This window comes from Nonomuraea sp. NPDC049158, from assembly GCF_040648335.1.
GTDB lineage: Bacteria > Actinomycetota > Actinomycetes > Streptosporangiales > Streptosporangiaceae > Nonomuraea.
In genome coordinates this window covers 57,672-103,347 of record NZ_JBEZDM010000038.1, presented here as the reverse complement: position 1 = coordinate 103,347, position 45,676 = coordinate 57,672, and the positions used below count along the sequence as shown (strand labels likewise).

Here is a 45,676-nt window from a genome sequence, read left to right as displayed (position 1 = left end):
CGCGAACAGCGCGGAGAAGAAGCGGGGACCTAAACCGGCCATCAGTGGTGACCTCGAACTGGCCACCTGTGGGGACTTTTACATGGCCACGGACAACAATTTCGCCTATGAACTGCGCCGATATGCTGAGTACAGCGCGTGGCTGACTCCCGCCAGCAAGGACAGCAGGATTCAGCTCGGGCGCCGGAGATAGCCCAAACTCTTACTTCGCAGTCTGTTCCACCGCCTGCCGCCCGGTGGATCTACGACGAGACCGCCACTTGGACACCGTGTCGGGGTGCACCCGCAGTTCCGCGGCGATCTGCTGGTTGTCCTTGCCGTCCGCGCAGCCCAGCACGATCTTCGAACGCATCGCCAAGATCTGCGCCGACTTCGTCCGCCGCGCCCATCTTTGCAGCGTCGCACGTTCGTCGGCGTTCACTGTCAACTCAGCCTTCGGCCGTCCGCTTCGGGGCCGGTCGGACAATGCGTCCATGCCATCGCGGGCAAAGGTGGTCTGCCACCGGCGGACGGTGGCCACGGCCATGCCGAGGTCTCGGGCCACCTGCGCATTGCTGACACCGGAATCCGCGCAGGCCAAGACGATCCTCGCCCGATCGGCCACCGCACCGGCCTCCGCCGTCAACCCATGCAGCCGCGCACGCTCAGTCTCGGTCACTACGATCCGCACTGCGGATGGCCCTGGATGCCCCACGCATATCAGGATACTGACTTATCCGTCGAATTTCGGACGCAGGACACTAGGAAGCAACCCGTGCTGTGATCGCGTACCTGCGATCGCGGCTCTTCGTCGGAGTGCCAGCCTCTGGGCCGTTTGCGGCGACATGCCGACGGGAACGCCCCTTTCTCTGCGCGAAGATCTCGATTGCCCGGACGGAAGGTGGCCGCTGTTCTATGTCGGTGCGCTACTGTACCGTTTCGCACGGGTTCGATGCATCAGATCTGGAGGGTGCATGTGACAACGTTCAAGACGCTCGTGTGTCTGGCGAACTCCCGCAAGCTCTTGGGGCGATGTGTCGCGGGGATCGTTGAGGGTGGTCAAACAGAGTGGATACGCCCCATCAGTGCTCGCCTAACCCACGAACTCTCCCAGGACGAGCGGCAATATGAAGACGGGTCAGACCCGCGCGTCCTCGATATCATCTCCGTGCCGCTTCGCCAGCCTGAGGCGCACAGCTACCAGAGCGAGAACTGGCGCCTCGATCTCGACTACTACTGGAGGAAGATCGGCCAGGCCGGGTGGGACAAACTGCTCACACTCGAACAGCATCCCAGGACTCTATGGATCAATGGGTCCAATACGTACCACGGCTACAATGACCGCGTACTGATGCAGCAAGCGAACACATTAGTGGACTCGCTCAAGCTTATTCGGGTCGACCGCGTGACGCTGCGAGTGCACGCTGTTAATACAACGTCCGGTGAGCAGAAGCGGGTTGTGAGGGCGCAGTTTCGGCACGCAGGCTTAGAATATGTACTGCGAGTAACTGATCCGGAGTATGAACGAGAATATCTCACTAGATCGGACGGTTTATACAAACTAGGCGAAGCCTTCATGACAGTGAGCCTCGGCGAACCTTTCGATGGCTATACCTATAAGCTCGTTGCAGCCATTATGGAGCGAGCGAAGATCGAAACAGGTAGCAAGAAGTGACACCCAGCACCCTGCTCACAATCGGCCATTCCACACACAGCTTTTCGATCTTTCTAAACCTACTACGACAGCATGGAATCACAGCGGTTGCGGATGTGCGCTCAATACCTGTCAGTCGGTTCACCCCCCAGTTCAACCGCGACATCGCGAAGCGCGGTTTGTACGACGCCGGCATAAAATACGTATTCCTCGGCAAGGAACTCGGAGCGCGTACGAACGACGCCACTTGCTACGTCGACGGGCGTGTACAGTACAGGCGCCTCGCCCAGACTTCCGAGTTCGCCAGCGGCATAAAACGCCTACTGCAAGGCGCACGGACCGAGCGGATCGCCATCATGTGTACCGAGCAAGAGCCACTAGACTGCCACCGCACAGTCCTTATCGCGCGAGTGCTTGCAGAGCACGGGGTCGCTATCGATCACATCCATGGGGACGGGCATGCCGAGAGCCATACCTCGGCGATGCAGCGTCTTTTGGCCAAATTTGGTCTAGACCAGGACGACATACTCTACACGCCTTCCGAACGCCTAGAGCAGGCTCTGAACCGTCAAGAACGCCAGATCGCGTACTTCAACGAGGACTTCGCATCAACGGGACACTAGGAAGATGAATCTTTATACGATTGGTTTCACGAAGAAAACCGCCGAGCGGTTCTTCGGACTGTTGCGTGAAGCTAGAGTGACAACGCTCATCGATGTTCGCCTGAACAACGTCTCGCAACTGGCCGGTTTCGCTAAACGTGATGACTTGAAATACTTCCTCAACGAGATTTGCGGTGTTGATTACTCCCACCGGCTCGATCTGGCGCCGACACAACCTATGCTCGACGACTACAAGAAACACGGCGCCAGCTGGGCTGCCTACGAAGACCGTTTCTTGGAACTCATGAAACATCGTCACATCGAGGACACCATCCCGCAGGAGCTGCTTAATAACGCGGTTTTGCTCTGCAGCGAAGACAAGGCGCACCACTGTCACCGCCGGCTAGTCGCTGAGTACCTCGCACAGCGCTGGAACAACGTCACGATTAAGCATCTGGGCTGAAGCGCGCTCCACCGTGGCTTCCTCTCGTGGCTCGCTAGAACCGTGCCAACGTATCTGTTTCTATGCTCTCCGAAGCGGGCGGGATAGGAGATGCTACGGCGCTGCGGGCAGACGCGCTGATCCTCGATCAACCTCATGAAATCACCCGTAAGGCCATTGGTAGCAGACAAGGCAGGTCAGCGACGGTGTGCGATCGGGCGCGAACAACATCCACGGACGCACAGAGCCCGAATGATCGCTCAGCCGGGCTCGGGTGATAGCACATCAGGCCACGTGAATGTGGTGTATCGCACGGTGACCAACTTGCCGTCGCGATAGACGAGGTCCGGGCCGAAGATCACGCCGTTCCAGTCGCACTCGTAGCCCTGCGCGGTGTAGATACACCCCACCTGCTCAGACCCGCCGGGCGCCGAGGCCCACAAGGCGCTGGCCGGAGCGTTCCCCACGACTCTGTCGCCCTTGACGTTCCACGGCCGGGCCCAGTCACCGACCCGCATATCAGCGACCAAACCGTCATCTTCCTTGGGGGCGCTCCAGGGCCAGCAAAACCCGGCCGTCATCCAGCGCCGAGTACCCAGAGCCCGCAGCAGGGCCTCCAGCTCGTAGGGCGACTCGGTGAGGGAAACCGCGAAGTGGTCGTCGCCCGTCCATACCTCCGGAGCGCTGCCGTCCAGGCCCATCAGGCGCAGCACCCACTCCTCATACTTACGGCTCCCCCCGCAGCGGAACTGCGCGTCCAGGTCGGCCTGGTGCCCCTTATGCGACCCGAGATCTTGATCGCTTGATATAGCGCGATGATTCGACGACATTGTCCTAGCCTCGCCGATTCACGGTGGCCGCAGAGGGCTTGGCGCCGAGCACAGACACCGCTCGACATCGCGGCGCAAAAGCGGGCGAGGGGCAACAGGGCCTTCGCGACCGAGTTGCTGGCGGGACGGCCACGCCCGGCGTCGACGTCCCGGCCAGGGTTCTCCCCCACCGTGACCATCCTGGGCGCCCCTCAAACTCGCCCGGAGAAGAGGGCCGTGACCGCGGCTACCGGAAAGGTGCGCGCTGGCTCCGCCAGGTCTGTTCGCCTTTCGGGATGTTGGGCGCGGGCCCAGATCGGCTGCCTTCGTCGGACCCCGGCCCGGGCGTACTGCGGTCGCAGTAGAGCCGATGGGTACCACGGGATGAGGGAATTCGCCCAGGTCAGACCTAATGTTTAGAGGTGCGTACCGTGACCTGGCTGCGACGGGAGCTCCTTTCCCGACCCTATGTGGCCGACACGATCCTGGCCGTGTGCGTGTATGCGATGACCCTGCTGGCGCCGGGCGCGCCCCCGCCGCCGGGTGCGGAGTGGCGCGGCCAAATGCAGCCCCTCACTGCTTACGGCATCGTGCTGGCTTCGGTCGTCTGCGGTGCTCTGGTCTTCCGGCGGCGATGGCCCCGCGCGGTTCTCGCCGTCACGGTCGCCGGGTTCGTCGCCTACGCCGTGATCGACGGCGGGCGGAGCCCGTTGAACCTGGGGTCGGCGATCGCGGTGTACACGGTGGCCTCGCGAGTCCCGCGTCGGCACGCGTGGGCCTACGGAGGGCTTGCCGCGCTTGTGGTTACCGTGGCCAGGATGGTGTTTGGCGGAAGTGCGTTGCTGACGCCCGAGATGCTGGCGCCGATCGCGTCGATCGGTATGGCCACCGCGGTTGGGGACTCGCTGCGTAGCCGGCGGGCCTATGTGGCCGCCATCGAGGAGCGGGCGCGCAGGGCCGAGGAGACGCGTGAGGAGGAGGCCGAACGGCGAGTGATGGAGGAACGCCTGTACATCGCGCGGGAGTTGCATGACGTTCTCGCCCATCACATCGCGCTGATCAACGTACAGGCGCAGGTTGCCGCGCATTTGCTAGCGACCGAACCCGAGCAGGCCCGTACGGCGCTGGGCCATGTTCGCGAAGCGGGCAAGGAGGCGCTGGATGAGTTGCGGACGACAGTGGGGCTGCTGCGGCGGCCGGGTAGCCGCGAGGAGCTGCTGACCGAGCCCGCGCCGGGGCTGGATCGGCTGCCTGAGCTGGTCGACTCCTTCACCACGGCCGGGCTGAGCCTGGGTTGGCTCATCTACGGCGATCCGCGGCCGTTGCCCGCTCCGGTGGACCTCGCCGCGTTCCGGATCGTTCAGGAGGCGCTGACCAACGTGAGCAAGCACGCACCGCAGGCGACCGCGACCGTGCGGATCGAGTACGCGGCCGACGAGATGATTGTCGACGTGGCCGACGACGGTCGGAATGATGCGGGTGGGGTCTCTTCCGGGAACGGGACCGGTCACGGGCTGATCGGTATGCGGGAACGGGCCTTGTCGGTCGATGGGACCTTCCTCGCTGGGCCCGTGGACGGTGGTGGGTTTCGGGTGCACGCCACGCTCCCCGTCTCAAGGAAGAACAGGTCATGACCGTCAAAGTGCTGCTGGCCGACGACCAGGCGCTGGTCCGTGCCGGGTTTCGGGTGCTGATCGACTCGGCGCCCGACCTGACGGTGGTCGGCGAGGCTGCCAACGGTCATGACGCCGTACGGCTCGCGCGGGAGACCATGGCCGACGTGGTGCTGATGGACGTTCGCATGCCCGGAATGGATGGTCTGGCCGCTACGAGGGAGATCACCCGCGATGAGGCCACGGCCGGGGTCCGGGTGCTGGTCCTGACCACGTTCGAGATCGACGAGTATGTCTTCGCCGCGCTGCAGGCGGGTGCCAGCGGGTTCCTCGGCAAGAGTGTGGAGGCCGGCGAGTTGCAGGAGGCCATCAGGGTGGTGGCCAGAGGTGAGGCGCTGCTGTCGCCGTTGGCGACCCGGCGTCTGATCACCCGTTTCCTGGACGGGCGCGGGGTCTCGGCTCAGCACGTGCCCGAAGATCTGGCTGTGCTCACCGAGCGCGAACGCGAAGTGATGATTCTCGTGGCCCACGGGCGTACCAACGACGAGATCGCCGATCTGCTGGGGATCAGCCGGGTGACCGCCAAGACGCATGTCAACCGGGCCATGACCAAGCTGAAGGCACACGACCGAGCCCAGCTGGTGATCATCGCATACGAGACCGGTCTGGTCCGTCCCCAGTCCCGCTGATCGTCCCCAAATAGAGACCACAGGCGCGGGCCACCGCAGCCCCTGATCGCCCGCACACCGAAGTCGGGGCCACGACGCCCCCCGACTCACAAAAAGCGGACCAGCTGATCGCCCACGAACCGCGGACGCAGTAGCCCGCGCCCGCGTCTACTGCGATCGCCGCAGATCAGAACCCTCCCCCAGTCGGACGCCCGCCCAAAGCCACGCCCCGAGGCTTGAAGTGGTGACCCAGTGGTCCGGCTCGCCCGTTCCCGCGCACCGTGCGATCTGACCCCCATGCAAAGAGAAGTGGAAAGATGTCGTTTCTGGCTAGATTGAGCCTTGCCCAACGAGGGCTCATAGCGCTCATCACGGTCGTGGTACTCGCGTTCGGCGTTTACGTCACCCCAGCGCTGCAGCAACAACTCCTGCCTTCCCTGTCGTTCCCCCAGGTATCGGTCGTGGCCTCATACGCCGGCGCCGCTCCAGAGATCGTCGAGGACCGGGTCACGGTGCCGCTGGAGGAGGGGGTACGCGGGGTCACCGGCGTCACCGGGGTGAACTCGACCTCTCGGGAGTCCAGCGCGACGGTCCAGGTGGCCTTCGACTTCGGCACCGACATCAACGACGCGCAGAGCAAGATCCAGCAGGTGGTCAGCAGTCTGGCCGACCGGCTGCCGGACGGCGTGGAGCCGAAGGTGGTCGTGGGCAGTACCGATGACCTGCCGGTCATCCAGCTCGCCGCCGCCTCCGACAAGTCCCAGCAGCGGCTTGCCGAGCAGTTGAAGACCCACGTGGTCCCGACGCTCACCGGCATCGAGGGGGTCAAGGAAGCCTCCGTCACGGGCACAAGGGATCAGGTCATCACCATCACCCCCGACACCGATGAGCTGAAGAAGAAGGGCCTGGACACCAGCGCGATCTCCACCGCCATCCAGGGCGCGGGCCAGCCGATTCCCGCCGGATCCCTGACCCATGCGGACACGACGCTGAGCGTCCAGGTCGGCGGCAGGTTCGAGTCGATCAAGGACCTCAAGGACCTCTACCTCGCCCCCGCCGCCCAGGCATCCCAGCCCCAGGCCCAGGCCCAGCCCCAAAACCAAAATCAGCGGCCGGGCTCCCCACAGACCACCCCAACCACCGCAAAAGCCAAGAAGCCGAAGCCCGTACGCCTGGGCGACGTAGCCACCGTGAAGCTGGGACTCGCCGAAGCGGCCACCCTCACCCGCACCGACGGCAAGCCCAGCCTGGGCATCTCCATCACCATGAAGCCCGGCGGCAACGCGGTGTCGATCTCCGAGGACGTACGCGCCAAGCTGCCCGCCCTAGCCACCGCCCTAGGCACCGACGCCGCCCTCACCATCGTCTACGACCAGGCCCCGGAGGTGGAGAAGTCGATCGAGAGCCTGACCACCGAGGGCCTGCTGGGCCTGGCCATGGCCGTGCTGATCATCCTGGTCTTCCTGTTCTCGCTGCGCTCCACGCTGGTGACCGCAGTCTCCATCCCCCTGTCGGTGCTGATCGCGTTGATCGCGCTGTGGGCCTGGGACTACTCGCTCAACATGCTCACCCTCGGCGCCCTAACCATCGCGGTCGGCCGCGTCGTCGACGACTCGATCGTGGTCCTGGAGAACATCAAACGCCACCTCTCCTACGGCGAGCCCAAACGGCAGGCGATCGAGAACGGTGTACGCGAGGTCGCGGGCGCGGTGACCGCCTCCACCCTCACCACCGTCGCGGTGTTCCTGCCCATCGCCTTCGTCGGTGGGTTCGTGGGCGAGCTGTTCGGGCCGTTCTCCATCACCGTCACGGTGGCCCTGCTCGCGTCCCTGCTGGTGTCGCTGACGGTCGTACCGGTGTTGAGCTACTGGTTCCTGAAGCCGCCCAAGAACGGCGACCGGCACAAGGCGGAGGAGAAGGAACGCCGCAGCCTGCTCCAGCGCGCTTACGTCCCGGTGATCCGCTTCGCCACCCGGCATCGGCTCACGACGGTCGCCGGCGCTCTGGCGATCCTCATCGGCACACTCGCCCTGGTCCCCAGGCTGGAGACCAGCTTCATCGACAATGCTGGACAGAACACCGTCAACATCACCCAGAACCTGCCCGTCGGCACCTCCCTGGCCGCAGCCGACACGAAGGCCAAGGCGGTCGAGAAGGTCCTGACCGGCCTCGACGCGGTCAAGTCCTACCAGGTCACCGTGGGTGGCGCGAGCGGCGTCGGGTTCGCCGGAGGCGGTCCCGGAGGCGGCGGTGGTGGTGGCGGTACGGCTCGCGCCAGCTACTCGCTCACCCTGCGCGAGGACAGTGACACCGCAGCCGTGGAGAACACTCTGCGCGATCAGCTGGGCAAGCTGCCCGACGCCGGAGAGATCAGCATCGGCGAGACGGGCGGGTTCGGCGGCGACGGGCTCGAAGTCCTGGTCCACGCCAGTGAGCAGGACACGTTGCGCGACGCGGCGCAAGTCGTACAGCAGGCCATGTCGGCCATCCCCGGCGTCACCGAGGTGACCAGCGGTCTGGCCGAGACCGCGCCCAGCATCGACGTCACCGTCGATCGCAAGGAGGCCGCGGAGCGCGGCCTGACCGAGGCCGCCGTCGGTCAGCTGGTCGCCCAGGCGTTCCGCGGCAGCACCGTCACCCAGCTGACCTTCGACGGCACCACCGCTGACGTCGTCGTGGACACCGGCAACGCGCCCGTCTCGCTCGGCGAGCTGCGCAAGCTCGACCTGCCCGGCAAGGGGGAGCTCTCCGATGTCGCCGAGGTCAAGCAGGTCAATGGGCCCGTTTCGGTCAGCCGGGTCGACGGGGAGCGTACTGTCACCGTCTCCGGCAAGAGCACCGGCGCCGACCTCGGCGCCATCAGCGCGGACCTGGACAGCCGGCTCGCCAAGCTGACACTGCCCGCCGGCGCCACCTACTCCGTCGGCGGTGCCAGCGCCGACCAGGACGAAGCCTTCGGCAGCCTCGGATTGGCCCTGGTGGCGGCCATCGCGCTGGTGTTCTTCGTCATGGTCGCCACCTTCCGCAGCCTCATTCAGCCGCTGCTGCTCCTGGTGTCGATCCCGTTCGCCGCCACGGGTGCGATCGGTCTGCTGCTCATCACCGGTACCTCGCTCGGGCTGGCGGCGATGATCGGGCTGCTGATGCTGGTCGGCATCGTGGTCACCAACGCCATCGTGCTGCTCGACCTGATCAACCAATATCGCGGTCAGGGGATGCCCCTGCACGAGGCCGTCGTGGAGGGCGGGCGCAACAGGCTCCGGCCCATCCTGATGACCGCGCTGGCCACGATCTTCGCGCTGCTGCCGATGGCTCTGGGCATCACCGGCGGGGGCGGGTTCATCTCCAAGCCGCTCGCGATCGTGGTCATCGGCGGCCTGATCAGTTCGACGCTGCTCACGCTGATCCTGGTCCCAACCCTGTACACCATGGTCGAAAGCCGGAAGGAGAAGATCCGGGCCAGACGCGCGCCGCGATCCGCCGTACCGCCCATCGCCGAGACCCCCGGGGAGCCGGCAGTTGTTTCCGGAGGGCATCGATGACCAGTACAAGCCGGGGCGTCCTTCGGGATTTCCAGCCCTCGAAGCTTCCGCATCCCACGGTCGAGATTGTCATCCCCGTCTACAACGAGGAGCGGGCGCTCCCAGGATGTCTGCGTACCCTTCACGCACACCTCAGTCAGTGGATGCCGTTCCCCTGGCGGCTCACCGTGGCGGACAACGCGAGCGTTGACCGGACGCTGGAGGTGGCCCGGGAACTGGCCGCCGAGCTGCCCGGTACGAACGTGGTCCACCTCGACAGGAAGGGGCGCGGGCTCGCGCTGCGTACGGTGTGGGGCGCGAGCGAGGCCGACATCGTCGTCTACATGGACGTCGACCTGTCCACGCGCCTGGACGCGCTGATGCCGCTGATCGCCCCGCTCGCCAGCGGTCACTCCGATCTCGCCATCGGCAGCAGGCTGGCTCCCGGCGCGCGTACCGTGCGCGGGCCGCGCCGCGAGCTGATCTCCCGCTGCTACAACGCGATCATCCGGCTCACGCACGGAGCGCGGTTCAGCGACGCGCAGTGCGGCTTCAAGGCCGCGCGTACGGATGTGCTCGGCCCGCTCCTCGAACGGACACAGGACGACGCCTGGTTCTTCGACACCGAGCTGCTGCTGCTCGCCGAACACAACGGGCTGCGCGTCCACGAGGTCCCGGTCGACTGGGTCGAGGATGTGGACACGCGGGTCGACGTCGTCAGCACCGCCACGGACGATCTGCGCGGGCTGTGGCGGGTGGCCCGCATGAAGGCGTCGGGCGCCGCGCGGGCTCCGTTGCCGAGTCGCCCCGCTCCCGCCGCTGAGCACCCCGACGCCGTACTGGCCCCCAGCAGGGCGCGCTCCCGGATCACCTGGGAGGTCGGCTGCTTCGTGGCCATCGGCGTGCTCTCGACGGCCGGTCAGGCCCTGCTCTATTGGCTGCTGCGCGCCTGGTGGCCGCCCGTGCTCGCGAACCTGGTGTCGCTGCTGGTCCTCACCGTGCTCAACACGGAGGCCAACCGCCGCCTCACCTTCCGCTGGTCCGGTACGGGGGCCGGCCGGGCGCACCTGGGAGCCGGTGCCCTGTTCCTGCTCGGGTACGTCGTCACCTCCGCCGCGGTGCTGCTGTTCCGCGAGGTCCAGCCCGAGGCGTCGGCCGCGGCCGAGACGCTGGTGCTCACCGCCTCGTCCGTGCTGGTCACCGTGGTCCGCTTCCTGGTGCTGCGGCTGGCCGTCTTCCGCCGCACCACCCCCTGATCCTTTCCAGAGAGTGACGTACGAGATGACTCCGCCATCCACCCCCCGCCCGCTCCCCAGACGGGCGGCGCTCGCGGTGATCCTGATCCTGGCCGCCGTGCTGTACGGCTGGGCTCTGGGCTCCCTCGGCTGGGGCAACAGCTACTACTCCGCCGCCGTGAAGTCGATGGGTCAGAGCTGGACGAACTTCCTGTTCGGCGCGTACGACCCAGCCGGTGTGATCACCGTCGACAAGCCGCCGGCGGCGCTGTGGCCGCAGGTGCTCAGCACCAAGATCTTCGGCCTGCACGGCTGGGCGATGATCCTGCCGCAGGTGCTGGAGGGCATCGCCACGGTGTTCCTCCTGCACCGGACCGTACGCCTGTGGGCAGGCGAGGCGGCGGGACTGCTGGCCGCGCTGGTTCTGACGCTGACCCCGATCACGGTGGCGATCAACCGCGACAACAACCCTGACACGCTGCTGGTGCTGACGCTGGTGGCGGCGGCGTACGCGCTGACCCGCGCCATGCGGACAACCTCCGGACTGAGGTGGTTGTGCGCGGCCGGGTTCCTGATCGGCCTCGGCTTCATGACCAAGATGCTGGCCGCCTGGATGGTGATCCCGGCGTTCGCGGCGGCCTGGTTGGTCGGGGCGCGCGGCCCCTGGCTTGGGCGGCTCGGCAAGCTGCTGATCGGCGGCGTCGTTCTCGTGGTGTCCTCCCTGTGGTGGATCGCGATGGTCGCGCTCTGGCCGGGAAGCCGTCCGTACATCGGCGGCAGCACTGACGGCAGCGCCTGGGACCTGGTCATCGGCTACAACGGCCTCGGCCGGATCTTCGGTGGGGAGGGCGGCTTCAGCATCTCCTTCGGTGGAGCGGCCGGTCTGGGACGGCTCTTCAACGACCAGGTCGGCGGGCAGATCAGCTGGCTGTTGCCGTTGTGCGGGGTGGCGCTGGCGCTGGCCCTGGCCGTCGCCGTACTGCGCTGGCGCGGGGTCACGATGCCCGGTGAGCCGCTCGCCGCGGCCGGATGGGTGCTGTGGGGAACCTGGCTGGTGGTCTGCGGCCTAGTGTTCGCCACGCAGAAGGGGACCTTTCACCCGTACTACACGACTCAGCTGGCCCCGGCGGTCGCCGCCGTCACCGCGGGCTTCGCCACGACGCTGGCTCGCGCCCACCGAGCGGGGGCTCGCTGGGCACTCCCCCTGGGAGCCGGGGCCGTCGCGGTGACCACGGCCTGGGCCTATGTCGTGATCGCGCGGGTCCCGTCCTGGAACGGCTGGGTGGCGTGGCTTGTGGGGGCGGCCGGGGTGGCGGGGATCGTCCTGCTCCTGCTGTCGGGTCGGCGGCGACTGCTGCCCGCCGGGCGGCCACAGCTGCTGCCCGCCGCCGTCGGCGTCGCGGTCCTGGCGGTGCTTTCGGGGCCTGCGGCCTGGGCGATCAGCGTCCCCGGCTCCACGTCGGCGATGGGCGGCGCCAATCCCACCGCGGGGCCGCCGACCATGCCTTTCGGCGGCGGGGCAAGCGGAGGCGGCACGGCTCCGGGTGGCTTCGAGCTCCCGGAAGGAATGCAACTCCCACCAGGCATGAAGCTCCCAGAAGGCATGGAGCTGCCGCAAGGGATGCAACCCCCCGGCGGCAATGGTGGCATGCCATCCGGGTTCTCCGGAGGCTTCCCCGGCGGCGGCGCCGAGCTCACCTCCGATCAGCGCAAGATCCTGGACTATGCCGTCAAGCAGTCCGGCTCCGCCCGGATCAAACTCGCCACTGAGGGCGGCGCCATGTTCGCCTCCGCCTTCATCCTGAACAGCGACGCCACCGTCATCGGCATGGGCGGCTTCATCGGCATCGACGACGCCCCGAGCGTCCAGCAGCTGAAGGACTGGACGAGTTCGGGGCAACTACGCTTCGTCCTGGGATCCGGTTGGGGCGGCTTCGGCGCCATGATGGGCGGGGCGAGCACGCACCGCTCGCAATGGCTGAAAGAGAACTGCGGAGAAGTCCCCGCCGCCACGTACGGGGGAAGTCCCACCGCACCGAGCAGTCCGATGATGGGAGGCGGCACCACCCTCTACGACTGCGCCGCGAAGCACTGACGCGCGGCGCCGCCCGTACAGCAAGGGCTCAGTGAGCGGGCTGGCGCAGCGCGGCGACCAGGGGAAACGTGGTGCTACATGGCCTTTCGCCTGGGGCGCATGTCGAACATGTAGAAGACGAGCAGCAACACGTAGAACACGAGCGCGCCTATCGCGCTGAACGCGCCGATGACGGTCGCGATGAGATAGAGCACCGGCCCCATGCCCCAGCGAAATCGCAACGAGCGGGCCTCCGCCGGGGTGATGTGCCCGCCGAGGTGGCGGTGTCCTAACGAGGAGTACCACCACACGGCGTTGTAGAAAATGCCGCCGATCACCAGCACGATTCCATAGAAGACGGCGGCCATCTGGGTGCCGTGTTCGGAGCGCAACGCCTCTGCTAGCACGTGCGTGGGAAACGGCAGAAAGGCGACATCCATCAGGAGGAGCACGTTGAGGGCCAGCAACATGCCATCAGTCCTGTGGATGAAGTGGAACATCCGATGGTGGTTCATCCAGATCATCCCCACCAGCAGGAACGTCACCACGTAGGCGAGGTAGGACGGCCACAGGCCTATCAGCGCGCCCCCGAGGTCCTCTTCCCAGCCTTCGGGCAGGCGGATCTCGAGCACCAGCAAGGTGATCGCGATGGCGAACACGCCGTCGCTGAACGCCTCCAGGCGCCCGGTGCTCATTGCAGAAGAGTCATCGCTCACGCCGGGCATAGTAGCGAGAGGACCAAGTTCACGCTGATGAGGTCCAGGGTCATGGGGAAGGCTCCGCGGGCCGAGACCCCGTGGAGCCGGCAACTGCTTCTCAAGGACATCAATGACCTCGACCAGACCTCACGCCCGGAACGTGCGGCGGTAGGCATCCGGCGGTACGCCGATCGCGCGGTGGAAGTGGCGGCGCAGTGTCGTCGCCGTGCCCATGCCCGCCGCCGAGGCGATGGTGTCGACGCTGTCGTCCGTGATCTCCAGCAGCTCCTGCGCGCGGCGGATCCGCTGCGTCAGCAGCCACTGCAGCGGAGTGGTTCCGGTCACTGAGCGGAAGTGGCGGGCCAGGTGGCGCGAGCTCATGTTCGCCTGGCGAGCCAGGTCCTCCACGGTGAGGGGCTGGTCCAGCCGCTGCATGACCCAGGTGAGCAGCTCGGCCAGGGGATGGCCGTCCTGGTCGGGCACGGGTGTGGTGACGAACTGGGCCTGGCCACCGGCCCGGTGGGGCGGCACGACCAGGCGGCGGGCGACCACGTTGGCGATCACCGAGCCGTGGTCGCGGCGGACCAGATGCAGGCACAGGTCCATCGCCGCGGCCTTGCCCGCGGACGTGAGCACGCTGCCGTTGTCGACGTAGAGCACGTCCGGGTCGACCTCCACCCGGGGATAGCGGGCCGCCAGTACGTCGGTGTGGGCCCAGTGCGTGGTCGCGCGCAGCCCGTCCAGCAGGCCGGCGGCGGCCAGCACGAACACGCCCGTACACAGGGAGACCACCCGCGCACCCGCCTCGTGAGCCGCGCGTACCGCCTCGACCAGGTCGGCCGGCGGGTCCTCGTCGACGTTCGCCAAGGCGGGGACGATCACGGTGTCGGCGTGCGCCAGCCGGTCGAGCCCGCAGTCCGGCTCCACCGAGAACCGGCCGACCCGGACGGCGTGCGTGCCGCACACCCGGACGTCGTACCAGGGGCCTGGCACGGCGTCCGGGGCGGAGCCGAAGACCTCGTAGGCCAGGGCCAGCTCGAAGTGCAGCATCCCGTCGGTAGCGGCGACCGCGACGGAGCGCGGGAAAGGACTCATGTCGGGAATTGTACGGGTCATGTCGTTTCGGACGCTGGCACCAAGGGGGCAAACGGGACAGGATTTCCGCAGCGGATCACTTCGAGTACGAGGGAGCAGATATGGGATCGGGTCGGAACGTGGCGGTGTTCGGCGCTTATGGACACACTGGGCGGTTCGTGGTCGCGGAGTTGCGCGAGCGCGGATACGTACCCCTGCTCCTCGGTCGCGACCAGGACAAGCTGCTGGCGCTGGTGGAGACCCACCCCGGGCTTGAGACGCGGCAGGCGTCGGTCGACGATCCGGCCTCGCTCGACCGCGCGCTGCACGGCGCCGACGCCGTGATCAACTGCGCCGGGCCGTTCGCCACGACCGGCGGCCCGCTGGTCGAGGCGGCGCTGCGGGCCGGCATCCCATATGTCGACGTGGCGGCCGAGATCGAGGCGAACGTCGACACGTTCGCGCGCTTCGCGGACCGTGCCCGCGAGGCGGGCGCCGTGGTGGTCCCGGCGATGGCCTTCTACGGCGGCCTCGGCGACCTGTTGGTCACCACCGCGATGGGCGACTGGACGGCGGCGGACGAGGTACACGTCGCCTACGGCCTGAGCAGCTGGCACCCTACTGCCGGAACGCTCGCCGCCGGCGTGGTCTCGGGGCAGCGACGGGGTGGCCGCCGTGTCCGCTACACCGGCGGGCAACTGGAGTACCACGATGACGCTCTGCCGACCCTGGAGTGGACCTTCCCGGCTCCGCTCGGCACCCAGAGCGTCATCGGAGAGTTCACCATGGCCGACGTCGTCACCATTCCCAGCCACCTGGCCGTCCCGGAGGTGCGTACCTACATGACCGCCAAGGCGGCCGCGGACCTGTCCGCTCCAGACGCCTCGGCACCGACCGCCGTCGACGAGCAGGGCCGCTCCGCGCAGACCTTCGTCGTCGACGTCCTCGTCCGCTCCGGCGGCACGGAACGCCGCGTGGTCGCCTCCGGTCAGGACATCTACGCCATCACCGCGCCGCTCGCGGTGGAGGCCCTCGACCGCATCCTGACTGGCCGGACCAAGACCACCGGTGTCGTCTCCGCGGGCGCGGTGTTCGACGCCCCGGACTTCCTCCGCGCCCTGTCCGCGCACCTCTCGCTGGACGTCCCGCTCGACACACGCGGCTGACCCTGCTGGGATCCGGGCCCAGGTGCCGTCAGCGAGTCGGGGTCCGGGGGCGGTTCCACCAGAGGGAGAGGGACAGGGCCGCGGTGATGAGGATGCCGCCACCGGCGGCAAAGGCGGCGGCTGTGTCCACTCGTTGCTGGATGACGGTGAAGCTGCCGGGCAGGGCGGCGAGGGCGCTTTGGAGCTGGTCGGCGTTCTCGGCGCGGTGGTAGGAGCCGCCGGTGGTCTGGGCTATCTGCTTGAGTGCGGGCTCGTCGATGGTGCGGGGATTGCGGCCTCTGTCGAATCCGCCGCGGCCACCGAAGCCACCGCCCCAGCCGCCGAAACCGCCGTCGAACTGGGTGTTGTCGCACACCATCGGGGTCGGGTTCGTGGTGCCGAAGCCGATGGTGAAGACGCGGACGCGGCGCACGGCCGCTTCCTGCGCGGCGATCTGCGGCTCGACGCCCTGGGTGTTGGCGCCGTCGGTGAGCACGACGATCGCGGCACCGGCGTAGCCCGTCCCGCCGTCCACGGGTTTCGCCCCGGTGGCGGCGACCGACGGGTCGACCTCCGCGATCGCGTCGATCGAGGTGAGCATGGCCTGCCCGATCGCGGTACCTCGGGACACGGTGAGGTTGTCCAGCGCCTTGATCAGCGAGTCGGTGTCGTCGGTGGGCGGGACGAGCAGGCCCGCGGTGCCCGCGAAGGTGACCAGGCCGATGCGCGGCCCGCCCCGCTGCGACTCGATGAACTCCACGGCGGCCTTCTTCGCGGCCGTGATGCGGTTGGGGTCGACGTCCGTGGAACACATGGAGCCGGAGGTGTCGAACGCGAGCAGGATCGTCGCCGACTTCATCGGCACCGGCACCGACACCTGTGGCCGCGCGGCTCCGACCGCGAGCAGCGCGAGCCCGGCCATGAACAGTGCCGCGGGGATCATCCGCGTCCAGCGCGTACGGCCGGGCAGGGCAGTCCGTACGAGCGCGATCGAGGTGACCCGCACGACGGCCCGCCGGCGGCGGCGTCGCGCCCACTCGCGGATGGCGAAGATCAACGGGATGACCAGGACCGACAGCAGTGCCCACGGCCATGAGAACGACATTCAGATCACCCGTCCAGACCGGAGCACGGTGAGCGCGGCTCCCGCGGCGAGCAGCGCGAGGGCGAGCCCGATCAGCCCGCCGGCGAGGGGCAGCGGCTCGTCGGAGACGGTGAGCCGCAGATCGATCGTGTCGGCGATCCCGTCGAGCCGCGCGGCGTCGGCGGCGGGGCGGTAGGCGCCGCCGGTGGTCCGCGCGATCAGGGTGAGGGTGTCCTCTTCGAGCGAGGTCTGCAGGTGGTAGCCGTCGACCTGTACCGTCGCCCCGGCGGTGGTGCCGACCCCGACCGTTTGGATGTGTACGCCTGCCTTCTGGGCCACGGCGGCTGCCTGTTCGACGTCCGGGCCCTGGTTCTGACCGTCCGAGAACATCACAATCGTCGCCGACGGCCAGTAACCGATGTCGGGCGCGGTGCCGTCGCGGCCGATGGCCACCGGCTTGCCGGTGATCGCCGTCAGTGAGGCTGTGATGGCCGTCCCCAGCGAGGTGCCGCCGGTGATCCTCAGCCGGTCGATGGCCTTGAGCGCGCTGGAGTGGTCGGCGTCGGGCCGTGCGGTGGTGAGCGCGCCCCGCTCGAACGCGACGACGCCGATGTCGACGCTGTCGGGCTGCGCCGCCACGAACGCGCGGGCCGCCCGCTGCGCGGCCGCCAGCCGGGTGGGCGCGACGTCGTCGGCACCCATGCTGTTGGAGACGTCGATGGCGAGGATGACAGTGCCCGCGGTCCGCGGAACTGGCACCATGGCCGCCGGTCCGGCGGTGGCGATCGCGAGTACGGCGACGCCGGCGATCGTCAGGCCGATGCCGAGGTACGCCCGGCGGCCGCCCGGCACCGCGACGCCGGCGGCGGTGAGCGCGGCCGTCCGGCGGCGCGCCGAGACGACGGCCGCCCAGGCGAGCGCCGCCGTGACGAGCAGTCCGACGGCCAGCAGCAGCGGGGAGGACAGGGTCATGAGCCCTCCTTCGCCTTTGATGGGCTCGGTCATGACGACCGGTCCCGGGTTCGGGCGACGACCTCGACGAGCGCCTCGGCCAGATCGCGGTCGGTGTCGATGCGGTGGACGGGCACCCCGGCCCGGCGCATGCCCGCCGTGAGCCTGGCGTCGCGGGCGTCGACGGCGGCGCGGAAGCGGACCCGCAACAGCGGGTCGGCGGAGTCGACGACGAGTTGTTCGCCGGTCTCGGCGTCCTCGACCACGATCAGCCCGGCCTCGGGCAGTACGTCGTCGGCCGTGTCCACGATCCGCAGCGCGACCACCTCGTGCCGCCGGGCCAGGCGCTGGAGCGAGCGCTCCCAGTCGCCGTCGCCGATGAAGTCCGACAGGACGACGATGAGTGCGCGGCGGCGCGCGAGCCGTCCGGCCGCATCGAGCATCTCCGCCAGGTCCGTGGTGGCGCCACCGCGCGCCCCAGCAGCGCGTTTGGACGCGCGTCTCGGCTTGCCACCGCGAGCCTTGGAGGTGTGTTCCAGCTCGGCCCCGCGCACCCCAGCGGTGCGTTCCAGCTCGGCGCCGATCCGCAGCGCGTGCCGCCGCGACGTGCCGGGCGGCACGACGCGCAGCATCCCGGTGTCGAACAGCAGGGCACCGACGCGGTTGCCACCCCGCCCGAACAGCCGGGCGAGGACCAGCGCGAGCTCGGCGAGCACATCGTGCTTGCCACGCCCCGGCCGACCGGCCGCCATCGACGCCGACCGGTCGAGCACGAGCCACACCGTCAGCTCGCGGTCCTCGGTGAACACCCGCAGGTGCGGCTCGTCCAGCCGTGCAGTGACATTCCAGTCGATATGCCGGGCGTCGTCGCCGTCGCCGTACGCACGTAACCCGGTGAAGTCGATCCCGGAGCCGCGGTGCACCGTGCGATGGGCGCCCTGGAGCCGGCCGTCCAGCCGACGGACGACCTTCCACTCCAGGCGGAGCAGGAGCTTCTCGGGGGCGGTGGCCATGGTTCAGCGCTTCTGCAGGACGACGTCGGGCGCCCGAACAGCCCCGAGCACCCTGGTGATGATCGTGTCGGCGTCGACATCGTCCGCCAGCGCCTCGTACGACAGCACGAGGCGGTGACGCAGCACGTCGAGGGCGAGTTCGGACAGGTCGTGCGGCAGGACGTACTCGCGACCGCGCAGGAACGCCAGCGCCCGAGCGCCCGTGACGAGCGCGATGGACGCGCGCGGGCTCGCCCCGTAGGTGACGTACCGTTCCAGCTCGCCGAGTCCGGCCATTGCAGGGGAGCGTGTCACGGAGACCAGCCGTACCGCGTAGTCGACGATCGCCGGATCGACGTACACCTCCTGAGCGCGAGCCCGCATCGCGACCAGGTCCTCGGCCGTCACCATCGGCTGTGGCGGCTCCGGCGGACGCAGCGCCCGTGCGACAATCGCCTGCTCTTCGGCCTGCGTCGGATAGTCGACGACCACTTTCATCATGAAACGGTCGACCTGCGCTTCGGGCAGCGGGTAGGTGCCCTCCGACTCGATCGGGTTCTCCGTCGCCATGACCAGGAACGGCTCCGGCACCTGGAACGTCTCACGGCCGATCGTCACCTGATGCTCCTGCATCACTTCCAGCAGGGCGCTCTGCACCTTGGCGGGGGCGCGGTTGATCTCGTCGGCCAGCAGCAGGTTCGCGAACACCGGGCCGAGTTCGGTACGGAACTCCCCGGAGTGCTGATGGTAGACCCGCGTACCCACGAGGTCGGCGGGCACCAGGTCAGGAGTGAACTGGACGCGCTGGAAACTCCCGGCGATCGCGGCGGCCAGCGACCGCACCGCGAGCGTCTTGGCCAGGCCCGGCACACCCTCGACGAGCAGGTGCCCGTCGGCGATCAGCGCGACGGCCATGCGCTCCAGCAGGACGTCCTGCCCGACGATCGTACGTTTGACCTCGAACAGCACCTGTTCGAGCGGATGGGCCGACTCGGGGGACTTGGTCGAGGTCATGGTCTTCCTTCTAGATCTGCGGCCCGCCCGGACCGTCGCCTTCGCTGCCCAGAGCCACGCCGATCGGCACCGCGAACGCGATCCCGGCGAACGCCTCGTCGCCTCCCGGGTCGGCCATCGAGACCACGATCCCGATGACCAGGCCGCGAGCGTCCAGGAGAGGGCCGCCGGAGCTGCCCGGGTTCACGGAGGCGTCGAACTGGATGAGCCCGCTCAGGTCGCCGTCTTCAGCGCTCCGGTTCAGGCCCGACACGACGCCGGTGGAGACGCTGTAGGTCAGGCCCAGCGGATTGCCGATCGCCGTGACAGGCGCGCCCACGGCCACGGCGCCGCCAAGCGTCGCCGGGACGACGATCTCCGGCAGTTTCGCGGGCTTGAGGGTCGCGACGTCGCGCTTGGGGTTCGACGACACGACAGATGCCTTTGTCTTGGTGCCGTCAGCGAACATCACGGTGATGTCCTCAGCGCCTTTGCCCTTTTTACTGCCTCTGACGACGTGGTACGCCGTCAGAATCGTCCCGTCCTCGGCCGCGATCACCCCGGTTCCGAGCGACTTCCCGGTCTCGATGACCGCCACCGACGGCCCGACCTTCTTGAAGACCTCGGATGCCGCGAGCGTCACACTGGGTGTCGGCGTGGGGCTCGGCGCGGGCCTTGCGCTGCTCCCACCGCTGCTGCCCAGCCAGTACGCCAGCAGCGCCACGACGACAAGCGCGCCGCCGGCGACGACGAACCGCCGGGCCTTCCCGGCCACGGCTCCCCGAGCCTCGGCCGCATCAGCCTCCTGCGGCGCGCGCTCCATCACCCCATATTCATAAAAATAAGTCGAAAGAGCTATAAAGCCCGCCTTAGAACTCCCTGAGAAACGATCCTGGTTGGACACCCGGCGATCTTGGATACTTGGCGCATGTCGATGACTTCCAGAGCCTTATTAGGGGTGACGCTCCTCGGTGGCCTGCTCACAGGCTGCGGTGGTGGCAGCCCTGCCGCTCCCTCAGGATCCTCCGCACCGACCTCATCGGCCGCGTCGAGCGCACCGACCACATTGACCGCGACGACCGCATTGGCGCGGCCGTTCGCGCTGCCGAAGAGCTGTGACGATCCCCGGATGGTCGCGGCCATGGGCGCGTTGATCAAAGGGAAGAAGTTCAGCAAGCGGTACGACGCCAGCGGCGCGCTGACCTGCTCGTGGGGAAAGAAGATCCCCGCGGCCTCGGTGACGGTCGCCCTTCCGTCGGCGCCACCCAAGTACAAGGACTTCCCTCAGGTCGAGGTCCCCGAACTGACCACGCTCGGCGTCGAAGCGCAGTCCGGTGGCACCGAGATCGCCCTTGGCGGCCGGTCCCTGTACAACCAGGTGTTCGTGGTCTCCGCCCCGCAGTTCCGGCTCACCGTCGACCAGCTGAGCGAGAAGCGCCGCGACGACGACCTACGCGAGGCGGCCGTCGCCCTCACCACGTGGCTGATGTCGTAACTACTGTTCGTTTGAGGCGTACCCGCCTGTCGGTCGCCCAGACGGCCAGCGCGCACGCCGCGAACCCGGCCCCGAGGAGACTGGAGCCCGCCCAGCCGTACGCGGTGAAGATGGCGGTGGTCGCGGCCGCGCCGAGGGCGGAGCCGAGCGAGTAGAAGACCATGTAGCCGCCGATGACGCTGCTGGTGCGCTCCGGGTGCGCGGCGGTGAGCAGGTGCTGGTTGCTCACATGTACGGCCTGGACCGCGAAGTCGAGGACCACGATTCCGACGATGAGGAGCCACAGTGACCACGGCAGCTGCGCGATCGCTGCCCACGAGAGGATGAGCAGGGTGAGCGCGAGAGCGGTGACCGGGGCCGCCCGTCCCGCGTCCGCCCACCGTCCCGCGCGTGCCGCGCCGAGTGCGCCGGCGAGTCCGGCGATGCCGAACAGTCCGATCTGGCTCTCGCTCAGCTGCCACGGCGTGTCGGCCAGCGGCAGGGACAGTCCGCTCCACAGGGTTCCGAACGAGGCGAACAGGAAGAACGCGATGAGCCCGCGCGTCAGGAAGACGCGCTGCCCGAACAGTCCAGCGAGTGAGACGACGGCCCGCCCGTACCCCCTAGGTCGGTTGGGGCGTACCTCTGACGGCAGCACCGCGAGGACGAGGGCCGCGAGCCCGAGTGACAGCGCCGCGAGCACGGCATAGACGCTCCGCCAGCCCCACACCTCGGTGAGCGTGCCGGTGACGACCCGCGCGCCCAGGATGCCGACCACAACGCCCGAGGTCACGACGCCGATGTTCCGTCCGCGTTCGGCGGGCGGCGAGACGGAGGCGGCGTAGGCCACCGTGGTCTGCACCACGACCGCGAACACCCCAGCCACCGCGAGCCCCACGAACGCCGTCCATGCGGCTGACGCCGAGGCCGTCAGGATCAGGCCCACCGCAGTGAGCGCCAGGTGTACGGCGATGAGCCGGCGCCTGTCGACCACATCGCCAAGCGGCACCAGCAGCAACAGCCCGGCCAGATAGCCGAACTGGCCGGTCGCGACGATCCACCCGGAGAGTTCGGCCGGCACACCGAGATCGCGTCCCATCGGCTCCAGAACCGGCTGCGCGGCATAGATGCTCGCCACCGCGACACCACACACCACCGCGAGCAGCAATCGCCGCCACACGTCCATCGCACTCCAAACCCAATCAGTAGCAGATTGCAACCAATTTGACCGTACGGCATAATGGTTTCAATTCGCAACTGATTGGGAGGTGCCGTGCCGAGCACGGACTGGACCGACCCCGAGTGCCCCGTCGCCCGCACGCTCGACCTCGTCGGTGACAAGTGGAGCCTGCTCGTCATCCGCGACGCGATGGACGGGGCGCGATCGTTCACCGAGTTCCAGCGACGGACCGGCATCGCCCGCAATATCCTCACCGACCGCCTCCGCAAGCTCATCGCTCACGGGCTCCTCGCTCAGCGCACCGCGCCATCGGGCCGCCGCCAGGAATACGTGCTCACCGACGTGGGCCGCGACCTCTTCCCGGTCATCCTCACCTTGCGGCAGTGGGGGGAACGCCACGCCTTCGCCCCCGGCGAGCCCCACTCCACCCTTGTCGACCAGCACGGCGCCCCTGTGCCGGAAATCGCGCCGACCAGCGCCGACGGCACCCTCCTCGACACCGACACCACCCACGTGCGGAAGACGCGATAAAGGCAGTGCGTAACGTCCCGGCTCAGGACGCGCCAAGCTCCCGGCTGCTCTCGACCCGGAAGGAATTGCCGTCCGGGACCATGTTGAGCCTGCTCACGGTCCCGTCCGCGCCGAGGCGGAACACCCGGGCGCCCGTCGAGGTGAGCGCTTCCAGGGCGATGGCGCGCGTGCCGTTGCCCGACGCGGCTGACAGCAGCGTCGTCGTCCGGCCGGACGGCCACTCCCCCGTCGTCATCTCGGCCGAGTCCGGTTGCGGGTTCGGGGGCCAGACGTGGTCCAGCTTCCACACGGTTCCGACGCTGCGCATCTCCATGACCACGCCGCCGAGATGGTAGTCGGAGGTGGAACCCTTGGTCGTGTTGATCTGGCCCCAGACCAGTACGACGACTCGATCAGTGCGTGCGGCGACGATTCCGCTCTCTGATGCCACCGCCCGCTGCACGATCTTCTCGTCGCGGATCCGCCGGGCCTGGTCCTGGAGGTGGCCGGTGTACTCCACGCCCGCACGGCCGGTGGTCGCGTCATCCACTGCCCGGAGGTCCTTGGCGAGCGTCTTGTAGCCGTAGCTGTTGACGATCGCGTAGGCGGTCCGGGCCGCTGCCCCGGCCTCCAGGGCGTACAGCGGCGGCGGCGCGAGGACGCCATCGCTCTTGGCCGGGCTCGCCGTCTCCGCGCTTGCCGGTCTGCCTCCGTCGGTGGGCCACCCTCTCCACATCGCCGCGCCGAGCCCGCCCGCGAACAGTACGGCCGCCGCCACCGCGACGATCCATCCCCGCCGCCGGCCACGCGCCCGGACCGGCGCCGGTACCTCGGCAGGCTTCAGCGGGGTGCGGTCGACCAGGTGATACAGGAGGTCCTGGGCGGACGGGCGGAGGGCTGGGTCCTTGGCCAGGCACGTCTGGAGGATGGCGCGCAGGAAGCCGCCCGGTTCGGGGTCCGTGCCCAGGTCGGGTTCCTGGTGGAGTACGCGGTAGACGACGGTCGGCACCGCGTCGTCACCGAACGGAGGACGGCCTGTCGCGGCGTAGGCAAGCGTCGCGGCCCATGAGAAGACGTCGGCGCTGGGAGCCGGTGGATGTCCGGCCAGTTGCTCGGGTGCGATGAAGGCGGGAGTGCCGGTGATGAGGGCGTTCGTGGTGGGGCCGCCGACGGCGCGGGCAAGGCCGAAGTCGACGACGCGGGGGCCGTCCGGGCCGATGATCACGTTGCGGGGGGACAGGTCGAGGTGGGCGACGCCCGCGCGGTGGATCGCGGTCAACGCGGTGGCGGTGGCGACGGCCAGCCGTTCCAGCGCTCCGCCGCGCAGGGGGCCCTCGTGCCGGACGAGCTCGGCCAGAGATGGACCGGGGACGTACTCGGTGACGATGTGTGGCGGGTCGGCTGTCAGATCGGCGTCGAGCACCTGCGCCGTACAGAAGCCGGAGACCCTGCGGAGCAGGTCGAGCTCGGCGGCCATGCGATGGCGAGCAGCCTCGTCGGAGACTCGGGGGAGCGCTTTCACGGCGACCTGCCGTCCGTCGTCCGCCGTGGCGAGGAAGACGACGCCCTGGCCGCCCGCGCCGAGCCGGCGGAGCACCCGGTAGCGGCCGATCCGTTCCGGATCGCCTGGGCGGAGGGGCGGGCTCATTTCGTACGCCGCTCGAACATGGATCGATTGTCCTTCGGCGAAGTGACGTCCTCCAGCTTCCATCGCCCGTCGACGCGGCGCAGGTGCAGCCGGTACGCCACGACCTCGTGGTCAGGGGCCTTGGCCGAGTCGCCGAGGTGGATCAAGGTGGCGACGTCGGGCCCGTCGAACCGTTCGAAGGCCGTACCGATCTCCCGGTACTGCCAGGTCCACCAGGCCGGAACCTGAGCGTCGGGCACCGCGGCCAGCTCTCGCCACCACTGCTCGGCCCGTCCCGTGGTGCAACGATCGAAGAAGTCCGGACGCTCTTCCAGGCGGGGTCCGTTGATGAAGGCCTCGGTCTGGCAGTGGGCGGCGTCGGTGACCATCTGCCGTACCTGCGCGGTGGGCCACGCGGCGTCGGGCGGCGTCGGGGAGCCGGACGGTGTGGTTCGCGCGTAGTCCATTTTCCAGCCTGCGCCTGAGGGGACCATCTCGGCGAACAGCAGGGGGTCCTCCGACTTCGTCGGGGTTGCGTTGCGGGTGATGGCGCTGAGCCCGGTGACGATGACCGACACCCGCTCCGGCGACGCCCACACGATGCCCACGGCGGTCGCCCGCGCCGTCTGCTTCGCCTTCGCGGCTACCACCGCGTTCTTGGAATTGGCGACCAGATGCTGGTAGTCCTGGGCCGCCACCCCCGAGAGCAGTGCCAGCGTACGCCGCTCGGCGGCGTCGTAGTCGGTGTAGTCGAGGCTGTACCAGGCCTCGAAGGCCGTGCGTGCCGCCCCCGCCGCCACCTGGGAATATGCCGGCGGCTCATTGGTCGTCGCGGGCTTCGTGACCGTCGTTGTCTCATTTACTCTCGCCCACCAGAGCGCGCCGCCCGCCAGGATGAGGGCCAGGACGATCGCGCTCGACGCTAATATCGTCCGCCGCGCCCATCTTGTTGTTTTTCGTACGGCAGGACTCGGCTTGGTTGGGGTTTGGGGGCCGATGCCGAGATCCATGATGGACAGCGGGAGCTCGGCTGCCGTGGGACGGTCGGTGGGATCCTTGGAGAGGCAACGTCCGACCAGGGGGCGGAGGTGACCTGGCAGAGGGCCGAGGTCAGGTGGCTCGTTGAGCACGCGATACAGGACAGCGGGCAGCGAACCGGCCTCGAACGGGGAGCGGCCGGTGGCGGCGTACACCATGGTGGCGCCCCAGGCGAAGATGTCGGCGGCTGGGCCGAACTCCTCGCCCCGGATCTGCTCGGGGGCCATGTAGCGGGGAGTGCCCACTTGGGCGCTGGCGACGGCGGCGCCGTCTTGGAGTACGCGGGCGATGCCGAAGTCGATGACGCGTGGGCCGTCACGCCCCAGGAGGACGTTCTGCGGTTTGAAGTCGCGATGGACGATACCCGCCCGGTGAATCGCGATGAGGGCCGTGGCCGTCGCCACCGCGAGCCGGTCGAGCTCGGCTCCGGTGAGAGGCCCGTGTTCGGCGACGAAGGCGTGGAGGGATTGACCGGCGACGTACTCGCTGACGATGTACGGCGGGTCGGCCGTCACATCGGCGTCGAGGACCTGCGCCGTACAGAAGCTGGAGACGCGCCGCAGAATGGCGAACTCGCGCTCGAACAGGCGGCGGGCATCGGAGCCGACCTCGGCGTTGATCACCTTCAACGCCACCTGGGCGCCGTCCGGCGCGCTGGCCAGGTAGACGATGCCTTGGCCGCCAGCCCCGAGCCGCCCCGTCAACGCGTAACGCCCGACGTGCTTCGGGTCGCCTGGGAGCAGCCCTTCAACGCTCATCACCGCACAGGGTAATGGTCGTTCCACCTACCGGCCAGAGTGACGCCGTCCTGCGGACAAAGGCCCAGCTCACCCCCCGCGCTTGTCAGCGTGGGCCGACGAGCGCCGAGCCGAAGACCCACGAAGACGTCTGGTTGATGAAGTCCCCCGGGAATCCCAGCGCGAAGCCGGTGGCCTGTTCCAGACCGGCGATGCTTTCGGGCGGCAGGGTGAGGTCGGCGGCGGCGAGGTTGTCGCGGAGTTGGTCGGTGCCGCGCGCCCCGACGATGGGGTGGACGGCGTGGGAGCGGCTCGCCGTCCAGGCGATGGCCACCTGCGAGGGCGTGGCGCCGAGGTCGTCGGCGACGTCCTGTACCGCTCGGGCGATGGCGTGGTCACGAGCCGAGAGCGATTCGGCGCTGAGCCGGCCGCCGGTCGCGGGTCCGTCGGGGCGGGTGTACTTGCCGGACAGCACGCCGCCGCCCAGTGGGCTCCACGCGGTGACGCCCAGTCCGAGCGATTCGGCCATGGGCAGCAGCTCGCGTTCGATGTCGCGCTGGAGCAGGTTGTACGGCACCTGGAGACCGATGAACGGACTCCAGCCGTGCCATTGCGCCAGCGTGTTCGCCCGGGACACGATCCAGGCGGGGGCGTCGGAGATCCCCACGTACAGCACTTTGCCCGCCCGGACCGCGTCGTCCAGCGCACGCATGGTCTCCTCGATCGGCGTGGCGCTGTCCCACATGTGCACCCAGTAGACGTCCACGTAGTCCGTGCGCAGCCGGCGCAGGCTGGTCTCCAGCGACGCCCGCAGGTTCTTGCGATGGTTCCCGGCCGCGTTGGGGTCGGCGCGGTCGCGTGAGACGGTGTACTTCGTGCCGAGCACGAACGACTCGCGCCGGCCCTCCAGCAGCTCGCCGAGTATCTGCTCGCTCGCCCCGTCGCGGTAGTTGACGGCGGTGTCGATCATGTTGCCGCCGGCTTCGGCGTACAGGTCGAGCATTCGCCGGCACTCCGGCATCGGCGCGCCGACGCCGCCCTGCTCGCCGAAGGTCATGGCGCCCAGGATCAGCTCGGAGACCCGCAGACCGCTCGCGCCCAGCGTGCGGTATCTCATGCCGTCGCCGATCCGCTGAACAGCTCGTCGGGGTCGGTGACGACCCGGTGGATTGCTATGTGTGCCATGAACGCGACCATACACAGTGTCTGGACATTCCGTCTAGACGCGTCGTCCGTACAGGCAGTCGTATGCTGGATCGCATGTCCGCCAAGCGCACCGCACACTCCGCCCGCCGATCTGGAGCAGCGCCGGCCGCCGCGGAGCTTCGGGAGCGCATCATGTCGGCGACGCGCGAGCTGCTGCGTGAGCGCCGCTTCGACGCCCTGAGCGTGGCCGACATCCTGACCGCCGCCGAGGTCTCCCGGGCCAGCTTCTACTTCTACTTTCCGAGCAAGCAGGCCGTACTCGGCGAGCTGGTGCGCGCAGCCGTGACGCAGGGGCAGCAGGCGGCGCAGCCCTGGATCGACGGGCAGCAGGACCCGGCGGCCGCGCTCCGGGCCGGCGTGAGCGACGGCGCCCGGCTGTGGCGCGCCAACGCGGGCGTCCTCATGGCGATCGTGGAGAGCTGGGGCTCCGACGATGGTCTGCGGGCCCTGTGGCTTGAACAGATGGACCTGTTCACCGAGGCCGCCGCGGTCCGCATCCGATCCGACCCGGAGGCGCTCCGGCAGCTCGGCGACGCCGACGTACGCGCCGTGGCCGCCTCACTGACCTGGCTGGGGGAACGCCTCTACTATCTCGCCGCGGCCGGGGTGCCACCCTTCGACAACGAGCAGGTTCTCATCGACGTCCTCACCAATGCCTGGACCGCGATGCTCTACGGCCGGTCGGCCCCGGTGCGCTGAGCGCCCGGGAAACCTCTAGATCGTCATCGGCCGCCAGTGAAAACCGGGTGACATTTCGCATCTCTCACCGGAATGCTGGGGCGGGGGCGATGAGTTTTGTCGGTGGTGCCGGTCAGTCTTTACGTGACCACAACATCGTGTGAGCCCGATGACCACATCATGTCCGACAACCCTGATAGAGGTGCCGTGTTCAGCCCAGAGCTCGACTCACCCGCCAAATCCGCGACCGCCGTTTCGGGTCGCACCCCGGCCGTGATCCGGCTGCTGGTGCTCGCCACCTTCGTGGTGATCCTCAACGAGACGATCATGATCAATGCGATCCCACGGTTGATCGAAGCGCTGCACATCACCGAGCAGACCGCGCAATGGCTCTCGACCGCCTTCATGCTGACCATGGCCGCGGTGATCCCCATCACCGGATGGTTCCTGCAGCGGGTGTCCACGCGCAGCGCGTACACCACCGCGATGGGCTTGTTCCTGCTCGGCACGGCGTTGGCCACCATCGCGCCGTCGTTCGAGGTGCTGCTCGGCGCCCGCATCGTCCAGGCGTCCGGGACCGCGGTGATGATGCCGCTGCTGATGACCACGCTCATGCAGGTGGTGCCCGAGGAGGAGCGGGGCCGGGTGATGGGCAATGTCACCCTGGCCATCTCGGTCGCGCCGGCGATGGGTCCGGCGGTCTCGGGGGTGATCCTGCAATTGGGGTCGTGGCGGCTGCTGTTCGCCGTGGTGCTTCCTATCGCCGCCTTGATCACTTGGCGTGGCCTGAAGCAGCTCCAGAACGTCGGAGAGACCGAGTTCAGCACCATCGACTGGTTGAGCGTGGTGACCGCGGCGGCCGGCTTCGGTGGTCTGGTCTACGGGCTCAGCCGGTTCGAGGGCGGTGAGGTAGGCGTCGCCGCCACCATCGTGGGGGCCGGCCTGCTCGCCATCGTCGTCTTCGTCGTGCGCCAGCTGTGGTTGCAGAAGCGCGGCACGCCGCTGCTGGACCTGCGTACCCTGCGCCACCGCACCTACACGGTCGCGCTGATCATGATGTCGGTGGCCTTCATGGCGATGCTCGGCTCGATGATCCTGCTGCCGCTGTACCTGCAGAACATCCGCTTGCTCACCCCCCTGCAGACCGGACTCCTCGTGATGCCGGGCGGCCTCGCGATGGGGTTGCTCGGTCCGATCGTCGGCCGCCTGTTCGACAAGCACGGCGGCCGGGTGCTGGTCGTCCCCGGTGCGATCGGCATCACGCTCGCGCTCGCCGGCTTCACCCAGATCACGATGACCATGCCGTTCTGGCAGCTCCTCGGTCTGCACGCGCTGCTGATGGTGGGTCTGGCCGCGACCTTCACGCCGGTGTTCACCATCGGGCTCGGCGCGATTCCCCCGTCGCTCTACTCCCACGCCAGCTCGATCCTGAGCACGCTGCAGCAGGTCTCCGCGGCCATCGGCACCGCGCTCGTGGTCACCGTGATGAGCGCGCGAGCCGAAACCCTGAGATCCGAGGGAGTCACGCAGGTGCTCGCCACCCTCGACGGCATGCGGCTGGCCTTCATCATCGGCGCGGCGCTGTCCGTGGCCGTGATCATCACCGCCCTGCTCCTGCCGGCCCGAGCGGAAAGCGCCACCGGCGAACACAAGTAACTCAGAGCAGACGCCTGATCTCGCCGTACGCTCGGTAGAAACCGCCGTGACGCACTCCACCACCACGCCCTCGCCCGCGTCACCGGGTCGGTCGCGGCTAGGAGCGGGTGGCGCTGTCCATGGTCTGTTCCACGAGTTCGGCGAGTTGGGTGAGCGTCGGAGCCTCGAAGAGCGGGTCGAGCGGGAGGGAAACACCGAAGGACTCAAGAATTCCGTGGTGAATTCGGGTGATCAGTACGGGATCGCGGTCAAGGGTGCGGAGGTCGTCGTCGAATCCGGCGGCGGCACCGAGCACCCCCCTCAGGATCTCCGTGAGCCGGAAGACGGTCGAGGCGCGGGGGCGAGGCGCCCGGCCTCGGGTCTGGCGCGGCCGGCGATCGGTCATGGAGCCCCTTCCTCGGACGGCTGGCTCCTCCCTATTCCAGTCCATCCTTCGTGGTCATCGGGAGTCCGATTTCGCAGAGGTCCACTTTTGGACTACTAGCTCCGATGGGATGTCCCGTGGCTGAATGACCGTGTCCAACCAACCATCGAACCGACGATAGGCAGGGCATGGCTGAACCCGCCTGGCGGCTGTGGCCGGACATCGTGTTGCGTGGCGCGGGACTGCCGGTACTGGAATTGCTGCGACTCGCCGACCCGGAGACCGCGGCCTTGGCCCTCGATCCCGACAGCACCGCCGAGCAGATCGAGCTCTCCTGGCAGGCGGGCGCCGAACGCGCCAGCGCGGACCTCCTTGAGATCGCGCGGGGCGACTCCTTCACGACCGCGTTGCTCTGGCAGAACCCCGAGATGATCGGCCAGCTGGTCGGCTGGCTGCTCCGGCATGAGACGCCTTACCTGCACAACCGGGACAGGCGCCGTAAGGAGGCCACGCTCGCCAGGTACGCCCAGCGCTACCACGTCCGCAACGAGACCATCGGCTCGTTCGGGCCCTACGTCTGGTTCCGGATCGACAGCGGCGGCACATTCGTCCGCGCCGGAGCGCGTCTGGTCTCCAGAAGGTCGGTCCGTTTCGAGGACTGGGCGATCGACGCGCTGGCGGAAGCCCTTTCGGCGGACCCTGCCACGCGCGGCGGGATACCGGCGGCCCGACGCCACGGTGTCATGGTCATGGGGCGGCAGGTGCTCCGTCCCGGCGCCCCGCCCCACAAGTTGCCCGCGGCGGACGCGGCCGTTCTCGCCCGTCTCGACGGCGTCAAGCTGGCCGTCGACCTGGCCGACGACCTGCGTCGGCGCAACCTGAGCGAGATCCAGGACGAGCGCGATGTGCTCGCCGCCCTCGAACGGCTGAACGACGCCGGCCTGATCATCTGGAAGTACGACGTACCGCAGGACGCGTGGCCGGAGCGGGCCCTCCAGAACGTCCCCGCGGCGGCGGAGGCCCTCGGCAGGCTCGAAGAGGGCCGCCGCCGGCTCGAACTCGCCGGTGACCGGCCTGAGCCGCTGGCGGCCGCCTTCCAAGCTCTCGACGCCGATCTGGTCGAACTCACCGGCGGACCCGCCGTGCACAGCCGAGACCAACGGCCCATGGGCAGACGCGCGGCGTACGAGGAGTGCGAGCGGGATCTGGAGCTGCGGCTGGGAGCCGATGTCGAGGCCGCCCTGCTGCCCCCCATGCACCTGATGCTGGCCGGCGCGCAGTGGCTGACCTGGCGGTTCGGCTCATGCCTCGAAGCGCTGATGGGCGAGATCTTCGACCGGACGGCGGCCGGGGCACCCGTGCCGCTCGGGTCGCTGGTCGGTCAGTTCTTCGAGCGCATGGGGGACCACTCCTGGTTCGTGGCGGCGACGGAGGAGTTCCAGGACATCTGGCATGAGCTCCTCGCTTTCCAGCCGGGCACCCGGCGTGTCACCAGGCGGACGTCCGACCTCGCCGACCTCGTCCGCACCCGGTTCGCCGCACCTCCTCCGACCTGGTACGGCGCCTGTCACCACAGCCCCGACGTGATGATCGCCGCTCGCGGTCCCGAGGACCTGTGCGCGGGCAGGTACGAGTTCGTCCTGGGCGAGCTCCATCCCGCGATGGTCACGGTGGACTCGGTGTCGTTCGCCGAGTTCCATCCCGATCCCGCACGGCTGCGGCGGTACACGGAGCAGGCCCTGGCCAGACACCCGCGGCTCGTACCCGTCTATCCCCGGACGGGAGAGCTGACCGGGCGCGACTACCCCACCCCCGAGCTCTACTCCGATCGCTATTGGTATCTCTCCTTCTCCCCGGGCAACGGCGAGCGGCCGACGCCTCGGGGCCGTCTGCTGGAGCTGTCGAAGCTCATCGCGGAGCGTGATCCCGACCTCGTCGTACGCACGCCCGACGGCGGACGCCTCACGATGCTCGATGTCTTCGGCGAACTCGCCCAGGGCGCGCTCGGCGGCCTGTTCCGCCCGTTGCGTCCGCTGCCGCACACGCCGCGCGTGACCATCGACCGGCTGGTCATGGCGCGGGAGACCTGGCGGGTGCCGGCCGCCGAGATTCCGCACCGCGGATCCGGGGGCGCCGCCTACGCCGCCCTGCGACGCTGGGCCGACGCGCACGGGATGCCGCGATTCGTCTTCTGGCGGGCCGCGCCCAGGACGAAGCCGAGATATCTCGACTTCGACAGCCCGCTGTTCGTCAATGACTTCCTCACAGAGGTCCGCAAGGGGCGCAAGTCCGGCGGGGTCATCTCCATCACCGAGATGCATCCGGACCCCGCGCACACGTGGCTGCCCGACGCGCAGGGACGTACCCACACCAGCGAACTGCGCCTGGTCTTCAGCCAAGGCTGAGCGCCGCCCACCGACCAGTCAGGGCTGCGCGTCGGCCACGACCAGGCGGAACTCGCTGGTGTATCGCCGTCCTTCGGCATCGCGCAGCCACAGCAGACCGGGATCGGGCAGCATCTCGGTGAGCGTCACCACCTGGTCCGGGCGCTCGCGGCGGGCCCGCCTGACGATCGCGGCGAACAGGTTGACCAGCGCGGGACTCGCCAGATCGAGGTAGATCGGCTTGGGCTCCCCCGGAGTACGCCAGAACAGGTGTCGTGGCAGGCCGAGCCGGCGCGCCCACGCCCGGACGGCGGCGAACGCCTCCGCCTCGCCGGTGCCCGGTCCCACCGGAACCTCGGCGACCGGACGCCGCCACGACTCGCGGGCGACCACCATCCGGTCGACGGTGACGCGTGGCGTATGGCCGAGCGGCCGCATGAGCTGGAAGGCGTCGACGACCAGGTGGCTCAGGTATTCGCCCAGGACGTCCAGCAGCGGGGCCGCGAACCCGCCGGACCGTCCGGTGACGACCAGACCCGTGTCGCTCTCCGCGACCACGAGCTGGTCGACGGGCCAGACCCGGTGCGGTGGGACGGGCCGGGCTCCGGTCCGCGCGCCGAAGGACAGGTACAGGTACTGGTCCGAGACCAGGTCGGGAGTCGGGTAGGAGCGGCCGGTGATGCCCGGCGTGCCGCGCGGATACAGGGGGACGAACCTCGGCTGGTCGTGACCGTGTTCTTCGGACGCGGCGACGAGCCTTTCCGGCCGCAGGTGCCATCGCGAGAAGGTCAGGGAGTCGAGCGTCTCTCTGGCAATGTGCATCTCCCCCATGACGAGGAAGAAGCGGCCGGCCGCGAACTCCGCCGGGCTCTCCGCGGCCACCATCACGTCGGGGCTGTGGCGCGCCGCGCCGTACCAGGGCGCGCGGCTGGGCGCGGGGAACGCCCTCTCGACAGCCTGGGCCAGTGCTCCCGAGGTCCGTTCGACCCGGGAGGTGGTCTCGTCATAGTCCAGGATCTCCCGCCAGCGCTCCCGCAGGCCGGCGATGACCGGATCGAACGCCGGGCCGCCTTCCAACACCGAATAACCCCGCGTGAGCACGAGCCCGAGCGGTACGCGGCCATCGTGGGAGGCGAGGTCGGCACCGAGCTGCCTGACGACATCACGCAGCGTCGACTCGATCACCGCCGCCAGTTCGCCGAGCAGCCATCGAACGCTGGTGAGGAGCAGCGACATCGGCGCCTCGAAGGCATCGAGGAAGGTACGGCCCAGTGTGACCTCGACGTCTCGCCGGCACTCCTCGTGCGCCAGCCTCCTACCGGCGCGGTATTGGCCGTGCCCACGCCTCGCCAGGCTCCCCGTCAGCGCTTCGAACTCCTCGTCGAGCGTGGCGAGCCCCTTCGCCAGCGGCTCAGGGCGACCGTGCGCCTCCTCCAGATCCGCACGCAGCCGCTCGAACCGGTCAATGACCGCCGGCAGCGTGCCACGCGAGGCCGGTGGCAGCGTCTCCAGCTGCGCGCGTAACTCGTCCATCGCCGAGGGCCCCTGAGAGACGTCGAACCCCCATCCGATGATCCCGCGCTCGGCGAGCTCGGCCAGCCATGCGGCGACGCGGACCTCGTCGTACGCGCCGGCCCCGTGCTTCCAGGCCAGCTCGGTAGTGATCATGCGGAGGTCCCGCGAACCGTCGCAGCACCCGGCGACCCGCGCCAGATCGGCGGAGAGGACCTCGGTGGACAGGTCGGGACGCGCGACGATCCGGCCGTGCAGCCGGACACCCAGGGCTAGCGCCGGCGGGAGATGGCGACGCACCTCCGGATCGGCCGCGAACGCCCGGGCCAGGCCGTCCACCGCCCAGTCCTCGAAGTCGACCTGGCGGGCGCGGATCACGCTGGGGCCGATGCGCACGTCAACGGACGGCCCGTCCAGCTCGGCCCAGGCCGCGGGGCCGAATGCGCCGATGGTCTCGTTCTTCGCGTGGTAGCGCTGGAGATAGTTGGCGAGCGCGACTTCCTTGCGGCGCCGCCGCTTGTTGCGCTCGGGCGTGTCCCCGTGGCGTTTTAGCCAGTCCACGACATGTTCCAGGATGTCGGGATTTTGCCAGACAAGGGCGGAGCGGATCGCCTCCGTCTCAGCGATCTGGATCATGCGCTGTACACCACGCGACGTGCCGGTCTCCCAGGCGCGCAGGAACGCACCGTCGTCGCCCGGATCGTCCGCGAGGGCGGCGAGAGGCTCGTCGGCCAGGTCCTCCAGCGCGGCGAAGGGGAAGCCCGCGCTGCGCAACCCCACGTCGCGCCAGATCCACCACTGTCCCTCCGACATGGGCACACGCATCTTGACATGTCCTCTCAGATCACCCGCGTCGCCGGGCCGCGATCCGGCGCGAACGCTCGGACGTGGACCGGCCTCGCGGCCGGCGCTCGGAGCCGATCAGGTCTTCGCGCTCTTGCGCCAGCCCGCGGGCCAGCGCCTGGATGGTGGGATTCTCGTAGAGCGTGATCAGCGAGATGGCGGCGCCCAGTTCCCGGCAGACCGCCGTGTGCAGGCGGATCATCTTCAGGGACGTACCGCCGAGATCGAAGAAATTGTCGGTGACACCCAGATCGGTGACGCCGAGGACGGATGACCAGATCTCCGCCAGGTGCCGTTCGAGCGGGCTCTCCGGCGGCTCACGATGAGCCGGCGCCGTCGGCTGCGCCCGGTCGGGCAGCGAGGACAGATCAATCTTCCCGTTCGCGGTGACCGAGAGCCGCGCGACCTCGATGATCTCCACTGGTACCGAGGGGGACGGCAACACGGCCGCGAGCCGCGAGCGCAACGAGGCGACGGCCGGGCGGTGCGCCGCTGACGGTACGACATAGCTCACGAGCTCGTTCCCGTCCGCCCCGGGCCGGATCACGGTCACCGACGCCGCGACCGCGCGATCGCGGGCCAGCACCTCGTCGACCTCGATCGGGTTGACCAGGAAACCGCGGATCTTGACGAGGTCGTCGGCCCGCCCGAGATAGGCGACCGTCCCGTCCACGCGGTACCGGCCGAGATCCCCCGTGACGAACCTGGCGATCCCCGGCACGGGATCCGGCATCAGCCCGGGAGCCCCACCGAGCAGCGCCTCGGCCAGCCGGCCGCCGCGGACGACGATCCGACCGGGCTCTCCGATCCCGCAGAGCCGGTCGTGCCGGTCGAGTACGAGCAGACTGCTCCCGGGCGCGCCGGAACCGAGCGACGGCGACCCCTTCCCGGGCGCGCCGGAGCCGAGCGACGGCGACCCCTCTCCCACCACCTGCCGCGAGGCGAGCTGCGGCGTCTCCGTCGTCCCGTAGCCGTTGACGAGCGTCGCGGCCGGCGTCAACACGGCGAGCCCGGTCAGGTCGGCTGTGGTGAGCGTGTCGCCCGCCAGCACCACCAGCCGGACCGCCGGCAGCGACGTGGCGGCCTGCGCCGCGGCCTCGCTCAGTAGGCGGGCGAGCGGCGGAGTCAGGTGCAGCACGGTCACGCGCTCTCGCGACAGCCAGGACAGCAGCAGCGCGGGCGTCGCGTGCACCTCGGGTGGCGGTACGCACAGCGTGCCGCCCGTCCAGAGCGGGACCAGGACATCGCGGTAGAGTGGATCATGGGAGAGGCCGGCGAGCAGGGCGAACCGATCACCCGCGCCCAGCCCGAATTCCGCGCTGTACCAGCGCAGGAAATGAATGACCGGACCCAGACCGCCGAGCACGCCCACCGGGCCGCCGGTCGTGCCCGAGGTGAAGGCCAGATACCCCACTCCCCCGAAGGCGGACGGTTCATGGTCCGCCGCGGCCGGCCGCGACACGCCGAAATCGCCGCTCGGCGCCCGGGTGACCAGAGCGAATCCACCGGCCGCCGGCGCGGTCCGGCCCAGCACGATCACGCAGCGCGGCCGGGCCACGCTCAGGTAGTGCTCCAGCCGCCCGGGCGGGTAGCGCGGATCGAGCATCAGCAGCCGGCCGCCGACCGCGAACACGCCGAGCATGGCCGCGACCAGTGCCGCGTCACGCTCGGCGTAGACGGCGACCGCCTCTCCCGTACGCACGCCCGCCGCGCGTAATGCCCGCGCCACGCTCAAGACGGCGTGACGTACACCCCGGCGGGTATGCGTTCCGTCCTCGTCGCGGATCGCCACCTCCCCTGGGCTCCGGCGAACGGACCGCATCAGTGTGCGGGCGAGCGCGGATGGCGGGATCGGCTCGTGGTCGAGCGGCTCATCGGGCCGCCGCAGTACGGCGAGCGAGCGCGAGGTGGCCAGCCGATGCCCGCGAACCGGCAGTTCGGGACGCTCCAGGACAGCGCCGAGCAGCGCGACGTACTGGTCGCAGATCTCCTCGGCCACCTCGCGCGAACACACCGCGACGTCGTGCACGAGGTCGATCCGGATGTCGTCGCCGACCTCGGTCACGTAGACGTTGAGATCGAAGATGGCGGGCACCACCGGCGCGTCGATCAGAGCCGTGCGCAGCCCGGTCATGGCGGGCGTGCGGCGATCGGTCCCCAGATGGTTGAACCAGACCCGGAAGAGGGGGCCGCGATGCTCGCTCTGCTCCGCGATGAGGTCGAAGGGGATGTCCAGGGCGGCCATGCCGTCGGCCACCTCGTCACGTACGCGATCCACCACGCTGAGGTAGTCGGGGTCGTCCTCCAGGTCGAGACGGAGCACCGAGGTTTCGACGAAGAACCCGACCAGGTCCTCCATCCCGGCCAGCTCCCGCCTGGACACCGGATAGCCGACGCACACGTCCCGCCTGCCGCACCAGCGGCTGATGATCTCGGCGAAGGCCGCGAGCAGCGTGACGAAGGGGGTGGTGCCGCGACCGCGCGCGACCTCGCGGACCCGTTCGGCCGTGTCGGCGTCCAGCCATCGGGTCCGGCTCTCGCCCACACCTCCCGGTCGATCCGGGGTGGGGCCCTCCAGGGGCAGTGCGTGATCCTCGGCTCCGCGCAGCTTTCGCCGCCACGCTTCGAGCCGCTGGGCTTCCACGGCGGCGGTCGAACGCCACAGCGCGATGTCTCCATAGCCGATCGCCGGGCGCACCATCGGAGCGGCCCGGTGGGAGAGCGCCGCGTCGTAGCACCGGCCGAGCTCTTCCAAGAGGGTGCGCTCAGAGTCCTGGTCCGTGGCGATGTGATGGATGCTCAGGACCAGCCAGTGACGGGCCGGCCCGACAGCGATGAGCTGGGCCCTGAACGGCGGCTCGGCGTCGAGCGCGAAGGGCCGTTCGAGGAATGACCTGACCAGCATCCTGGCGTCGTTCTCATCGGCCGCCTCCTGCCTGGTCAGCTCTGCCGGAGCCGGATCGAGCACCTGGCACATCGGCTCGCCGTCCCGCTCGACGACGATCGTCCGCAGGGGTTCGTGCCTGGCCACGATGTCGCCGAGTGCCGTGGCCAGCGCCGCGTGATCGAGGTCGCCGGCCAGCTCGACCAGGGTCGGCACGACATAGGTCACCTGGCCGGGGTGGAGCTTGCTGATCATCCACAGCCGCCGCTGGCCGGGACTGAGCGGATGCGCGGCCGGGTCGGCACGAGGCGTGATGGCGGGCGCGTGCGCTTGGGCCGTCATCGAGAACTCGACGAAGCCCGCGAACGTCGGGTGCTCATGGAGAGTGGTCGCGGGCACATGCCGGCCGAGCTCACTGCCCACCCGCATCGCCACCCGCACGGCCGTCACCGAGTCGCCGCCGATGGCGAAGAAATGGTCGTCAGGGGCGAAGGCGTCCCGTCCGAAGATCTGGCTCCAGACCCGGGTCACCACGTCCTCGACGCCGCCGCCCCGCGCCACCGTGGGTAGGTCGGCGTGGGCCTCGCGGGTGAGGCGGTTGCGGTCGATCTTGCCGTTCGGGTTGATCGGCAGGTCAGCCCGGCGAACGATCCGCGCCGGGACAGCCTCGGGGACGATGGCGTGACGTACCAGGGCACAGAGCTCGTCAACGGGCGGGTCGGCGTCGGCCGTGACGTACGCGACGAGCTCGCGGCCGCTCGTGGCGATGACGGCGGCGCCGCGCACAGCCGGGTGCGCGGTCAGCACGGACTCGATCTCGCCCAGCGTCACCCGCACGCCGCGTATCTTGACCTGGTCATCGCTGCGGCCCAGGTAAGAGATGCCGCCGTCCGCATCGAGGCGGACCAGGTCTCCGGTACGCAGCGCGGTCCCCGTGCCACCACGCGGGTCGGGGACGAAGCGCTGCGCGGTCAGCTCCGGCTGACCCAGGTAGCCCGTGCTGACGCACTCTCCCGCCAGCCACAGCTCCCCGACGCCCGCGGTCACGGGACGCCCGTCGGCCAGCACGAGGATCTCGGTGCCGGGATGCGGGCGGCCCAAGGGCATCGGCTGATCGGGCGCCGCGTCCGGGGGCGGCGGTCCGAAGTGCGCGAGGTTGTCGATGGTGCTTTCGGCCAGGCCGTACGTGTTGACGATGACGGCGTTGGGCACGAGCGGGACCAGCCGGTGATACGCCTCCACCCGCCACGGCTCCCCGCCGACGGCCAGCGTCTCCAGGGTGGTCAACCGGCGGCCGCTCAGGTGCAGATACTCGGTCAGCAGGCTCAGCAGGGAAGGGGTGAATTCGGCGAAGGTGACGCGGTGCGCCTGGATGAAGTCGGCGAGCGCGGGCGGGTCCAGCCGGACCGCCGAGGGGCAGATGATCAGCTCGCCGCCGGACAGCAGGCACCGCGCCAGGTCCTGAATGAAGACGTCGAAGCCGAACCCGGCATACTGCAGATGCCGCCCGGGACGCTCACGAAGGCGGTAGCTGTCCAGCCATCCGTCGGCGGCGATGGCGATGCTGCGGTGGCTGACGCCGACGGCTTTGGGATGGTGTGTCGACCCGGAGGTATGGTTCACGAAGGCGAGATCACCCTGCTCCGGAGTCTTCCTAGAGGTCGTTTCCGAGAGCGGCGTTCCTGAAAGCCGCGTTCCCGGAGGCCGCGTTCCCGAGAGCGCGGCGAGCTCACCGAAAGTGAGGACGCGGCGGTCGACGTGGTTACGGTGCTCCTCCGTGACCAGCACCGCGGCGCCTGCCGCCGCCATCATGCGGTTGACCTGGGCATCCGGATAGACCGGATCCATGGCCAGCACCGCGCCCCCCGCCTTGAGCACCGCGAGCACCAGGACGACCGCGTCGGCCGTGCGCTCCATCAGCAGCCCCACGACGATCCCCGGACCGACGCCGGCGCCGGTGAGCGCGTCGGCGAGCCGCTCCGCCGCGTCGTCGAGCTCCCCGTAGGTGAGGCTCCGCGTGTGGTCTGTCACCGCCACGCCGTCTCGCTCGGCCCGCGCCACCCGCGCGAAGACCTCATGGATGTACGGCGGGCGCCACCCGTCCCGCTCCATGATCAGCGCCCGCCCGGCGCGGAAGCCAAGACCGAGGCGATCTCCCGCATCGGCGTCGTGGACCAGTCGTGACCCGCCAGCACGGCCAGAGCGTCGCCCCACCGGCTGAGCAGCCGCTCGGTCTCCCGGGTTCCGGCTCGCCCGCGGGTGCTCGTCGCGCCGAGCCGCAGCAGCGGCCGGACGCCGTCCGCCCGGGGCGGCGGATCCTCCACCATGAACAGATCCACATCCGCGCCGGTCGGGCAGATCGACACCGCGGCGCGGGCCGCCTCGGCCGCGCCCAGCTTCATCGCGACCTGACCGCCACCGCTCAGCTGCGCGGGAAGGTACAGCAAGGCGAACGACAGTCCCGCGTCCCCTGACTGAGGGTGCAGGGCGGATGCCAGGCGCTCGCCGGGCACGCGCTGGTCGCGCAGCGCGGCGAAGATCTCGCCACGGATCGCCGTCAGGTGGTCGAGAACCGTCCCCCGCTGAGGTGGCAGCACGAGCAGGGCGTCGTTGGACAGCCAGCCCACGACGTTCGCCTCGGCCTCGGTCTCGCGGGCCGCGAACATCGTGGTCAACGCCAGCGAGTGCGTGACATGCCCGACCGCGCCGAGTGCGAGGGCGGCGGCGCCGACGGCCAGCAGCGAGCCCTTCGCCTGCCGTACCCGCCGGCGAAGCTCCAGGGTCGTCTCGTCGTCGATCTCGAGCAGCCGCTCGACGAGTTCGTCCGGATCGCCGTCGTCGGGGCGACCCGAGACCGGCCATGCCCGATGGGCGCCCGTCACGGCCCGCCGTCGCCGTCCGACCGCCGCCAGCCCGTCGGGGCCGTCCAGCCACTCCTGGCGTCCGCGCCAGACCTCCGGGTAGGCGTCGGATGCCTGGTCGAGGTCGGCCGCGAGGAGGTCCTCCACCAGCAGGTTGGCCGACCAGGCATCACACACCAGCTGATCGGCGCTCACCACGAGCAGGTGCCGGTCGGCCTCGGCCGTGAAGAGGGCGGCGCGGACCAGGGGCGACGCGCCTGCCGGAAACGGCCGGGTCGCCTCCTGGCGGGCCAGCTCGTACGCGAGCGCCCATCGAGCCTCCCGGCCGGCACCGTCGACCCGATGGCGGGTGAAGGCCGACGTCCCGCCGTCCAGCACCCGATGACCGGTGGCCGAGCCGAACACGCTGCGCAGGGCGGGCCTGCGCGCGACGAGCCGGGCGAGCCGCGCGCGCAGCAGATCCTCGTCGGCGGGTCCGCTGATCTCGATGGCCGCGGTCAGACAGGAACCCTCGCCCGACATCCGGGTCCGCTGCGCGTCGCTGTTCGGGAGCGTCGCCCCTTCAGATGGCTCGCTCACGCGGCTCATCCCCTCTGTCATGTTGTGGCATCGTTCAGAACTGGGTAAGGGTTCCGGCGGTCGTGACCTGCCGCTCGGCGCGGACGAACGCCCACCGCCCCACCAGCAGGAACGCCGTCGACGTGACGGCCAGGCCCACCACCTCGTACGGCAGCGGCAGGAGCGGCGTGGTGCCCAGCGACAGATGCCGGATGATGTCCAGACCCCACGTCGTCGGCAGCACATACGTGAGCGGCCGGACCAGCGGTGGCAGGACCGTCAGCGGAAAGGTGATCCCGGAGAACACCGAGGCGAGTGTCGTGAGGGGGTCGACGAGCGAGTCGGGCCGGCGCAGCCTCAGGGTGGCGGCCCCCGTCAGGTACCCGAAACCGCAGTTGCCCAGCAGCATGACGAGGACCACGGGAACGCTGAGCAGCACCCCCGTCAGCCGGTATGAGGCGCCCAGGAAGCCGATCGCGAAGGCGAGCAGCAAACCGCTGGCGACCAGCGTGAACAGCGTGCCGGTCAGCACCGCCCCGACGACGAAGGACTCGCGCGGGACGGGGGTGGCGAAAGAGTGCTCCAGGACACCGGTGTCGCGGTCGGACTTCAGGGTGCCGGAAACCCCCCAGACGGCACCCACCAGGAGCGAGGCGACCAGCAGGCCGAGGCCGAGCCAGCCGGCCAGGTCGTCGGTGCCGGCCATGGTGGCCAGACCCACCGCCGAGCCGTTGACCAGGAAGGCCGAGCCGAGCAGCAGCGCCGGCAGCGCCATCTCGTACAAGGGCGTGAGCAGCACCAGGTTGATCATGCTCAGCGGATAGCGGCGCTGCACCTGGAACTCTCGCCGCACGATCGCCGTGACAACCAGCATCAATACTGCCCCAATCGTCCGGTCCGGTGGGCGCTGCGCAGCGCCCAGCTCAGGGAGATCGTGGCCAGCACGCTCATGGCGACTCCGACACCCAGCAGGTAGACCAGCCGAGTTCCGGTCCCGGCGGCCCAGGCCGGTCGCAGCACCTGCTCACGGAGCACCTCAAGGATCTGCGTCGGCGGCAGAGCCCGGCTGATCGGCTGGATCCAGTCAGGGAGCACCGCGATCGGGTAGGTGACGCCGCACACCAGTCCCAGAGCGCCACGTACGGCCTCGACGACGCCCTCGGCGTCCCGGAAGCGCAGGGTGATGACCGACATGAGGGCTCCGAGGGCGAACAGCGCCGGAATGGAGGCGAGCACGACCACCAGACCCGCCAGGAGCTGCTGCGGGCCGATCGGAACGCCGAAGGCGAACCGCAGCATCAGACCGACGACGGTGAAGAGCAGGCCGGCCGGAATCAGCTGTGCGGTGGCCGGCCCGAAAAGGATCGTGAAGCGCGAGACCGGGCTCAGATAGACCATCTCGAGCGAGCCCTGCATGCGCTCGGTCCGCAGCGCGCTGCCCGGCCCCCACATCATCTGGGAGATCCACAGGTAGATCGCCCATCCGAGGTAGATGAACCCCGCTATCTGCGTGGTCCCCGAGCGGCTCGCGAAGACGTCCAGCGCCTGCCGGCTGGCGCCGGAGTAGCCGACGGCCTGCGCGTAGTAGCCGGCCGGGACGACGACCGCCGCGCCGGCCAGGGTGACGAGGTTGCTCTTGTAGCGAGCCATCACCTGCCACTCCTTGCGTACGGCCGCGCGGAAGGCGGCCGACTCAGCGCCGAGCCGGGTCATCGTCCGAGGCCGATCCGGTCACCGCGAGAAAGACGTTCTTGAGACTCACCGGCTCGCTCTCGATTCTCAGGACCGCGGTCTGGTGCCGGCTGGACGCCGCGATGATCCAGGGGACCAGGTCATCGGGGTACTGGCTCAGCAGGGTGAGCACCACGGCTTCACCGTCGCGATCGATCGTGATCCGCGCGACCCTGGACAACTCGCCGACGAACGCCCGCAGCACGCCGTCGCCGGGGTGACGCAGCCGGGCGTGGATGACCTGGGCCGCGCCGATCGACTGCTTCAGCTCGGCGGGGGTGCCCTCGGCGACCAGGCGGCCGCTCTCGATGATGCCCACCCGGTCGGAGAGCGCGTCGGCCTCGGCCATGTCGTGCGTGGTCAGGATGATGGTCTGGCCGGCCCGCCGCAGCTCGCGTACGTGCTCGTGAAGGTTCTCCGCGGAGTGCACGTCGAGGCCGCTGGTCGGCTCGTCGAGCAGGATCACCGCGGGCCGGTTGAGCAGCGCCCGGGCGATCACCAGGCGCTGCCGCATGCCGGTGGAGTACTGCTCCACGTGATCGTCGGCCCGGTCGCTCAGGTTCATTTCGTCGAGCACCTGCTGGATACGGGCCCGGGACCGGCGGCGCGAGCGGCCGTGCAGGGCGGCGAAATACTCCAGGTTCTGGCGCGCGGTGAGCTTCCAGTAGACGCTGCGTTCCCCGCCAAGCGCCACGCCGAGCAGTTTGCGCACGTCCCGCTGCCGATCCCGCGTGTCGTGGCCGCACACGCTGATCCGGCCCGCGGTCGGCGTCATCAACGTAGCGATCATGCGGATGATGGTGGACTTGCCGGCCCCGTTACGGCCGAGCAGCCCGAACACCTTTCCTGGCGGCACCCGCAGGTGAACCCCGTCGACGGCCGCCACGGGCTCCCCATCGGCGCTCTTGCGACCGGGATAGATCTTGGTCAGGCCCACCAGCTCCACCGCGGGAGCGACGCTCGATGTTCGGCTCGGCGCGCTGACCCCGGTGGGCGGGCTGGTGTAGTCAGCCCAGGGCATCGCGGATCACCCCGATCAGCATTTCCTCCGACCGTGGGGTCAGGAAGTGCCCTCCAGGCAGCGGGTGATGGGAGAAAGGGCCGGTGGTGATGTCCCGCCAGCGCGGTAACACCGCGGGCGGGACGGTGCCGTCGTCGACGCCGCCCACCGCGGTGACCGGGCAGGCCAGCCATGGCTCCGCCGGCCAGCTCGCCGTCTCGATCAGGCGCAGGTCACCGCGCGTGATGTCGAGCGCCATCTCGATCATCTCGGGAAAGGCGGACAGCTCCTCAGGCAGGCCCCCGTACGACCTGAGCTTGTGCAGCAGACGCTCGCGCGGCAGGAGATGGATCGGCGAGTCCGGATCCGGACGACTCGGTGGCCGGGACGCCCCGACGAAGACGTGGGCCGGTGCCTGCGACCTCGACGCGATCATCCGCAGCGCGAACGCGCAGGCTACGTAGGCGCCGGCGCTGTGACCGTAGACAGCGTAAGGACGCCCGTCGAGCTCGGCGCCGACGACGTCGGCGAGCGTGGCGGTCAGCGCCGCCAGATCGCTCTCCAGCGGCTCCAGGAATCGGCTCTCCCTGCCGGGCAGCTGAATCGGCCAGACATCTATCCCGGCCTTTCCCAGCGGTCCGGGCCACTGCCGGTAGGTGGACGCCCCACCGCCGGCGTGATGGAAGCACAGCAGGATCAGGTTCGCGGTGTCCGCGCGCTTGGCGAACCGCACCCAGGGCGCGAGTGGATCTTCGATCGCCGCGGGCCGGGTCACGACCGCGCCTCCGCGGCCTTCTGCTCGAGAATGTGCTCGGCGAGCCCGGACACGGTCGGGTAGGCGAAGAGGCTGGCGATCGGCAGCGTGATCGACAGCCCGTCGCGGATGCGGGTCGACAGCTGCACGGCGACCAGCGAGTTCCCGCCCAGGTCGAAGAAGTCGTCGTCGAGACCGATCTGGCTCATCCCGAGCGTTCCCGCCCAGTAGCCGGCCAGGACCCGTTGCAGCTCGGTCTGCGGTGCCACATACGGTGTGTCGATCAGGCGTTCCTGCGTGGGCGGCCCCTTCGACAGCCGGGCGTCGCCGAGCTGCTCCTCCAGTACGTCGAGGGTGAGCGACTCGGTTCTGCGCAGGCTCCGGTGCAGGCCCTCCGGGCAGATGACCAGGTGCGGGGCCGGGCGCCAGCGCTGGATGCGGCGCAGCACCTCCAGACCGAGCTCCGCGGTGATGCCGGCCGCGGACATGGACTCCGGGTAGCCGCCGTCATGGCTGACCGGCGCGTCGTCCTCGCCGCTGAATTGGGCACGTACGCGGGCCGGGTCGACCAGGCGTTCGGTGTAGCCGAAGATTTCGGCGATGGCCCGGCCGTCGTCGTGCAGCAGCGTGATGTCAAAGGCGTCGATCTCGGCGCCGTCCTCGGACAGATGCCGGATATGGGCCCAGAACACCGGTGGAAGGGGTTCGTGCACGATGATGCGGTCATATCCCAGCGGGAGATGGGTGTCGCCCCGGGCGACCCGCAGCGCGTCGTACTTGGCGTTGCCGATGGCCGTGTCGAGAAGGGCGGGATGGATCCGGAACTGGCCGCACTCGGGCCAGAACTCCTCGCCGAGCTCGATGCGCGAGAGCTCCTCGCGGTTGCCGACGGTGATGCTCTTGACGTTGCCCGTCCAGCGCGCCCCCAGCTGGATCAGCCGGCCGGGCGCGGCGAGTTCGTGCTCCCCGACCTGGAAGGCGGAGCACCGATCGGCGATGGCCGCGAGGTCGTAGGTGGGCACCTTCTGGTCGTCGAGGGGCACGATCCGGCCGTGCATGCGCTCGGTCCACGCGCGCGGCTCGGGACCGACCGCCGCGGCCGACACCGTCACGGCGTGACCGTCGCCGTCGGGCCGCAGGGTGAT

General features: G+C 69.3%; 37 protein-coding genes (1 of these 37 running past the window's edge). 15 read left to right on the top strand and 22 right to left on the bottom strand.

What is annotated here, in order from left to right; genetic code table 11:
* Positions 1-193 (top strand): hypothetical protein (locus tag AB0B61_RS47475; protein WP_358447379.1); only part of this gene is annotated, 193 nt, incomplete at its 5' end.
* Between the two features lie 9 nt (positions 194-202).
* Here AB0B61_RS47475 and AB0B61_RS47470 read toward each other — a convergent pair.
* Positions 203-658 (bottom strand): helix-turn-helix domain-containing protein, encoded by a 456-nt coding sequence (locus AB0B61_RS47470; RefSeq protein WP_358447378.1) that lies wholly within the window; start codon positions 656-658, stop codon positions 203-205.
* Positions 659-955: 297 nt separating this feature from the next.
* Between AB0B61_RS47470 and AB0B61_RS47465 the strand changes: the two genes are divergently transcribed.
* From AB0B61_RS47465 to AB0B61_RS47455, 3 genes are read left to right on the top strand one after another with little or no spacing between them, the layout of a single operon-like run.
* The gene (locus AB0B61_RS47465) at positions 956-1,654 is read left to right on the top strand and encodes a hypothetical protein (protein WP_358447376.1); all 699 of its coding nucleotides are present in this window, start codon (positions 956-958) and stop codon (positions 1,652-1,654) included.
* Complete coding sequence (locus AB0B61_RS47460) at positions 1,651-2,256, top strand: DUF488 domain-containing protein (protein ID WP_358447374.1); 606 nt, start codon at positions 1,651-1,653, stop codon at positions 2,254-2,256. The genes AB0B61_RS47465 and AB0B61_RS47460 overlap by 4 nt, the downstream gene beginning before the upstream one ends.
* Positions 2,257-2,260: 4 nt before the next feature.
* A complete protein-coding gene (locus AB0B61_RS47455) occupies positions 2,261-2,698 on the top strand; it encodes a DUF488 domain-containing protein (protein ID WP_358447372.1) in 438 nt (145 codons plus the stop codon).
* Between the two features lie 239 nt (positions 2,699-2,937).
* On the opposite strand, the gene AB0B61_RS47450 is transcribed toward AB0B61_RS47455, so the two are convergent.
* The gene (locus AB0B61_RS47450; protein ID WP_358447370.1) at positions 2,938-3,507 is read right to left on the bottom strand and encodes a DNA/RNA helicase domain-containing protein; all 570 of its coding nucleotides are present in this window, start codon (positions 3,505-3,507) and stop codon (positions 2,938-2,940) included.
* Positions 3,508-3,956: 449 nt separating this feature from the next.
* Between AB0B61_RS47450 and AB0B61_RS47445 the strand changes: the two genes are divergently transcribed.
* The 5 genes from AB0B61_RS47445 (at position 3,957) to AB0B61_RS47425 (ending at position 12,618) form a co-directional block, all read left to right on the top strand.
* A complete protein-coding gene (locus tag AB0B61_RS47445) occupies positions 3,957-5,120 on the top strand; it encodes a sensor histidine kinase (protein ID WP_358447368.1) in 1,164 nt (387 codons plus the stop codon).
* Positions 5,117-5,788 carry a response regulator transcription factor gene (locus AB0B61_RS47440; RefSeq protein WP_358447366.1) on the top strand — a complete coding sequence of 224 codons (672 nt, stop codon included), beginning with the start codon at positions 5,117-5,119 and terminating at the stop codon, positions 5,786-5,788. The genes AB0B61_RS47445 and AB0B61_RS47440 overlap by 4 nt, the downstream gene beginning before the upstream one ends.
* Before the next feature lie 296 nt (positions 5,789-6,084).
* Positions 6,085-9,309, top strand: a complete 3,225-nt coding sequence (locus AB0B61_RS47435; protein WP_358447364.1) for an efflux RND transporter permease subunit — start codon at positions 6,085-6,087, stop codon at positions 9,307-9,309.
* The gene (locus AB0B61_RS47430; RefSeq protein ID WP_358447362.1) at positions 9,306-10,544 is read left to right on the top strand and encodes a bifunctional glycosyltransferase family 2/GtrA family protein; all 1,239 of its coding nucleotides are present in this window, start codon (positions 9,306-9,308) and stop codon (positions 10,542-10,544) included. Before AB0B61_RS47435 ends, AB0B61_RS47430 begins: the two co-directional genes overlap by 4 nt.
* Before the next feature lie 25 nt (positions 10,545-10,569).
* The gene (locus AB0B61_RS47425; RefSeq protein WP_358447360.1) at positions 10,570-12,618 is read left to right on the top strand and encodes a glycosyltransferase family 39 protein; all 2,049 of its coding nucleotides are present in this window, start codon (positions 10,570-10,572) and stop codon (positions 12,616-12,618) included.
* A 74-nt stretch (positions 12,619-12,692) separates the two neighbouring features.
* Here AB0B61_RS47425 and AB0B61_RS47420 read toward each other — a convergent pair whose 3' ends face one another.
* Positions 12,693-13,322: a TMEM175 family protein gene (locus AB0B61_RS47420; protein ID WP_358447358.1), complete on the bottom strand. Its 630-nt coding sequence runs from the start codon at positions 13,320-13,322 to the stop codon at positions 12,693-12,695.
* Between the two features lie 120 nt (positions 13,323-13,442).
* Entirely contained in the window at positions 13,443-14,390 is a 948-nt protein-coding gene (locus AB0B61_RS47415; RefSeq protein WP_358447356.1) for a helix-turn-helix domain-containing protein, read from the bottom strand.
* 101 nt (positions 14,391-14,491) lie between these two features.
* Between AB0B61_RS47415 and AB0B61_RS47410 the strand changes: the two genes are divergently transcribed.
* Positions 14,492-15,535, top strand: coding sequence for a saccharopine dehydrogenase NADP-binding domain-containing protein (locus AB0B61_RS47410; RefSeq protein ID WP_358447355.1), 1,044 nt, complete (start codon positions 14,492-14,494; stop codon positions 15,533-15,535).
* Between the two features lie 28 nt (positions 15,536-15,563).
* On the opposite strand, the gene AB0B61_RS47405 is transcribed toward AB0B61_RS47410, so the two are convergent.
* Genes AB0B61_RS47405 through AB0B61_RS47385 form a run of 5 tightly spaced genes read right to left on the bottom strand, consistent with a single transcriptional unit; the run spans position 15,564 to position 20,438 of the window.
* Positions 15,564-16,619 carry a VWA domain-containing protein gene (locus AB0B61_RS47405; RefSeq protein WP_358447353.1) on the bottom strand — a complete coding sequence of 352 codons (1,056 nt, stop codon included), beginning with the start codon at positions 16,617-16,619 and terminating at the stop codon, positions 15,564-15,566.
* Positions 16,620-17,570, bottom strand: coding sequence for a VWA domain-containing protein (locus tag AB0B61_RS47400; RefSeq protein ID WP_358447351.1), 951 nt, complete (start codon positions 17,568-17,570; stop codon positions 16,620-16,622).
* A 29-nt stretch (positions 17,571-17,599) separates the two neighbouring features.
* Positions 17,600-18,562: a DUF58 domain-containing protein gene (locus AB0B61_RS47395; RefSeq protein WP_358447350.1), complete on the bottom strand. Its 963-nt coding sequence runs from the start codon at positions 18,560-18,562 to the stop codon at positions 17,600-17,602.
* Between the two features lie 3 nt (positions 18,563-18,565).
* On the bottom strand, positions 18,566-19,555 hold the full coding sequence (locus AB0B61_RS47390) for a MoxR family ATPase (RefSeq protein WP_357943390.1): 990 nt from the start codon (positions 19,553-19,555) through the stop codon (positions 18,566-18,568).
* Positions 19,556-19,565: 10 nt separating this feature from the next.
* Positions 19,566-20,438: a trypsin-like peptidase domain-containing protein gene (locus AB0B61_RS47385; protein WP_358447348.1), complete on the bottom strand. Its 873-nt coding sequence runs from the start codon at positions 20,436-20,438 to the stop codon at positions 19,566-19,568.
* Between the two features lie 162 nt (positions 20,439-20,600).
* On the opposite strand from AB0B61_RS47385, the gene AB0B61_RS47380 reads away from it, so the two are divergent.
* Positions 20,601-21,029 carry a hypothetical protein gene (locus AB0B61_RS47380; RefSeq protein WP_358447346.1) on the top strand — a complete coding sequence of 143 codons (429 nt, stop codon included), beginning with the start codon at positions 20,601-20,603 and terminating at the stop codon, positions 21,027-21,029.
* On the opposite strand, the gene AB0B61_RS47375 is transcribed toward AB0B61_RS47380, so the two are convergent.
* Positions 21,007-22,194 (bottom strand): MFS transporter, encoded by a 1,188-nt coding sequence (locus AB0B61_RS47375; protein WP_358447344.1) that lies wholly within the window; start codon positions 22,192-22,194, stop codon positions 21,007-21,009. The two genes, AB0B61_RS47380 and AB0B61_RS47375, sit on opposite strands and share 23 nt — an antisense overlap.
* Before the next feature lie 87 nt (positions 22,195-22,281).
* Here AB0B61_RS47375 and AB0B61_RS47370 point away from each other — a divergent pair, with 87 nt between their 5' ends.
* On the top strand, positions 22,282-22,719 hold the full coding sequence (locus tag AB0B61_RS47370; RefSeq protein WP_358447343.1) for a helix-turn-helix domain-containing protein: 438 nt from the start codon (positions 22,282-22,284) through the stop codon (positions 22,717-22,719).
* A 22-nt stretch (positions 22,720-22,741) separates the two neighbouring features.
* Here the strand turns inward: AB0B61_RS47370 and AB0B61_RS47365 are convergent, their stop codons facing one another.
* The 3 genes from AB0B61_RS47365 to AB0B61_RS47355 form a co-directional block, all read right to left on the bottom strand.
* Positions 22,742-24,346: a serine/threonine-protein kinase gene (locus AB0B61_RS47365; RefSeq protein ID WP_358447341.1), complete on the bottom strand. Its 1,605-nt coding sequence runs from the start codon at positions 24,344-24,346 to the stop codon at positions 22,742-22,744.
* The gene (locus AB0B61_RS47360; protein ID WP_358447340.1) at positions 24,343-26,121 is read right to left on the bottom strand and encodes a serine/threonine-protein kinase; all 1,779 of its coding nucleotides are present in this window, start codon (positions 26,119-26,121) and stop codon (positions 24,343-24,345) included. The genes AB0B61_RS47365 and AB0B61_RS47360 overlap by 4 nt, the downstream gene beginning before the upstream one ends.
* Positions 26,122-26,206: 85 nt before the next feature.
* Positions 26,207-27,217, bottom strand: coding sequence for an aldo/keto reductase (locus tag AB0B61_RS47355; RefSeq protein WP_358447338.1), 1,011 nt, complete (start codon positions 27,215-27,217; stop codon positions 26,207-26,209).
* A gap of 143 nt (positions 27,218-27,360) precedes the next feature.
* Between AB0B61_RS47355 and AB0B61_RS47350 the strand changes: the two genes are divergently transcribed.
* Both AB0B61_RS47350 and AB0B61_RS47345 read left to right on the top strand, forming a co-directional pair.
* Entirely contained in the window at positions 27,361-28,005 is a 645-nt protein-coding gene (locus tag AB0B61_RS47350; protein WP_358447337.1) for a helix-turn-helix domain-containing protein, read from the top strand.
* 186 nt (positions 28,006-28,191) lie between these two features.
* A complete protein-coding gene (locus tag AB0B61_RS47345) occupies positions 28,192-29,640 on the top strand; it encodes an MDR family MFS transporter (protein WP_358447336.1) in 1,449 nt (482 codons plus the stop codon).
* A gap of 97 nt (positions 29,641-29,737) precedes the next feature.
* On the opposite strand, the gene AB0B61_RS47340 is transcribed toward AB0B61_RS47345, so the two are convergent.
* Entirely contained in the window at positions 29,738-30,025 is a 288-nt protein-coding gene (locus tag AB0B61_RS47340; RefSeq protein ID WP_358447334.1) for a phosphopantetheine-binding protein, read from the bottom strand.
* Between the two features lie 167 nt (positions 30,026-30,192).
* Between AB0B61_RS47340 and AB0B61_RS47335 the strand changes: the two genes are divergently transcribed.
* Positions 30,193-32,409, top strand: coding sequence for a lantibiotic dehydratase (locus tag AB0B61_RS47335; protein ID WP_358447332.1), 2,217 nt, complete (start codon positions 30,193-30,195; stop codon positions 32,407-32,409).
* Positions 32,410-32,427: 18 nt separating this feature from the next.
* Here the strand turns inward: AB0B61_RS47335 and AB0B61_RS47330 are convergent, their stop codons facing one another.
* The 8 genes in view from AB0B61_RS47330 to AB0B61_RS47295 are tightly spaced (at most 34 nt apart) and all read right to left on the bottom strand, a layout consistent with a single transcriptional unit that may run on beyond the window.
* On the bottom strand, positions 32,428-34,725 hold the full coding sequence (locus AB0B61_RS47330; RefSeq protein WP_358447330.1) for a lantibiotic dehydratase: 2,298 nt from the start codon (positions 34,723-34,725) through the stop codon (positions 32,428-32,430).
* A gap of 19 nt (positions 34,726-34,744) precedes the next feature.
* Complete coding sequence (locus tag AB0B61_RS47325) at positions 34,745-39,739, bottom strand: amino acid adenylation domain-containing protein (RefSeq protein ID WP_358447328.1); 4,995 nt, start codon at positions 39,737-39,739, stop codon at positions 34,745-34,747.
* 2 nt (positions 39,740-39,741) lie between these two features.
* A complete protein-coding gene (locus tag AB0B61_RS47320; RefSeq protein WP_358447326.1) occupies positions 39,742-41,067 on the bottom strand; it encodes a condensation domain-containing protein in 1,326 nt (441 codons plus the stop codon).
* Positions 41,068-41,101: 34 nt separating this feature from the next.
* Positions 41,102-41,920, bottom strand: a complete 819-nt coding sequence (locus tag AB0B61_RS47315; protein ID WP_358447325.1) for an ABC transporter permease — start codon at positions 41,918-41,920, stop codon at positions 41,102-41,104.
* The gene (locus AB0B61_RS47310) at positions 41,920-42,759 is read right to left on the bottom strand and encodes an ABC transporter permease (RefSeq protein WP_358447323.1); all 840 of its coding nucleotides are present in this window, start codon (positions 42,757-42,759) and stop codon (positions 41,920-41,922) included. Before AB0B61_RS47310 ends, AB0B61_RS47315 begins: the two co-directional genes overlap by 1 nt.
* Positions 42,740-43,798 carry an ABC transporter ATP-binding protein gene (locus AB0B61_RS47305; RefSeq protein WP_358447321.1) on the bottom strand — a complete coding sequence of 353 codons (1,059 nt, stop codon included), beginning with the start codon at positions 43,796-43,798 and terminating at the stop codon, positions 42,740-42,742. Before AB0B61_RS47305 ends, AB0B61_RS47310 begins: the two co-directional genes overlap by 20 nt.
* Positions 43,785-44,552, bottom strand: a complete 768-nt coding sequence (locus tag AB0B61_RS47300; RefSeq protein ID WP_358447319.1) for an alpha/beta fold hydrolase — start codon at positions 44,550-44,552, stop codon at positions 43,785-43,787. Before AB0B61_RS47300 ends, AB0B61_RS47305 begins: the two co-directional genes overlap by 14 nt.
* Positions 44,549-45,676 carry the 3' portion of an SDR family NAD(P)-dependent oxidoreductase gene (locus tag AB0B61_RS47295; protein WP_358447317.1) on the bottom strand. Its footprint extends 4,350 nt past the window's final position, so 1,128 of the gene's 5,478 nt are visible here — the last part of the coding sequence; its start codon lies beyond the right edge, outside the window; the stop codon is at positions 44,549-44,551. Before AB0B61_RS47295 ends, AB0B61_RS47300 begins: the two co-directional genes overlap by 4 nt.

What these genes read in the sequence shown, in the direction of transcription:
- AB0B61_RS47455 (WP_358447372.1), top strand. Translation starts at nt 2,261, where the DNA reads ATGAATCTTTATACGATTGGTTTCACGAAGAAAACCGCCGAGCGGTTC.
- AB0B61_RS47450 (WP_358447370.1), bottom strand. Translation starts at nt 3,507, where the DNA reads ATGTCGTCGAATCATCGCGCTATATCAAGCGATCAAGATCTCGGGTCG.
- AB0B61_RS47440 (WP_358447366.1), top strand. Translation starts at nt 5,117, where the DNA reads ATGACCGTCAAAGTGCTGCTGGCCGACGACCAGGCGCTGGTCCGTGCC.
- AB0B61_RS47435 (WP_358447364.1), top strand. Translation starts at nt 6,085, where the DNA reads ATGTCGTTTCTGGCTAGATTGAGCCTTGCCCAACGAGGGCTCATAGCG.
- AB0B61_RS47430 (WP_358447362.1), top strand. Translation starts at nt 9,306, where the DNA reads ATGACCAGTACAAGCCGGGGCGTCCTTCGGGATTTCCAGCCCTCGAAG.
- AB0B61_RS47425 (WP_358447360.1), top strand. Translation starts at nt 10,570, where the DNA reads ATGACTCCGCCATCCACCCCCCGCCCGCTCCCCAGACGGGCGGCGCTC.
- AB0B61_RS47420 (WP_358447358.1), bottom strand. Translation starts at nt 13,322, where the DNA reads ATGCCCGGCGTGAGCGATGACTCTTCTGCAATGAGCACCGGGCGCCTG.
- AB0B61_RS47415 (WP_358447356.1), bottom strand. Translation starts at nt 14,390, where the DNA reads ATGAGTCCTTTCCCGCGCTCCGTCGCGGTCGCCGCTACCGACGGGATG.
- AB0B61_RS47410 (WP_358447355.1), top strand. Translation starts at nt 14,492, where the DNA reads ATGGGATCGGGTCGGAACGTGGCGGTGTTCGGCGCTTATGGACACACT.
- AB0B61_RS47405 (WP_358447353.1), bottom strand. Translation starts at nt 16,619, where the DNA reads ATGTCGTTCTCATGGCCGTGGGCACTGCTGTCGGTCCTGGTCATCCCG.
- AB0B61_RS47400 (WP_358447351.1), bottom strand. Translation starts at nt 17,570, where the DNA reads ATGACCCTGTCCTCCCCGCTGCTGCTGGCCGTCGGACTGCTCGTCACG.
- AB0B61_RS47395 (WP_358447350.1), bottom strand. Translation starts at nt 18,562, where the DNA reads ATGGCCACCGCCCCCGAGAAGCTCCTGCTCCGCCTGGAGTGGAAGGTC.
- AB0B61_RS47390 (WP_357943390.1), bottom strand. Translation starts at nt 19,555, where the DNA reads ATGACCTCGACCAAGTCCCCCGAGTCGGCCCATCCGCTCGAACAGGTG.
- AB0B61_RS47375 (WP_358447344.1), bottom strand. Translation starts at nt 22,194, where the DNA reads ATGGACGTGTGGCGGCGATTGCTGCTCGCGGTGGTGTGTGGTGTCGCG.
- AB0B61_RS47365 (WP_358447341.1), bottom strand. Translation starts at nt 24,346, where the DNA reads ATGAGCCCGCCCCTCCGCCCAGGCGATCCGGAACGGATCGGCCGCTAC.
- AB0B61_RS47360 (WP_358447340.1), bottom strand. Translation starts at nt 26,121, where the DNA reads ATGAGCGTTGAAGGGCTGCTCCCAGGCGACCCGAAGCACGTCGGGCGT.
- AB0B61_RS47355 (WP_358447338.1), bottom strand. Translation starts at nt 27,217, where the DNA reads ATGAGATACCGCACGCTGGGCGCGAGCGGTCTGCGGGTCTCCGAGCTG.
- AB0B61_RS47350 (WP_358447337.1), top strand. Translation starts at nt 27,361, where the DNA reads ATGTCCGCCAAGCGCACCGCACACTCCGCCCGCCGATCTGGAGCAGCG.
- AB0B61_RS47340 (WP_358447334.1), bottom strand. Translation starts at nt 30,025, where the DNA reads ATGACCGATCGCCGGCCGCGCCAGACCCGAGGCCGGGCGCCTCGCCCC.
- AB0B61_RS47335 (WP_358447332.1), top strand. Translation starts at nt 30,193, where the DNA reads ATGGCTGAACCCGCCTGGCGGCTGTGGCCGGACATCGTGTTGCGTGGC.
- AB0B61_RS47330 (WP_358447330.1), bottom strand. Translation starts at nt 34,725, where the DNA reads ATGCGTGTGCCCATGTCGGAGGGACAGTGGTGGATCTGGCGCGACGTG.
- AB0B61_RS47325 (WP_358447328.1), bottom strand. Translation starts at nt 39,739, where the DNA reads ATGGAGCGGGACGGGTGGCGCCCGCCGTACATCCATGAGGTCTTCGCG.
- AB0B61_RS47315 (WP_358447325.1), bottom strand. Translation starts at nt 41,920, where the DNA reads ATGCTGGTTGTCACGGCGATCGTGCGGCGAGAGTTCCAGGTGCAGCGC.
- AB0B61_RS47310 (WP_358447323.1), bottom strand. Translation starts at nt 42,759, where the DNA reads ATGACCCGGCTCGGCGCTGAGTCGGCCGCCTTCCGCGCGGCCGTACGC.
- AB0B61_RS47305 (WP_358447321.1), bottom strand. Translation starts at nt 43,798, where the DNA reads ATGCCCTGGGCTGACTACACCAGCCCGCCCACCGGGGTCAGCGCGCCG.